Source organism: Solibacillus kalamii (genome assembly GCF_002174535.1).
GTDB lineage: Bacteria > Bacillota > Bacilli > Bacillales_A > Planococcaceae > Solibacillus > Solibacillus silvestris.
The window spans coordinates 115,343-173,013 of the sequence record NZ_NHNT01000007.1; the positions used below are offsets into that span (position 1 = coordinate 115,343).

Here is a 57,671-nt window from a genome sequence, read left to right on the forward strand (position 1 = left end):
GGCATGGATGGCGGAAAGTTCCTCGTAATATTTGCAGGCGGATTAATCGGATTAATCATCATGAGGTTTGCTGCAAACTTTTTCGTGAAACTTCTTGAATCCAAACCAGGACTAGAAATTGCGGCATTTGTAATAGTGGGATGGGTTGGTGTCAAGCTTGCAGTATTAACTTTAAGTCATCCTGATGTTGGTGTCATTTCTTATGAGTTTGCCCACTCCCTCGAGTGGAAACTGATATTTTATGGAGTGTTAATCGCTATTGCACTAGCTGGTTGGTTTTTATCCAATCGCAAAACAACAAAAACCTCAATAGAATAATTTTAACTGAAAATAAGTGGTCCCATTGCTTAAGCCGATCACTAATAAAAAATAACCCTCCACCAATTCAGTGGAGGGTTTTATTCATTTTGACTTTTCATTATTTAAGGTTTCCTTTCTGATAAGGTACATGCTCTTTAATTTGCCCAATCGTGGTCTATTTTTCACATTGGTGTCAAAGATTTTTTCTGCCTCCATTCTATTAGAAACTTTCTGCATCAATTTTAACCACCTCCCTATTTTTATTCTACCATAAATAGTCAGAATATTACACACAATCATCACTTAAAAGATAAGATTTTCCCTTTTTCGATAGAATACCTCCTAGATATTAAGCCTCTAACCCTCGTATTTTTTTATTTACCGGATGTACTGCTAAAATATTATCTATAATAAAATTTCGTTTTGCATGTCGTGTAAAACAATAGGCTTGCGCATAGTCACCAGAGATTTTTATTAATTTAATTCGTCGCTTCGTTATTTTCCGGTCTTTGGCCATGTACATAATATCCAAAATCTGATGTTGCCGCATTGCTTTTGTTAATTGATCTTTCATTAATCACACCTCACTCATAACCACATTATAGAACAAACGTTCCCTTTTAACAATTATTAAAATTACCCATTTAAAGTGTGAACTCGATGCCACTAACAAAATAAATAAAAACAGCTTACTTTAAGTGATTTTTTTTGCTCCAAATTAATCAAGCATATCGAAACATTGATTGTTATAACAAAGCCCTCTCCATTATGTTAAAATAGTAAAATTCGAACATGAGAAAGCAGAGGTCCACCGATGAATATTTACCCCTATGAAAAGAAATACGCAGTGCAAATTGCTGCACTGCTCAATGATTTTTTACCATTTGAACCGGAAACGGCCAAAACCGTCGATCAGGCTGGCGGCATTCGTTATGTATCCGTTAATGAGCATGATGAAGTTGTCGGATATATTGCGGGTTATGAAATACAGGATTTCAACAAGGAATTCCCTTATTTCCATGAAGAGCTGCAGTCGTTAAAGGAACTGGTCACAACAGGCATCAGCTATTATACAAGTCATTTTGTCGTCCATCCGAACGAACGAAAAAAAGGGATTGGAACTAATCTTGTGCGTGCTTATCTTGAAGCAGCACAGCCGATTGCAAAAACAATCGTGACGGTTGGCTGGGTACAATCTGATACAAACTGCTGGGCAGCTGAGCGACAGTTTGCGGCGCAGGGATTCGAACCGTTCGTTTATATGCCGCGCTATTTCGAGCCATATAACGTCGATTGCCCAAGCTGCAAAGGACTTTGTTATTGCGATGCACATATTTTTGTGAAATAAAGGCTGACTTCAGTACCTAATAGTCCAACATCATAAAAAAAGAACACAAAATGGATTATCAACGATCAGTTTATACATGATTTCATGCAAAAAATCCATGACAAAGCGTCCTCCAATGTACTTTCAAACCGTTGTCAGTATTGACTTACAATGTTCCCTAAATTAAAAGCAGAAACGTTGATTTAACAAAGTTCCTGCTTTTTTTGTGTATTCAAACATTTTTGAATGTGATTTTGTACACTGTATAAATTCTTTTAGACTAAAGTAACTGGTTGTTGAAAAACACGTCGTTTAAACTAATTCCTGCTTCAATATAACTTCTTACTAATTTCCATTCACCTCGGTTATATTTTTTAAACGTTTGAAAGAATAAATTTGCTGTTTTTAAACTCTCTCCTTGAATAACCATAGTAGCGGATAAAATAGCCATCGTTTCATCTTTTCTTAAAGGAAGAATTGAAACTACTCTTATATTCCATTGAGCATTACTCTCTTTAGCGAAATTAAAACCCTGTTCCCATCCATTTAAGGATTCTTCATAACCAAAGTCAACTATATTTCCGCCTGTTATTTCTCTGGCTTCATAAGATTGTGAAATTAAATCTTTCATGTCCGCTAAAGATGAATTTCTCCAAGCATCTAAATAAGTGTCCAAAAATATAGAAAATGAATTGTCCATAAAAGTCTCCCAAAAATTTATTTATAATTATGCTCTAACATATTATCTAGTGATATGTAGGTTATAAGTTAATATAAGTGCTTCCGAATCGATTTCAAACAGTTGCTCTAATTGGTCAATAGGATAACGTTTTGCATAATCTTTTACTGCATTGTAGGCAAAAGCATAGCCAGCCATGTAAGGGATTTGTTGTTTCACGCTACCGAAGCATAGAGGTCCTTTCACACCATCATCATTTGTATTTAAAAATCTTTTTGCTTCAGCAATATAACGTTCCTCAATGTCCAGTGAAAAGCTTTCTTTCCACCAACGTTTATCTTCGAAAAATTGTAAGCTGAAATATTCAGCTGTCCCCTCCATTTTATACCATTCTTTTAATGGGAAATTGTCGATTGTTAAGTCATAAATTGGATTTTTGGGTGCTGAATGATGCAGTTCGTGTGCAAGTAAATAGCATAAAAACGATCTGTCTGGATTGGGCGGAATAGCCATCCATATACTTTGACTACTATTTGTAAATCCATTTATCCAAAAAGATCGTTCTAAATTCGAAAACCAAGGAAAAGGAAGGGCAGGCACAATTGTAATTTGTAAATCCTTATCTAATTCAATATGTTTTTCTACAATCATTAGGGTTTCATTTATAACTTGTGCAATTATTTTTTCATTCCAACTATACGAAAGCATCTCTTCAGCTGACAGGTCTAAGAATTTAAAAAGTTGAAAACGTGATGCAACATCTCACCAATTGTTCATCCAGCTATTTGACGTAAGGTTTGGATGAATTATATTATTTAAATACATATCAGCATGGTGCTGATTTTCCAATAACAATTGAGGTGTTAATTGTACGATTTTCATATATGCTGCTCCTTTTTCTGTAATCTTTTTTATTTCTATAACAATTTAATTTTCCCTTTTTAATAATTTGGATTACATTAAGAACGCTTCCTACCCCTCGTTTAGGAACTATCTTATATAAAGTTAAGTATTTTTAGATGCATCTATTCGGCTAGAACCGAAAACTGCGCATGAAAAAATAAAAATGCCTGTACACACCCACATCGTGATTCCATCCCATTCACCATTTAACAAAGTTATATTTGTTAATATACAAAATTGCATTAAACAAATTGAAATAAATAAAATTGTAGTATGCTTCATAGATATGCCTCCCCATTAGTTTTGCAAAAATCTCTAACCTCGTTTTTTAAATTTATTTTTTAATTGTTGATATACCGAAAAAGAGAGACACAATTCATTTACGAAATGCGTCTCTTACTGCACTGTTATTTACTGTTTTCTCCACAATATCAAACCCGTTATCTGCCGGTAATTTAGATCACCTAATTATGCATATACCGGACCCTTGTTAATCTTAGTTAACGACTCGTTCACCGAGAAAATTTTACTGTTGATCGCTGTAATGCCAAAGCCATTTAGTCGTTTTGAATGCATTTCCAAATAAGCATCAGCTGTTTCTTTTGTTTCAAATAAATAAATACCACCAGCTTCACCTGCTTCCGCATCCTCTGTCCAAATTTTCCAAAGCATGCCTTTTTCCTCATTTATGCTTTCCGCTAATTCTTTAAAACCAACTGCCATTTCATCACCGAAAGGGCCATCCATTTTGAAATCTACTTGTAAAATATATGCCATTATAAGTGCCTCCTTTTTAAGTTCCTTACTGCTTACTTCTTTTAATGTTCTGCAAAGTCCTTCTTTCATGCGTCAATCAATTTCGTGCACTTCACAATGCATCGCTGCTTTTGCCTCATTCCATGGCACACTGTAACCCTTACCCTTTGCACAAAAAATACTGGACGATGTATATTCAGGGTCAGCGTTTTTATTGTAGCCAATTTGTTCAATAATCTCATCACTGTTATGGCATACATCATAGCCTTCAAATTGCAGCGTTAACGCACCTTTTCCATTTGTATAGGCTGCAAATTGAGTGGAATAATCCATAAAAGTTGCTACAGGTGCCCGTCCGTAAAGTGTAACAGTGTCTTCTGTTAAATCCGGCGCTTCGAACGACCCGCTTGCCTGCTGGATATCCGACATCATCCGGCCAATATGATCACTTGACGCTTTCATTTTAAAACGGTAATACGGCTCCAATAGTACATTTTCTACTTGTTCCAGCCCTTGTCGCAATGCTCTAAACGAAGCTTCCCGGAAGTCGCCGCCATCTGTATGCTTATTGTGTGCACGCCCTTTCAGCAGCGTCAAATGAATATCGGTTACCGGAAATCCTGTTAGTAACCCATGATGATCGCGTTCAAATAGATGCTTTTCTATTAACCGCTGATGCCCGACAGATAAGTCGTCGGCATGACAACGGTTCGAGAATGTGATGCCGGCACCACGATTGTTCGGTTCCATTTTCAGATGCACTTCCGCATAATGCTTTAACGGTTCAAAATGGCCATAGCCGATAGCAGGTGCTGCAATTGTTTCTTTATAAAGAATTTGCGGTTTGCCAAATTGGACCTCGATTCCAAAGCGCTCTTTTACCAATTCCGTTAATACCTCAAGCTGGATTGTTCCCATGACATGAACGGAGATTTCCTGGAATTTCTCGTTCCACACGACACGTAAGCTCGGTTCCTCTGCTTCGATTTCACGGAAAACACGGTGAAGTTCTTTAATATGTAACGCACCTTCATATATCACTTTCGCCTGCAATGTCGGAATCATATCAAATTGTGCAGGATTAGTTTCCGTTGCCCCAATCACATCACCGATAAGCGGCATTGCCAGTCCCTTCACCGCAAAAATATCGCCCGCTTGCACTTGTGGAACCGTCGTAAAACTGTTGCCATTGTATAAACGAATTTCCGTAACTTTTTCAGTTGTTTCACCAAAAGTAAATTCATCACGTACCTTGAGAACACCCGATAAAGCTTTCATAAATGTCAGACGCTGCTGATGATCATGGCGAATTTTATATACCTTTCCTTCAAATGGACCATTCACGTCAAACTTTGTTTCCATCAGTTGTGCAATCGTTTCAAAAAAGGCCAGTACCCCTTCATCTTTTAAAGCTGAGCCTGACATACAAACAAATGCTTGTTCAAGGTTGATTGCATGTTTCAGGCTCTCTAAACAGTCATTCTCCGCTAGATTATCGGCAAAATATTTTTCCATCAGCTGTTCGTCACGTTCCGCAAGCCACTCTTTTACGGTTGTGTCGAACCCATCATTGAACAATAATGCATTTGGGGATAAGTCTTTTTTTATCGCAGACATGACCGCTGCAACATCTGCTCCTTCACGGTCTACTTTATTAATGAAGATAAAAGTCGGAACATGATGCTCCCGCAGCAAATGCCAAACCGTTTCTGTATGTCCCTCGATTCCGTCGACCGCACTGATAATAACAATGGCCGCATCCATTACATGAATCGCACGTTCCATCTCCGGTGCGAAATCGATATGCCCTGGGGTATCGATCAGCGTATACGCTTGACCGTTATAGTCAATACGCCCCTGCTCCGCAAAAATCGTGATCCCGCGCTGCCGTTCAATGGCATGATTATCTAAAAAAGCATCTTGGTGATCCACCCGGCCGCGCTTCTTGATCGCATTTGTATGATATAGCAATTGTTCGCAAAATGTCGTTTTGCCAGAATCGACATGGGCGACAACTCCGATTGTAGTATGCAATAGTATTCCTCTTTCTTTTTCCTTGGATTTATGAACCTATGTACGGTTATTTCTGTGAAAGAAAATATTCTCTAATTTCCTTTGGCAGTTCTTCAATATTAATAATTTCCCATTTTGTCGTACCGGGAGTTGTCTGAATCAAAAAACTCTTCTCATCAAACTCCAGTATTGTAAACTGCTTCACCATATTGGGGCTAAATTCTTCTTGTATGTACTCAACACTATCGGCATCGAAATTATTTTCATCCATAAAAAGCGATTCCGGATTTTCTGCATTTCTTAATGTTTGCATGAGCTCCAATGAATTGGAGGGATTAGTCAGCAGCCACTCGATCATCGGGATTGAGACAATGAATACTACTGCAATGATTGCAAATACTTTTTTCATATAATGACCTCCAATAAAATGATTGCCCGTAAGTACTTACATTTTAACAGAAGATGGAGTATTTTGATTCATTCACAGATAAAAGCCATTTTCATTTTCCGTTACATTAAGTGAGGTGCATCTATTCACCGAAAATGAGGGTATAATAAAAAGCCACTTGAAATTAAGTGACTTCATCCATTACAAAAGCATATACTTCAATGTTTTTATCAGCCTCGATCGTAATTCCGAATACAGTAATAGCACCGTCACTTACCTCAACGTCCATAAGTTTGTTCGTCATTTTTTCGAAGATATTTGGATTCATTTTAATTTTATTTACCTTCTTACCTTGTATAGTCAGATAATCCAGACCTTCACGAATTTGACCTAATAAAACGTCCAACTATTTTCCTCCTAGTAGATAATATTTGTTCTTCATATCATGCCTCAACTAACGAAAAATATTGCATAAGAAAAAGCCACTACTCGTAATGAGTGTGACTTAATTGAATCGTTAAATGCAAATTGAGTTCAGTTCTAAAACTACCTGTCAAATTCCTGAAGTATATTCCCAATTACTATTACAAATGAATGTAATAGTTATTGCCCTCTGCAACATTACATTGTGTAAAATCAGTACAGCTTTTATAAGGCTTGTCCATTAGAAATGGAAATCATCTTCGCAAATAATCAGCTCTTTCGGGTCGTACGGTTCGATATGGACAAGTGTTGTTGCATAAGGGTTCAACTGCTTCACTTCATTTTCAATCTGCTCCGTAATGGCATGTGAATCACGTACATTTAGGTTAGGATTAACACTTACCGTAATATCGACAAGAATTAAGCTTCCGTGCTGTCTGCCGCGCACATCGGTAACGTCACGGACACGCGGGATTTTCGAAACGCGCTCTTCAATCGAACTGATTAATTCCGTATCAAAACCGTCTGTTAACGAGAACACCGCTTCTTTAAAAATTTCAATCGCTGTTTTAATAATAATTAAACCGATGATAAAGGCGGTTATCGTATCGACAATTGGAAAGCCTAGAAGCGCCGCACTAATACCGATAGCTGTTCCGATACTAACAAAGGCATCAGAGCGATTGTCATAAGCTGCTGCTTTAACTGCAGAACTGTTAATTCTTTTAGATAGGTTTAAATTATATTTATATACCGCAAACATGACGGCCGCACTAAATACGGCAACAATGATTGTTAAATAGGAAGGATTCTGATCGATCGGATTGGCAATTTTTTCACCTGCTGATATAAGGACTTCGATCCCGACATAAATCATAATAAATGATGCTACAAGTGATGCGATCGTTTCTGCACGAAAATGTCCGTATCGATGGTCATCATCCGGCGGGCGCTGGGAAATTCGCAGCCCGATTAAAACGGCTACCGAAGCAATAATATCCGTTGTATTGTTTAATCCATCTGCCTTTAATGCTTCTGAATCCCCTAAATAGCCTGCTGCTAGCTTAAGCGCACTTAAAAATATGTAGGCAATAATCGATAAATAGGCACCTTTTTCGCCCGCTCGTAAATTTGTATATTGCTCCAAAATGTTTCCTCCCTGAAAAACTTCTTTAAACACGAAAGAGGCTACCCCGCACAAAATCGAACGGGATAACCTCTTTTATATATTGTTAATAATAGTATACCAAAAAATCAGGGGAAAACATACATTCAAGAAAGAATATTATTTAAATATAACTTTTTACCCAATCATAACTGTACTTGTCAATCGTTGTAGTTTTCGGCTTTTTCAGAAGTAACGGCATATATGCGAACAATTTGCCCAACTTCCGACAGAACAATGCCATTCAATTGTCCTGTAAAATAACAACCTCCGTCTATTCCAATATATTTTTGGTCTTCACTAATCCAAACATCATTGGAATCATGAATATGTTGTAATGGCGTATGTCCAAAAACATTGATATATGGCGTTTTATTTTCATTTTTATAATGCTGGCGAATCCATAGGAAATTTTCTTCAGGCGTTTCATCAACTGTCGCACAACTTGAATCAAATCCTGCATGCGTCAACAAAAGATTCCCTGCGATTTCATATAATTTGCCGTAATTTAGAAAATCCAATTCCTCCGCAAACTTCTCTTTAACGATCTGTGCTTGGTCAATCGGGTCGAGTTCGCTTACTTCAACCGGTAAGTACTTTAAAAATGAAGCCATTGTTTCCCGGCCGCCGTATTTGTAATAAAATGCGTGTTTTTGCCCGGGGTTTTCGATAAAATCCAATAGCATTGCTTCATGATTCCCTTTACAGAAAACAACCTGTTCCCCGTATTGCCGCTTCAGATCCATTACCTTTTGTACAACCTCATAAGACTGAGGACCCCGGTCGATCAAATCCCCAAGCAGAACAAGGGTATCCTTTTGATCCCAAAACGTTAATAATTGTTCAAATGCTTTATACTGACCATGAATATCACTAATAATAAAATAATTTTTCATCTTGCACCTGCTTTTCTACAACCTATTTTACACAACTTACCGCCATATACGATTGCCAACTGGATGTTCTTTGCTAAAATCCATTTCAAAGACATCCGGATTCGACAGTTGCTTCCATTCCTCGAATCCAAAATGCGGTTGATAATAATTGAGTAGTAATGACATGATATTGCCGTGAGTAACGATTGCCACTGACTTGTGATTACTTTGTTTTAATTCTTCCACCAATTCATTTATACGTTTTGTCGCTTCATTACTTGATTCCCCGCCAGTAAAATTTAAATCCTTATCAATATAGGTTTGCTGTAACTTTTCATACCAGTCGGGAAGATTTTCACTGCTTAAAACCCTTTCCTTTAGACGGTCATCTAATTTAAATGGAATGTTGTTGTGTAGAACGAAAGATTGTATTGTTTGAACTGCCCTCGTAAATGGACTTGAAATGACTAGCTCTATATTTATGCCAGACAAAAACTTTGCTAAACGCCCGCTTGCTTCACTCCCAGCCAACGTTAAGCATTCATTTGGTGCTTGCCCATTGGCTTCACAATGGCGAATTATATATAATTTCACAACTTAAATCTCCTTACGCTAAAATTTATAGCGAAGTGATGCCTCGAATTGAATCGACTCTTTTTTAAAACATGTTTCCAGATTATTTATTCATTCAACATTACTTTTAGTCATTCCCCATGACAATTTAGTCAATTTCTAACACGAAAGCTTCGCTATTAGTAAGCCAGCTACCAAAATTCAAAACAATATTTCATAAAATATCAAATAATTATTAAGCTTAAGTATATAAGTTTCCGCTTAACCACTACTCTATCTATAGCCTCTGACTCTTTTACAGTATAAACTAGTATGTAAAATATTAGAAGAATGGAGGCAGGAAAATGGAAGATTGGATAAAAAATTTACCAGGTCCTGCAATAAAGCAAATTTTGGAGACTGCCTTTCCCTGGTTTGTAGTCGTAGACAGAAATGCAAAAATTATTTACCTTAACGAAGGTTATTGTAATTTTCTCGAAGTAAAACGTGAAGATGCGATCGGAAAGCATGTAGCAGATGTCATTGAAAATAGTGAGATGCATCTTGTCATAGAAAAAGGGACACCTGATATTGCAGCCCCTCAATATATTAAAGGTACCTATATGCTTGCCAATCGTGTCCCAATAGTGATTGACGGGGAAATTATTGGCGCTTTCGGGAGTGTAACCTTCCGGGATTTAAATGACTGGAAAAAACTAAGTTCTCATGTTCGAAAGACTTTAGACCAAATTGAAACAAATATGAAACAATACCGCGAATCATTCTATAGCTTGTCAGACATTAAAGGAACCTCCAACTCTATGCGAAAAATAAAAGAAACGATCACCATGATTGCTCCGACAAAACTACCTGTTTTAATCGAGGGTGAAACAGGTACAGGAAAAGAAATGTTTGCCCAGAGTATTCATAGATTATCCGATCAGGTGGATCATCCTTTCGTAAAGATTAATTGTTCCACTATACCAAAAGAGTTGCTGGAAGGAGAATTGTTTGGAAAATGGGATTCGGCCGAACAGCGAATTAAATCAGGAGGAATTCAGAGAGCACAAGGCGGAACTCTTTTTATTGAAGAGATTAGTGAACTCCCAACAACCTTACAGGCAAAGCTGTTAAAGGTCATGCAGGATGAAAAAGTTCAACCAGCCGGCACTGATGAAGTAATTCCAGTTGATGTTCGCATAATCGTAGGTTCAAATATTTCACTTGCTGGGCTAGTAAAAGAAAAGCAATTTCGTGAAGATTTATTTTATCTTATTCAGGCGATTACATTGCAAATTCCCCCTCTTCGCGATCGGATTGAGGATCTTCCTGAATTAATACAAACTTTTATGCACAAATTCAGTTCCGAAGTGAGTCGCCAAGATTTTAAGCTTAGTCGAAAAGCTTGGTTGTTGCTTCAACAATATAACTGGCCGGGAAATGTTCGAGAACTCAAAAATGTGTTAAAAGCAATTATTCAGTTATCAAATGGTGAGCAAATTACTGAAGATGCATTACCAATCTATATTCGACGACAAAAACCGGATTATACTCGAATTAATGGAACTTTGGAAGAAATCCTTTTTCAAGTAGAAGAGCAGATTTTACAAGAATATCTAGAAAATGAGAAGGACAAAATGCGGATTGCCGAGAAGTTGGGCATTAGCCGTTCAACACTTTATGAAAAAATAAAAAAACACAACTTATGACCTAAATTCCGATATTTTGGATTAAATTCCGAAATATCGGATTTTTTAATTTCACATTAATCCACTTTTTAAAATTCCCCATAAAAATTGAGTCCGATTTTCCGGAATACAACCACCTTAAATTCTGTCACAGTTCTGTCACACGATATTGTACGCGTTGAAATATTCTGCTTTAATACAATTAAATATGCTTTTAAAGCAATATTTTCAATAAAACTATTTTTCTATTGGAGGTAAAAACATGAAACGCATTTTCTCTTCTGCAGAAGAGGCAGTAAGTCAAATTCAAGATGGTGCAACAATTATGGTTGGTGGCTTCGGATTGGTTGGTATCCCAGAACAGCTCATCCTTGCACTTGAAGAAAAAGGAGTAAAAGATTTAACGGTAATTTCGAATAATTGCGGTATAGACGATTGGGGATTAGGACTTTTATTGCGGAAGAAGCAAATCAAAAAGATCATTGCATCTTATGTAGGTGAAAATAAAGAGTTTGAACGCCAAGTACTTTCCGGTGAAATCGAAGTGGAGCTGACTCCCCAAGGCACACTTGCTGAACGAATCCGTGCAGGAGGTGCTGGTATTCCAGCCTTCTATACACCGGCTGGAGTCGGGACAATCACCTCAGAAGGAAAAGAAATTCGAAATTTCAACGGAAAGGATTATGTTTTAGAGACAGCTTTAAATGCTGATTTTTCTATAATTCGCGCTGCTCAAGCTGACCATTTAGGCAATCTGATTTATAACAAAACCGCTCAAAATTTCAATCCTATAATGGCGGCAGCTGGAAAAGTTACGATTGCAGAAGTTGAGGAAATTGTGGAAACAGGTGTATTAGATCCAAATATGATTCAAACGCCGAGTATCTATGTCCAAGGTATACTTCAGGCAAAACAAGAAAAGAAAATAGAAAGATTAACAGTACGTTAATAAGAAAGGAATATTCTAAATGACTTTATCTAATAGGGAACGAATTGCCATTCGGGCTGAAAAAGAAATTGAACACGGTAACTATGTCAATTTAGGAATTGGGATGCCTACATTAGTCGCAAATTATATATCTCCAGAAAAAACCGTCATCTTGCAATCCGAAAATGGTTTGCTTGGAATCGGACCGTATCCGACAAAAGAAGAAGTTGATCCAGATTTAATCAATGCCGGAAAAGAGACAATCACAACAATACCTGGCTCCTCTTTTTTCACAAGTGCAGAATCATTTGCAATGATCCGCGGCGGACATATTGATGTTGCCATTCTGGGTGGAATGGAAGTCTCCGAAAAAGGCGATTTAGCCAACTGGATGATTCCGGGAAAAATGATTAAAGGTATGGGTGGTGCGATGGATTTAGTACATGGTGCAAAAAAAATAATTGTCATAATGGATCATGTCTCGAAAGACGGTTCACCAAAAATAAAAAAAGAATGTTCTTTACCTTTAACAGGCAAAGGCGTAGTCAATAAAATTATTACGGAAAGAGCCCTGATTGAAGTAACATCACGTGGTTTAGAACTGAAAGAAGTATTTGAAGGATATTCCGTTCAGGATGTAATTCAATCAACGGAAGCAAATTTAATTGTTGAGAATGTAAAAGAGAGCGTTTCTATTTAACAGTTTTCCTGCCAGTTAAACGATGTAATACACCATAAATAAGAGTTTCTTTCATATGGCAATCGTCCAAAGAATAGAACTCTAACTACTATTGTACGAGGGGGATTTATATGGATTTGTTGGTTATTCTATTAGCGCTTGGACTATTAATGTTTGCTGCTTACCGCGGTTATTCCGTCATATTATTTGCACCAATTTGTGCGCTTTTAGCGGTCGTATTAATTGCACCAAGCAATGTTTTACCATTTTTCTCAGGTATATTCATGGAAAAGATGGTCGGATTTATTAAATCATATTTTGCAGTTTTCTTATTGGGAGCTATTTTTGGAAAAGTTGTAGAAATGTCAGGGATTGCTGAGTCAATTGCCAAAACAATTGTCAGCTGGCTTGGTGCGAAACGGGCAATGCTCACGATCGTATTACTTGGCGCCATCTTAACATACAGTGGAGTGAGTTTATTTGTAGCGGTATTTGCGATTTATCCTTTTGCTGCACAAATGTTCAGGCAGGCAAATATTCCCAAACGGTTAATTCCGGGTACGATTGCTCTTGGTGCATTTACCTTTACAATGGATGCACTGCCTGGGACACCACAAATACAAAACGTTATTCCAATCGCCTTCTTTAAAACGGATATTTATGCAGCACCGGTTCTAGGAATCATAGGGGCAATTGTCGTATTAACAGCTGGATTACTATACTTGGAGGCTAGAAGGAAAAAAGCCGAATTAGCTGGAGAAGGTTATTACGGGTTTGATTCGGAAACGGCCGTTACGATTCAAAGTGCAGAAATAAAGGATGAGCCTGCTCTTCCCGATTTAACAGCCAAACAATCGCTGTCTAGACAAATACTGGCTTTTGTTCCGCTTATTTTGGTTGGGGTTACCAATAAAATATTTGTTACAAGTATACCGAAATGGTATCCGAATGGCTTTGACTTTGAAGCACTTGGCTTGAGTGCCTATAAAGTGGATGTAGCAACATCTGCTCCTATTTGGGCGATTATTATGGCGTTGATTGTGGGAATTATATCATCGATTGCCTATGATTTTAAACGGGTATTTAGTGGTTTTAAAGATGGTGTTAATACAGCGATTGGAGGGTCGTTGCTGGCAACTATGAATACCGGCGCTGAATATGGATTTGGCGGGGTCATCGCAGCTCTTCCAGGATTTGCGAAAATCAGCGACGGGATATCGACAACATTTACAAATCCACTTGTCAATGGTGCAGTTACGACCACTACTCTTGCCGGTATGACTGGATCCGCATCAGGTGGTATGGGGATTGCCTTGGGAGCAATGGCTGATAAGTATAATCAGGCGATTATTGCCGCTAATATTCCACCAGAAGTAATGCACCGTGTAGTGGCAATGGCTTCAGGGGGCATGGATACCCTTCCGCATAACGGAGCAGTTATTACCCTGCTGGCTGTAACGGGACTCACACATAAACAGTCATATCGTGATATTTTTGCGATTACGATTATTAAAACGTTAGCTGTATTTGTAATCATCGCACTTTATACATTCTTTGGATTAGTATGATAAAACGGTAGTAATTAAATTGCCAGTTTAATATACTGAGATTTTTAAGTTGTGTTTGGAAAATCAAATTTAAATGGAGCCAGCTCTTTTGGCTCCTCATCTAGGAGGCTTTTTGGGTGGTAAAAGATAAAGTGGTATTCATTACTGGTGCAGCACAGGGTATAGGATTTGAGATTGCGAAAGAGTTTTATACAAAGGGTGCTACTGTTGTGCTAACAGATATAAATGAAGAAAAAGTGAAAGAGGCAGCAAGCACCCTTGGAGAACGAGCAATTGGACTTAAATGTGATGTAACAAAAGAAGAAGAAATTATAGCAGCAATTGAGGAAACGGTACAGAAATTTGATCGAATCGATATACTTATAAACAATGCTGGTATGCAGCATGTTGCAATGATTGAAGATTTTCCGACAGAGCGTTTCGAACTGTTAATAAAAATAATGTTAACTGCTCCATTTGTATTAACTAAGCATGTGTTACCGCATATGAGAAAACAAAAATTTGGCCGTATTATTAATATGGCTTCCATTAACGGACTTGTTGGATTTGCAGGGAAAGCAGCATATAATTCAGCCAAACATGGTGTTATTGGTCTAACAAAAGTTGCGGCACTTGAAACTGCATCAGATGGCATAACGGTTAACGCTATTTGTCCAGGCTATGTAGATACACCACTTGTTCGAAATCAATTGCAAGATTTAGCAGCAACACGCAACATACCTCTCGAAAACGTATTGGAAGAAGTGATTTATCCACTCGTTCCTCAAAAAAGATTACTTGATGTAAAAGAAATCTCTGATTTGGCTCTATTTGTCTCGAGCGAGGGAGCAAAAGGAATGACTGGCCAGGCTATCGTTTTAGATGGCGGGTACACAGTGCAATAATTAATTCAGGGATGTTCACCTCTGTTCACAGAGGACGCATTCTTTAGCATAGCTTGTGCCTCGAAATCCAAGCTGTCTTCGCTTTGTGGGGTCCTTAAGTCTCACGTCGAGAACTTTATTAATAAATGGATGCCAAATTTATTAAAGCAATGCAGGTGTGTAGAAATTTTTTTACCTTTCAACACACCTGTTTCCTGTTTGTCATCTGTAAACAGGCGATCAGAAAACTGCTGGAGGGATATGTGAAATTACCTTTGTAAAGAGTCAAGGAAAAGTATGGACTTGATATCATAAGTTCAATCGGATACTGTTCCGAAATAATCGCTGGCTGCTCACTTCCTTCCTTATCAGCTATTGTTAACTTGGCCTCCTGATTTTGTCCTCTGCTTTTTCGCGTCGGATAATATACATTTTCCGTACTGTAAAAGTCCTTATTAATTCATACTAATTTTTTATAATCTTAAGCAGTTGTTTCATTGCTTTCTTTGCTTCCGGAATCGGAAATACCGGGAAAACATGGTTCATTTTTGGATATTCGTAGTAATGGATTGCTACTCCCTGTTCTTTTGCTTTATCGATAAGCATATTTGCGTCGACTAGCAGTAGTTCACCTGTCCCCACAAAAGCGGTAATTTGTCCGATGTCTTTTAGTTCTCCATGCACAGGACTTATTTTGTAGTCGGTTAACTCCAAGCCATCCGCCCATAACCTGCCAAGTTCCTGTGCACCTATCACTCCTAGCATGGGATCGAGTTTTTCAAGTTCTTTATAGCGCGGGTCTTCCCCTCGTACATCTAGCCAGGCAGAGTGTAGAACAATATGCTGCGGCTGCTTTTTCGAACATCGCTTTACATCCTGAGCCAACGCCAATGCCAACCCGCCTCCAGCAGAATCCCCCATAAAAATAAACGGTGCATCGTATTTTAAAACGAGATGATCATATAAGTCATGGATGGCAACAAAGCACTCTTTATGTGTATGTTTAGGCAACTTCGGATAAATCGGCACAACAATCGTGAAGTTTGACTCCTGTGCAAGCTTTACTAAATAACGCCAATGAAAAATCAGTGGATCATTAATATACGCTCCGCCGTGGAAATAGTAGATGACCTTTTCCGGTGATTGTTGTTCATTAATTGTGTAATAGTAAATGCCATTTAATTCGTCTTTCTGTATTTGATGCTGATCTCTGAATTTAGCATCAAATTCATACGGTTTCTCGTTATGCTTCATTGCAATAAAATCATCGAGCAGACGCAAATCCATAAATTTTTTCTTTGTTCCGCGTAGTATTAAGAACTTCTCAAACAACACACTTTGCACGCTTCGCATACAATGCCTCCATCCAATTTTTTCTACTATGATTCTTATCCATTCGACTAAAATTGATTGATCACCTTCTAAACGGATAAACGTTTCTATTTATCCTTATGCATACTTAGTACCTATTAGAAAAAAGTGTCGATTGTTTTAAGCACATTATTATCTCAATAAAACAAATCGCGATATAATTCTGAAACTTTTTCCCGACTTATCCGTAAATTAGGTAATAAATTCTAAAGGAGGGAATGATGGTGCTCATTGGATTTTACAGTGCTCTAATAATTTTCACTTTATTATTTATCATTGCAGCTTTCTTTTTTATACGGCAGTTCGTAAATAAGAAATCCTCCCCCTATAACATGAATACGTTTATGCTTGGTGTGCTAACGCTGTTCATGCTGATTGTAACGGGTATTTATGGATATGATTTTTATCATCTACAAGCGGGCAATCAGAAATTTGCGGAGGGGATTTGTGAAATCAACTTTGTAAACGGTCATGGGAGAAGTATTGATACGACTGAAGTAAAGATTGAAGATAATCTTTATAACATAAAGTCCGGTACTTACAAAGATCTGCCTGATGGGCGTTATAATTGTGAACTTTCGTATTTACCGATTTCAAAAATTGTGACACAGATCGATATTCAGTCAAAAGGAGAGGAAGGAAACTAATATGGTTGATTTAGATTTTTTAATTCAGTACGGATTCATATTATTAGTGATTTCAATTACGACACTTGTCTTGTCTATGTATTTCCGGAAAAAGCCGAAAGTGGATAAAGGATTTAAGTTTGCCTATCATGGCCTATCATATCGCCGTAAATTTTTACGCACGATTTATTCAATCCCGTTTTGTATTTTTCCGTTAGCGATCATTTATTATTTTGAAAGGTTTTCCGCTAACTTTATATTTGTTACGCTGTTGCTCGTGATCGTATTTGTTTTTCAAATGTCATACAATTATATAAAGTGGAAAAAAGAAGATTAAAAGCCTGTGTTCATCCGAAAGCAGGCTTTTTTTCATTATTTCACTCCGCTCGAACCAAAGCCCTTATCACCGCGCTCCGTATCCGACAGTTTGTCTGTTTCTTCAATGAAAACTTGCAGAACATATTGAATGACTAGCTGGGCGATGCGCATTCCTTTCTCAATCGTAAAAGGTTCTTTCCCGTGATTGATTAAAATCACGCCGATTTCACCGCGATAGCCTGCATCGATGGTACCTGGACTATTTAACACCGTAATCCCATGTTTGAGTGCCAATCCGCTACGTGGGCGTACTTGCGCTTCTGTTCCCTCCGGCAGTTCGATTTGAAGACCGGTTTTAATTAATCCGTATTCACCAGGCAGTAAAACTCTTTCTTCAACCGCACTTAAATCCATCCCTGCATCCCCTTCCCGTGCCTGTTTCGGCAATACAGCATTCGGGTGGGTTTTCTTAATTTTTAATTGAATCGACATATTCAACCAACTTTCTCATTTATAAAATCTATTTACATGCAGTTATAACAAAACCATATTTTTTCTTTATTTTCAATAGGGAGTTTTCTAGAATTCTTAATGGATTTATGTTATCTTTCTTTAGGCTCTTTACTTTTATGTTGTTAAAGCTTATACTCAATTCAACTATATATTGTGTTTTTTTATCACGGTACTACTAAATGTAGTTTAAAAGGGAAGTTTGGTGTGAATCCAACGCTGTCCCCGCAACTGTAAATGCTGACTGAAGACGAATAGACCACTGTGCAATGCATGGGAAGGTATGTCTGACGAATGAAGCAAAGCCAGGAGACCTGCCGCGTTAAAACTACGTACATTTCTTCGGGGAATAGGAAATGGAGGCGCTCTTTTACTCGTTTCCATTTCAAGCTATCCTGTTTTCCGGGATAGCTTTTTTTGTTTTTTCTGCATGTTCCCCCATGACATGTGCACCACAATTACTAGTAATATTTAAATAGCGAGGGGTTCTATTATGAAACTTTATACGAAAACAATTTGTCCAAAATGCCTATGGGTAAAATCGGAGCTCGATGCTGCCAACTTGGAGGTCGAGGTTATTAATATTGACCATGATGAGAGTGCAAAACAAATAGTACTCGATGCAGGTTTTTTGTCTGTGCCGTTATTTGAAATCAACGGTGAATTTATCGCAGAGCCGACGTCAATTATCGATCGCATTTCTGAAATGACCGCATGATCATATTTGCTTCACGTACTGGTAATGTACGATCCATCGTGCAAAAACTCGGCTTGCCCGCAAAGGATCTGGCGGAAGTAGAGAAAATGGATGAACCGTATCTTCTATTTACGTATACGGATGGATTAGGCTCTGTTCCCCCTATCGTCGACCAGTTCATGACTGCGAACTTTGATCTATGCAAAGGAATTATCGTAAGCGGAAACCGTAATTTCGGTCATGCTTTTTTCGGCCGTGCAGGTGACCTTTTAGCTGCACAATACGGAATTCCGTTAATCGAAAAAGTGGAAATGCGAGGAACTCCGGCGAATTATGAAGCGATTACAGATTACTACTACTCCATTTGGAAAGAGGCATCGATATGAAACAATATTTAAAATTAAATAACGATATTCTAAACCGTTACCGTGCTACCGGTGAATTGGATCTGGCGAAAGACAAAGAAGCAACACGCCGCTATTTCCTGGAAGACGTGAATGTCCGTTTACGCTACTTTATCGATATCGAGGAAAAAGTGCGTTATTTAGTCGATGAAGGCTATTACGAAAAAGAATTTTTGGAATTGTACTCGATGGACTTTATTAAACAAATGTACAAAAAAGCCTATTCCTACAAGTTCCGGTTTCCTTCATTCATGAGTGCTTCGAAGTTCTACGAAAGCTATGCGATGAAAAGCCGGGACGGAAAAGAAATTCTGGAAAAGTATGAAGACCGAATCGTCATTATCGCCCTGTATTTAGCACAAGGCGATGAAGCATTGGCTGAAAAGGCCATTGAAGCGGTCATGACTGCCTACCAGCCGGCAACCCCAACTGCCCTAAACAGCGGGAAAAAAGCGCGCGGTGAGCTAGTTTCATGTTTTAAACTAACGATGGACGATACGATGAACTCAATCGCCGAGAATATCGGCTATTGTCTTGAACTTTCCCGCTTAGGCGGCGGTGTCGGGGTAAACTTGACCGATCTGCGTCCGTTGGGAGATCCGATTAAAGGAATTTTAAACCGTGCGAGCGGGGTTATGCCTGTTGCAAAACTGCTGGAAAATTCGTTCTCGTATTCGAATCAGCTTGGCCAAAGAAATGGTTCCGGAGTCGTCTATCTAAATGTTTTCCACGGTGATATTGAAGCGTTCATCTCTTCCAAGAAACCAAATGCCGACGATAAAATCCGATTAGCTACATTATCTACAGGGATTATTCTTCCCGATATTTTCTTTGAATTAATGCGCCGCGATAAAGATATCGTATTGTTCAGTTCTTATGATATTTTCAAAGAATACGGCAAACGCATGTCGGAAATTTCGATTACGGAAATGTACTACGAATTTTTGGATAATCCAAACATCCGTAAACTGAAACGTTTAAACGCCCGTAAATTGTATACGGAAATTAAAAAGGCGCAATTTGAATCGGGTTACCCGTTCGAAATATTCGATGATAATGTCAATAACACCCACCCATTAAAGGAAATCGGGCGTGTGAAGATGTCGAATCTATGCACCGAAATTCTTCAGTATCAGCAAACAAGCGTTGTTACCGATCAAAACGAGCCGAATGAATACGGCCTAGATGTATCTTGTAACTTAGGTTCGATCGACATTCACGAAGCAACGAAAGTTCAGGATTTCGGACAGCTTGTCGATACGGCAATGCGTCTTTTGACGAATGTTTCAACGATGACCGATATCGTCAACGTCCCTTCTGTATCCAAAGCCAACAAAGTGATGCACTCTGTCGGATTGGGTGTTATGAACTTGCATGGACACCTTGTACAAAGCGGAATCCGTTATGGTTCCAAAGAGTCGATCGAATTTATCGATGCGTTTATGGAATCACTGAACTATCACTCATTAAAAGCATCAATGGAAATCGCGAAGCAAAAGAACGAAACGTTTTATCGATTTGAGGAAAGTGATTATGCGAGCGGTGTTTACTTTGAAACTTATATAAATAAAGAAGAAAAAGAACTTGCACCAGAAGTGATTAAAGCACTTGGGGGTACACCGATTATTACTCAAAATATGTGGCAACAGTTGAAATCTGACGTATTGGAGCATGGATTGTTCCACTCATACAGACTTGCGATTGCTCCAACTGGTTCTATTTCCTACATCCGCAGCTGTACGGCTTCCATCTCCCCTGTTACAGAACGCGTGGAAGTACGTGACTATGCGGACAGTCGAACAATTTATCCGATGCCGTTTTTAACGAATGATAACCAGGAACTTTACACCGAAGCCTATGAGGTAAACCCGTATGAACTGATTGACCTTTACGCAGCCGCGCAAAAGCATGTTGACCAGGGGATTTCCATGACACTATACGTGACGGACCAGTGGAACACAGAACAATTGGCAAAAGCTTATATTTATGCGTGGACGAAAGGCATTAAAACCGTTTATTACGTACGCCAACGTTTACTTACAATTGAGGAGTGTGTCGCATGTCAAATTTAACGTATAAAGCGGTCAACTGGAATACCCCGACGAGTGAACTCGCTCGTATTTTTTGGGACCAGCAATGGAAACAAATATGGTTCCCCGAAGAAATTGCAGTCAGTAAAGACGTCAAACAATGGAAGGAATTCGAGCACCAGGATACATACAAAAAAGTGTTCGGCGGCCTTACATTGCTTGATACGGTACAAACGAACATCGGCATGAATGAAATTGCCAAGTACACACCTGATTTCCAAGAGAAAGCGGTGTTAACCGTATTCGGATCTTTTGAAGCAATCCATGCAAAGTCTTATTCATATATTTTTACAACACTGTGTACAAACACTGAAATCGACGAAGTTTTCGAATGGGTGCAAAAAAATGAGTTTCTTCAATATAAAGCAAACCGAATTGGCGAAGTATACACCGCTATAAAAGAAGATGACCCGGAAAGCTTATGGAAAGCAATGTTCGCTTCAGTTATGCTGGAAAGCTTTTTATTCTATTCCGGCTTCTTCTACCCGCTTTATTTAGGAGGACAAGGTGTTTTAAGAAATAGTGCGGAAGTGATTAGTTTAATCTTGCGTGACGAATCCATTCACGGAGTAGCGGTCGGCTTTTTCGCGCAGAATATTTTCAAAAACTTCACAGAGGAAAAACAGCAGGAGCTTACTTTGTGGGGCTATGAGTATTTACTCGATTTATATCAAAATGAAATGAAGTATACCGATGATTTATATGCAGAAACAGGACTTTCACCCGAAGTGAAAAAATACGTACGCTACAATGCGAATAAAGCGCTTATGAACTTGGGGCTCGATACGATGTTTCCAGACGAGGAAGTCAACCCGGTTGTAATGAACGGGATTTCCAATACAGGGTCAACGTATGATTTTTTCAGCCAAAAAGGATCAACGTATGCCGTTGCTAAAGTAGCTCCGATTACGGATGATACGTTTAAATTTTAAAAAAGAAACGCTATACCTAAAATTCGGTATAGCGTTTCTTCCTATTTAATATTGCTTTGTAATTGTTGGATGTCCCCTTCTACTGAAAAACAAGCAGCACCATTCAGTAAATAATCCCACAACTGGTTGTATGGCTGTTTATGAATCCCTGCAAACAAACAGGCGATGGCGACACCGTGAGAAACAACAGCGATTCTCCTATACGGTAACTGTGATAAATACTCGTGAAATGCAAGCATTCGTTTTATTACCTCTTCAAAAGATTCCTGTGTCGTATTGACAAATAAATGTGGTGAATTCATATAACAGCGATATTGTTCATCCTGTTGAAGGTCCTTTATGTAGCTGCCTTGCCAATGCCCTAAGTGTATTTCACGCAAATTTTCGCTCTTATGAATAGTGCGGTTTGGAAACATGAGGTGTGCTGTTTGCACCGCCCGATTCAAGTCACTGGAAAATACGATCTGCGGGTTCCATTTCACGGACATTGCCTGCTCTATTCCTTCTGTCGTCAGATCCGAATTAAGCCATCCTTGCAGCCGCCCTTCTCTATTCCAGACTGTTTCACCATGACGGTAGTAGTTAATGATTTTTGACATAATTCGTTATCTCATCCTTGCATTTAGTCCAGATTTCTTCACTTTTGACAGCGATTCGAAACCATACGCCGTCCAGGCCGACATAGTTTTTTGTATGGCGCAATACGATTCCTCGTTTTAATAAATACTCAAAAAATTTATCCGAATTATACTGTTCCGGTAATTGAAACAATAAGAAATTCGCTGCACTGTTAGATACTTTACAACCAATTAATTTTAAGTCCTTCACCATCTGACTTCGTAATTTACTGCTCTTTTCACGAGATTCCTTCACAAAATCCTTGTCATGTAAACAGAGACAGCCGATTTCATTTGTAATCGCGCTCACATTCCAATGCGGCAAGTAATGACGGAGTTTTCCTGCCTGTTGACCGATGACATAACCGAGACGAACCCCTGCCAGTGCATACATTTTTGTCATGGATCGTACGACAAATAAATTGGAATAGCTGTTTACCAATGAAACAACGCTCTCCGATTCATCGGTCCAGTCCATAAACGCTTCATCGACAACAAAATTGCAGTAGGGATACATTTTAATCAACTGTTCAATCCATTGTTTTTTCAATAATACGCCTGTAGGATTATTCGGATTACAAATATAGCATGCATGGACATTTCTCAGCTGTTTCTCCAATATTTCTTCATTAAACCGATATGTTTCAATATCGTCAGCTAAGATAGAATGAATGACACAATCCTGCTGTTTTAATGTTCTCGCATACTCCGAAAACGAAGGCTGTAACAAAGCAATCTCCTGTCCATTGAAAAGCTGTGCCAAAGCCATTAAGCCCTCTGCCGCACCGTTTGTGACGACAACTTGATCGGCTGCTACTTGGTGAACAGCTGCCGCTTGCGAACGAAATGGTTCTGCTTGTTCATCCGGGTAGCCAGTAATTTTTTCTAACAGGTTTGGCCACTGTTGCTTTACTTGCTTCGGTACCCCCAGATGATTGACATTTTCGCTCACATCGATGACTTGATCCGGCATTTTTAAATTCATCGCTTTATATAATGCTGCAGCATTAGCCCCATGTGCAGGCAATTGCATACAATATTCCCCCTGTTATCACAACACACCATGTACAAACATACATGTGCTGGATCGCTTTTTTAATATGTATTCTTTGCATCGTTTCGTACGTTTCACCCATATAAGCACGGTAGGATTCCACCCCGCCATAACGATTAAACCCGCCTAAACGAATTCCTAACTGAACAGCAGTAGCGGCCTCTAAATATCCACTATTCGGGCTTGGATGTTTTTTAGCATCCTTTAGCCAGTTTTTATAGCGGTGTTTGAAAGGTTTTGCCGTCTCACATTTTGTAAATATAATAAGGAACCACCCGGATATTCTGCTGGGCAGATAGTTCGCAACATCATCCAATTTAGCTGCAGCAAACCCGAAATCAGCATAACGTTCATTTTTATACCCGATCATCGAATCCAGCGTATTAATCGCTTTATAGCACCATGCACCGGTTGCACCAAAACATAACGCATACATAAGCGGAGCCGTCACACCGTCACTCGTATTTTCTGAAACCGTTTCAACGACACCCCGTACAATTTCAGGTTCATCCAGATGATTCGTTTCACGGCCTACAATCCAGCTTAAATATTTTCTTGCTTCGGCTAAATCATTCGCTTCCAAGGAATCGTAAACGAGCATCGCCGCTTCTTTTAATGATTTCTGGGCAAGAGCTAAACTAATCAAAAAGATTTCGAACACAAGCCAAAGAAGAAGATGTATTTTTATTGCAAGAAAGACAATTAAGAAAACCGAGCCCGTTGTAATACTTATCGTGAGAAAAACTGTTAGTAATCCATTGATCCGTCTTCTACTGCCACTGCCATGATTCCATTTCTTTTCGAAAAAAGAAATCATGTTTCCGATATATATAACAGGATGCGTCCATTTTTTCGGATCCCCAACAATGCAATCGATGAGCACTGCGATTACACATATAATAAAATACATCGTGCCCCTCGCTCCTTTATTTACAATTGATAAGAAATGAAAATTCCAGAGCATATTCGATGCTCTGGATAAACTTTAACATTAATGATGGTGGTGATGTTCATATCCATGTTCTTCTGCATATTTGCGGAAATTCTCTAAATCGATCATCCCTGTTGATGTACCGTCTAAAGCCTGGTCCATGCGCTCGAGCAATACTTTCTTTAAATTCGGATGGTAGCCGAAATAATTTGCAAGTAAAAAATCTACATCTTCATATTGCTCTGTAAACTGCTGGACCATTTTAGCCATTCGTTCCATCAACACCCCTGTAAACAAGAAGTATGGAAGCATCACAATTTTTTTTGCTCCAAGTCTTATACAGCGTTCAATCCCTTGTTCTACTGATGGGGTCGTTACGCCCATAAATGCACTTTCTACTATAGGAACGTCTAGTTTTTCCCATAATAAACGGGTAATTTTATAGAAATCGCCATTTGCATGTGGATCACTGCCTCCGCGAGCAATAAGTAAAATAGCTGTGTCGTCATGTTTTTCATCAGGATTGAAGCCTACTTCTGTTAATCGCGACTTAAGAATTTCGAAAATTTCTTCATGAATCCCAATTGTTTGACCATATGTAAAGCGAACATCCGGAAAATGCTCTTTTGCATGTTCGATTTCGGCCGGGATGTGCATTTTTGAGTGTCCTGCGTGTAATAAGATGATGGGAATTACATGGACTTCATCCGCGCCTCTTTCAACACAAAGCTGAATCCCATCTTCTATATTCGGTGAAGCAAATTCCAGAAAACAAGTTTCAACTAGTAGTGCTGGATCAATATACGTTTTTGTCTGCTCGACAAACTGACGTACTTCCTCATTTCCAGCCTCTAATCTACTACCATGCCCAACAAATAAAACTGCTTTTTTCAATGGCCCTCTTCCTTTTTTATATTTATCGATCCCTTTAATTCGATTTTCACGTCGGATTCTTTCCCCGTGTTCCACCGAATAAATAATGGATGATTCTTCAGCGGTATCCTGTACAATGGCACGCGAGGTTTCCTCGTTTTGAACGGAATACCATGTCCCTTTCGGATAATCGATGACAACACATTTATCTTTACATCGCCCATTACAACGGGTTCGTGATGTATGAATCATTTCATCTAAACGATTTTTACGAATTTCATCCCGGATTTGCTTTGTTACTTCTTCTGCACCTGCACCCATACAAGTAGCCCCGTTACAAATTAACAGATGACGCTGCATTTGGTTTAAATTCCAAGTTGTCATAGAGTCCTCCTTCTTGTAGTTGATCAAAGTAAGTTTTATTTTTGTGCACGAACGCCGAAAACTTATCGATTGATGACGCATTGTACTTCCCTAATATATTTTTCACAAGATCGATCACTTGATCCTCCGGTACTTTTTTTAACAATAGATGCCCGGAACTGGCACGTCTCCCCATTGGAATCGCGCCTCCGTAAATATCAACTTTGCCATTATGAAAAAGGATTGCCAAGTCATCCTGGACCGCGTTATAACATGCTTTAGTACATGCATTAAAGCCGATGCGTACCCTATTTTTTAATGGCATTTGTTCAACTTGTTCTAGTAAGTCCTTTGCAAGTGGTAAACCGTCTAACAAATCCCCATCACAAAAGTCGCAACATTTAAATAAAGCACTTGGTGTTTGGGATGCCACATACAAATTCACTTCCGTTAATTTTTCCATTGCCTGCTCAACATGTGAACGATGGACAGTAACAATAAAACTATGGCCGGCAGAATATTTTACAGCCCCAGATTTTTCAAGATTCGCTAACACAATCAGCTGATCACTTGTTAAATGTTTGTTTATTAACCCTGGTCGTACAATTAATGCTACATAGTCATCCGTTGCTTTTAATTTTGCAAACGTCTTGTTCGGCATCGGCAGCTGCAACGCCTTTTCAAAATTTTTCTTAGCATATTCTTGCATATATACACCGCTCCCATTCATCAATTACGCACTTGTGTCGACTGGTGGAATCCCTTTGATTTTGAAAGATTAGAATGAATCAGGGTAAAGACCTTTTACAATAATTTCAAGCGCTTCTGCCACACGAACACCTTCTGATGCAGCCGATAATGGTAAAACAACAAAACGCTCATTTTGTACTGCCGGTGTTTGGCTCAGTGCCGGATCATTTTTCAGGAAATTAATTTTCTCTTCTGCTGTAGTAGAACCGTAATCAATGACAATAATAGCTTCCGGATTACGTTCTACAGCATCTTCTTTTGAAACTGTAGCCCAGTTTTTCTCGATATCACCAAAAATATTATTTGCTCCCGCCATTTTCACGAGAGTGTTCAAAAAGTTTTGAGTGGCTGTAAATACATCTTTATCACCACTATCAAATACTAGAACATTAATTGGTTTGTCCATTGTAGGAACTTTTTCTTTAATCTTTTCAATATCAGCGTTCATTTTTTCTATCAATGTTTCTCCGCGCTCTTCAACACGGAAGATCTTTGCGATATTACGGATATCCGTGTAAATATCCTCTAACTCCGGAGCCACTTTTACTGAGGAAGACTGCAGGTAACTACCGATTCCCAATTGTTCCATTTCTTCGCGTGACATTAAGTTTTTCTCATTAAAGGCACTTGCCCAGCCACCGTAAATGAAATCGGCTTCTGTCGAGATAACCTGTTCTTTCGAAGGATATTGTTCAGCCAGTACCGGAACCTGGTCATATGCTTCTTGTAATGGAGGATAAATCTGGTCATCCAAGTAAGCTGTACCTACCATCGAATCTTCCAAGCCGAGTGCAAGCATTACTTCTGTTACATGCTGATTAATAGAAATCGCTTTTTTGGGTGCTTCATCATATGTAATGGATACCCCATCGTTTTCGATTGTTATTGCCTGTGACGTCTCTTCTGAATCTGCTGTTACCTGTTTGATATTTTGCTCATAACCCGAACATGCCCCTAAAATTAGTGCTGATGCCAGGGCAATTGGTGCCCAAATTTTTTTTCGTAATTTCATTATTGTTCTCCTCTTGTATCCATAGCTGTATTAGTATAAAAAAATAAATGCATTTTTTCTGTGAATGGATTTCTAGAAACTCCTGCATGTATGTTAAATACTTCTTTTAACATCTCTGTTGTTAAGACACTATCAGGGGAACCCTGAATATGTAATGTTCCGTCTTTCATAACGATTAGCTCATCACAGTAGGCTGCAGCTAAATTTAAATCATGTAACGCCGCAATAATTGTAATCGGTAAATCTTTGACTAAATCCATTAAATGGAGCTGGTGTTCAATATCCAAATGGTTTGTCGGTTCATCCAATACGAGAATACTTGCCTGCTGTGCCAATGCACGTGCGAGCATTACCCGTTTTTTTTCGCCACCTGATAGATTGCTTAATGTACGATTGGCTAAATGGGCGACATTGGCTAGTTTCATGCTTCTGTCCGCGATCGACATATCTTCTGAGTTATCAGAACTGAGCCAGCCTTTATAAGGAGTGCGTCCCATCATCACCAAATCCCTTACCGTAAAATCAAATAACAAAGTGGACTCTTGACTAACGACCGCCATTTGTCTTGCCAGTTTTTTCGGGGAAATATCCCAGACTTCCTGTTCATGCAAAGTTACTTTTCCCGATGATTGTTTCAGGTGACGGTACAAAATCTTAAGCATTGTTGATTTACCACTGCCGTTTGGACCAATAATCCCTATAAATTTTCCTTCGATGATTTCCAAAGAAATGCTTTTCAAAATCTCCTTATCATCCACCGAATATTCAACTTGTTGTAGCTGTATCATCTCATTCTCCTTCCCCAAATGCATAGCGCTCGCGACGAAGCATCCAAATAAAGAACGGACTGCCGAATAATGCAGTAATAATTCCGATTGGCATCTCTTCTGGTGCAATTGCAATACGTGCACCCATATCAGCCCAAATAATAATAATGGCTCCAAGCAGCGCACTTAGCGGTAAAACTACTTTATAATTGGACCCGACAATCATTCGTACAATATGTGGGACAATGAGACCGACAAATCCGATACTCCCGCTTACAGCAACTACGACGCCGGTTAGTAAAGATACAATGATAATAATGAACAGCCTGAATCGTTCAATATGAATCCCTAAAGTCGAGGCTGTTTCTTCACCTAGTAACAGTGCGTTCAGTTGACGATAGCTTAGTAGTAATAATGGAAATACGATACAAAAAGTAACTAAAGGTATTCCGAGATTTGACCACTTTGCCCCGCCTAAACTGCCAAGCATCCAAAACATGACTGCCTGAACACCGCCCTGTTCTTTCGAAATCATCAACATAAAGTTGGTCATCGCACCTAACACCATGGAAACCGCAATCCCCGACAGCAATAATCGAATCATCGAAGTTTTCCCGTTCACACGGGCAAGCATAAATACAATCATTACGGCAAATATTGCACCAAAAAAAGCGGCAAGCGATAAAGCAAACACTCCGAAAAAGCTAAATGCACAGAATAAAATTACTGAAGTTGCCCCGACAGATGCTCCCGACGAAACACCGAGTATGTAAGGATCTGCAATGGAATTCTTTACTAGAGCCTGTATTGCGGCACCCGATATTGCCAATGATGCTCCGACTAGAAGTGCCAATAGTACACGTGGCACCCGGATTTCCCAAATAATTATTTGCTGCGCCTTAGAAGCGTTTGTTTCACTTAAAATTCCCGTTTTAAAAAGTAAAACCTCAATAATTAACTGGGGTGTGATCCCTACAGAACCTACCATGATTGCACCAATAATCGATATGACGAGCACAATGATTAAAATAGGCATCCATAGCCAAAGTTTTTTTTTATTCATAAAAGTTTACCGGCTCCCAACTAATGATCGCTGCATAAAATTTATGACGGTAAACAATCTTGCCTTCCTCCACTTTAACGAATCGGGCAAGTGCCTCTTTAACATGCTCTAAATCAAACGGATTCGATAATATTTTTTTACTTTGTGCTTCAAAGAGCGCTTCATAACTGTCATAGTAATAAACACGTTCCAATGGCAGCATTTCGCAATCTGCATAAATTCCTAATTGGTACAGCATATTTAAAATTTCAATATAGTCTCTTCTGGGATATTTAATCTGATAGTGATATTCTTTCGCTAAAACATCATAATGTGGTTGAATTGGACCTGTTGTTAAACCGATGATTGCTCTTTTCTTTGCGCAATTATTCATTTTCAGCAGTGCATCATTCATCTCATATATTCGGTAATAGCAATTGACCCCGATTACTATATCATGCTGTTCAACATCTGCTTCTTCCCACTTCGCATGGACAAAATTTACCGCATCGTCTTCCATGAAATACTGCTGCAAGTAGTTTAAAACACTTTTTGAGCCATCAACCAATGTCAGTTTTCCGACATCTTCTCTTAAGGGAAATGTATAATTCCCCCAACCTGGTCCCATTTCCAGACAGCTTGCACCCTGTGGTATGTATTGACGAATTTTTTCATAAATCGGAATGGCATGTGCATCCGTTTGTTTATAGGATTTTTTTTGCATCGATTGGGCCCAAAATGCTTCCTCCAATGCATCATTTTTCATCCGTTCCGGCATATTTCCATGCCAGTCCAGCATCCCTTCCTTCCAGAGCTGCTCAAAATCAATTGCAAGTGGCCCATGTAAAACAGCCATCAACTTCACCTCTTTTCAAACTTGGCTTCCGAAATAAACGAATAAATCTTCTCCATATCCAAATGCCCACGTACATGGCGGTCCAGCAATTCATAGGCTTGTTCGCGACGTTCAAAATCGGATAACACTTCTCCTGTAATTGGCTCCATTCCTTTTTGCACACGGATTGTATTAAAATAATCGCGTGTAAATAGGCGATTTTGGAAAATCCCATGAACATATGTACCAAATACTTGGTCAGTATAGACACCGTCTGTCCGGCCGTCATAAAATTGGATGAACGGCTTCAACGGTTTAGTCGCAACACTGCGGCCTAAATGAATTTCATAGCCTTCAATCTCATGACCTGTGCAGCTTCTTCCCGAAACTTGAACCGTTTGCTTACTATTGATAAATGTTGTTTCGATCGGCAGCAGACCTAATGTCAAATACGTTCCGCCAGCGCTTTCGACCGCCTGTTCGTCACGGATAATCTCACCAAGCATCTGATAACCTCCACAAATACCGATAATGCGGACATTTTGATTTGCTAACTGTAAAATACCTTGCATCAGCCCGGTTTGCTGAAGCCATAAAAAATCTTCCACCGTGTTTTTAGTACCTGGTAAAATTACGACATCCGGATTTTTTAAATCACTAAGCGTTGAGACAAAGCGCACGCCTACACCCGGTTCTTCAAACAATGGATCCAAATCAGTAAAATTAGATATACGCGGTAAACGGATAACGGCAACATCAACCGCAAATTCATGCTGCTGTGGCTTCTTTAAGCGCAGGCTGGATAGGGCCATCGAATCTTCTGCCTCAATTTGAACATCAAAATACGGAATGACACCAAGTACAGGAATACCTGTATATTCCTCCAGCCAATCGATTCCACTTGTCAGCAGTTCTTTCATGCCGCGAAACTTATTAATAATAATTCCTTTTACACGTGCTTTTTCCGCATCATCCAATAACATTAACGTTCCGACAAGTGATGCAAAAACACCGCCCCGTTCAATGTCCGCCACTAAAATCACTGACGCGTCCGTCTCATGTGCCATTCGCATATTGGCAATATCACGGCTTTTCAAGTTAATTTCTGCAGGACTTCCCGCACCTTCCAGAATAAGAACATCATAGTCCTCAGATAAGCGTGCCAGTGAAGTACGGACTTCAGGCATGACATCTTCTACAAATTGTTCACGATAACTGACCGCATCCATGTTTGCAAAATGTTTACCGTGCAAAATCACTTCTGATACCATATCCCCTTTAGGCTTTAGTAAAATCGGGTTCATATCTGTCGTTGCATCAATTTTTGCCGCTTCTGCCTGGACCCCTTGAGCACGCCCAATTTCTCCGCCATCTTTTGTAATATACGAATTCAGAGCCATATTTTGTGATTTAAACGGAGCAACCCGGTAACCGTCATTAACTAAGATGCGACATAATGCTGTACATAGTACACTTTTTCCCACATCGGATGCTGTGCCCTGAATCATGATTGCCTGCACTAAAACTCCAGCCCCTTCATAGCTGAGACATCCTGTTCGCTGTAATAATGTTTCGTTGCATCAACGGTTGAAACCAGATCAGCCATCGCAATAAGATCCGGATGTGCCGAACGTCCTGTAACGACTAAATGCATTGTGGCCGGTCGACTCCGAATTGCTTCAAGTACTTCCTCTAAAGGCAAAACATCATCGATTGGGAATTTTGAAATTGCCAATGCATTATTTAATTCATCCAAAACTAGTAAATCCGTCGTTTCATCCTGCAATTCCTTTTTTACAATTTGCCAAGCCTTTCTTAACGCTTCCCTATGTTCTTCCGGTGTTTTTGTCCACGTAAAACCAATGCCAAGCTGAACGGTTTCAACACCTAATTTCCGAAGTGCAATTTGTTCTCCATATGTACGTTCCGGTGATTTAATAAACTGAAAATACTTCACCGTCATCCCACGGCCAATTGCACGTAAGGTTACACCTAATGAAGCGGTTGTTTTGCCTTTTCCTTCACCCGTATATACGAGCAGCATTCCTTTTCTCGCCATAAAATTGCCCCCTAAAGCCAAGTTGTTTTTTCTGAAAACGATGTACTTTTTTTCTCAGTTGTAACCGGTTCCTCCGGATAGCCAATACATAACGTACCTACGAGGTGTTCAGAATCCGTCGCCCCGATAAATTCATGCAAAGCTGTTTCATGTACAAGACCGACTCCGCGTGTCCGCCACACCATGCCTAAACCAAGCGCTTCAGCCATCAGCCACATCGACATGATCGCGCTGCTGACAGCGAACTTATTGTCCAGTGTCGCCCCTTCATCTCCTTCCACTACGGCAGATGTTACGACAATGATGAGCGGTGTTTTTGTAACTGCCTGCATGGAGCTTTCTACTAAGTTTGGTTTTGTCGGGAAGCGCTGCTGTAAATAATCGAAAGCTACTTGTTCAAAACGCTTTAAACTATCGCCTTGCAGCACATAAAATTGCCAAGGCTCGCGCATCCGGTCATTCGGTGCATAAGTTGCTGCCTCCAATAATTGTTCAATTTTTTCCTGTTCTACTTCCTTAGGTAAAAATTGACGAACCGCCCGTCGTTTTTTTAATGCTTCTAACATGTTGTCTCAATCCTTTCATTGAACCAGGCAATTTCTTCACGAATTCCTACAACATCCCCAACTAGAATCATCGAAGGGTTGACCATTTTCTGCTGCTGAATTTGTTCGGAAATCGTCTCTAATTGACCTGTAATCGTACGCTGATTGCTTGTTGTTCCCCATTCAATTACTGCAACCGGGGTTGTCGGTTTCTTTCCGTGTCTGATTAGGCTTTTCGTAATATGATCGATATTGCCGATGCTCATATAAAACGCAATCGTATCGATTTGTGCGAGACTAGCCCAGCTTAAAAAATCCTGCCCCTTTTCTTCACGGCCATGCCCTGTTACAATCGCAAAGCTTGTTGCATAATCGCGATGTGTAACGGGTATGCCTGCATATGCCGGTGCCGCTATTCCTGCTGTGATTCCTGGGACAATTTCAAATTCAATATTTTCATTGCGAAGAATTGCTGCTTCTTCTGCGCCTCGTCCAAAGACGAATGGGTCGCCGCCTTTTAGACGGACAACCTGCATGTTCTGCTGTGCTTTTTCAACGAGCACACGATGAATTTCGTCTTGTATCAGGCCATGCTTTCCCGGTTCTTTGCCACAATAAATTAATTCGCAATGGGCTTTTGCGTGTTTTAAAATTTCGGGGTTTACTAATCTGTCATATAAAATGACATCAGCTATCTGAATGCACTCTAAAGCACGTATTGTCAGTAATTTCGGATCACCCGGTCCAGCACCAACTATATAAACAAATCCGCTCAATTGATTTCTCCCGCTTCAATCTGACGTAGAAACTGCGCACATTTTTCCTTATTCTTTTGCTGAATCCATACTAATATTTCAGGTTCAAGCAATTGAGCAAGCGCTGCTTTTTTTGCATCGCCTTCATAATTTTTCAAAATAAGCAGACGGGCTTCCTTTAAAAATGCAACATATTCTGCATAACTTTCATCGTATTGTTCCTCTAAGTCCGCTTTTACTTTTCTAGTAAGCGCCGGACTTGCGCCAGTTGTCGACACCGTTACAACAAAATCTCCACGACGGACAACAGCAGGGTTCATAAAATCCATACGACCTAAAGCATCTGCACGATTTAATAATTGCCAATGCTGTGTTGCTTCTTCCACTGCATCATTTACCGCTTCGTCATTCGTTGCCGCAAAAATGAGGGCTGCACCGTCTAAATCAGCCGGTTCAAAAAGTTTTTGTTTCCAGACTGCTTTTCCTTCATCTAAATATGTTTTTAACTTATCCGTTACTGTCGGACTTACAACGGTAATCTCGGCATTCGTAGGTAATAATGCTTCCACTTTTTGATTGGCTACATGGCCTCCACCGACGATCACCACTTTTTTAAACTCAATATTGACCATTAACGGAAAATAATTCATACTCTTACCTCCAAACAAGCTGCAAGCCAATTTTTCACGATTTGTGGATTGGATGCGAAATGAAAATGTGTATATCCAGCAACTAGATTCCCATGTGAGTACCCTTCCTTTTTCGCTCCAAAGCGGCCTTTTGTAAAATAAGCAGGTGTTTCGTGATTTCCTTCGTAAACGGAATAATGGAACTCGTGACCTTTAGCAAGCTCCTGTTCACCGATTAAAAAGTTGCCCTCCACACCGGTAATTTCTCTGTAGCCTAATGCGGCCAGTTTTTCTTGCATCCGAACGCTTCCCGGAATGACACCAAGCATTTTATAGCCATTTCCCTCACGGTTGAAAATTTCTTCTGTTAAATACATGAAGCCGCCACATTCCGCAAGTGTCGGGATTCCCTTTTCAATCGCTTGTTTTATCGAAGTTTTTGCCTGTTCATTCTGTGCAAGTTTCTCAGCAAATTCTTCAGGGAACCCTCCGCCAATATACAAACCTTGTGCCTGTTCAGGAACCGGTTCATTTTCAAGTGGCGAGAAGAAATGGAGTTTTGCACCGTTTGCTTTCAGTAATTCAAAATTTTCTTCATAATAAAAGTTAAATGCTGCATCTTTTGCTACAGCCAAATGAATTTCTTGCGTATTTCCTTGTATTTCGAAAATCTTTGAAGTTTGCTCCAATTCGGTCGCTTTTGTGACTTGTAACAATAAATCCAAATCAACAGTTGCTTCAATAGCAGCTGCAAGCTCATCGAAATACGGATCGAGCTCTCCTCGTTCAATAGCCGGTACTAAACCTAAATGACGGCTCGGCAACGCTGGTACCGCACCTTTTTGCAGGTAGCCGAGAACGGGGATGTTACATTCATGTTCGATCGCTGTTTTAATAATTTCAAAGTGACCTTTACTCCCAAGCTGATTGGCAATAACCCCCACAATATTGGCGTTCTTGTCCAACTGCTGGAATCCTTTTACTATAGCAGCGACGCTTCGGGCCATACTTGCTGCGTTAACAATTAAAATTACCGGACTGTCTGTAATTTCACTAATATGTGCCGCTGATCCTTCATTCGATAATGGTGACTTCCCGTCATAAAATCCCATGACACCTTCAATAATAGACACATCTGAATCAATGCTGTTTCTCGCAACAATTGTGCGTACGACATCTTCCGTCATCATGAAACTGTCAATATTGCGTGAAGACCGTCTCGTTACCGCTGTATGATACGTCGGATCGATATAATCCGGACCGCATTTAAATCCTTGAACCGTAAGACCGCGCCTCATCAGTGCACGCATAATTCCAATTGTAAATGTTGTTTTTCCTACGCCACTGCCTGTTCCGGCTAATACGAAACGATTCATTCGATTTCCTCCTCATCAAATGTAATCCGGGCAATAGAAATGGTTGCATTGCCGCTTTTCTTTTTTTCCAACAGCCAGTCTGTCGCATTGGCACACCGTAATGCAGCAGGTTCACTGACACCGTATGCCCCTGTAAATTTAAAAACAGTTTCCGATGGATTTTGCAGCGGCAATTCATTTAACTCTGCCGGTGTATACGTTATAAACTGCCAGTTGTTTCTAGCCGTTACTTGCAGGAAACCTTGTTCATCTTTTTTTAAATCGATTGTCGCGATCGCTTTGACGCTTTTTTTGCTCAGCTTTAGTTCTGCAAGCGTTTCATCAATTAGTTGTTCAATTTCTTCTGCAGATGTTCCGCGATTACAGCCCATTCCTAAAACAATTGATTTTGGTCGATAGATTACACCGTTTTCGAGTAATACTTCTTCCTCTTTTTCGATTATGCGATCTGTAATGAGCAATGTCGCCTGTGGTTTTGCAGCAATGGCTTCCTGTGTCGAGCTGTAAATCTTCAATGTTTCAGGCATCGGTGTTTCATGCATCCACCATGTTTTTTCACCTGTTTCCTGTACGATTGCAACTTGCTCTTCATTGACAACAGATGCACTGACAGGCGTCAGTTTTTCTTCACTGTCCCAAACCCAGCCATACCGCGCGCCAAATAAATCAACGGCGATTGTTTTTTGGACATCCGATGCTGTAGTTACAATCGGAGTCGCATCGATTGCTTGTGCAAACTCATTTGTCAGGGCATTCGCACCACCAATATGTCCGGAAAGAACACTCACGACATATTGTCCTTTATCGTCAACAACAAGAACACCCGGATCTTTCTTTTTATCTACTAAAATCGGGGCAATCATCCGAACGACTGCACCAAGGGAAATAATCAATATCATCGACTTATATGCTTTAAATAATGCAGGCAGTAACAGGCGCACCGTCCCGTCAAATAATTGAATATTTTTTTCAGCCTCATCGCCCTGCTCAAATTTCTTCATATAATATACATCGACATACGGAAACTTCTCCGCATACTTTCGCGCATTCGCCACACCGTGCTTTGTAATGGCTACAAGTGCATAAAGTTTTGTCACACGAACTTCCGGTATTTCCCCTTCACGTAAATTAATCATCTACTTTCACACCTTTACGAAAACCATGTGTAAATGTAGCATCATACAATTTTGAACGGTAATCTTTTTCATGAATGTTCGGATCAAGTGCCCAGCCGGCTAAAATCATCGCATGTTTGCGAATGCCATTTGTCCGCATCGCTTCATCCAGTTCAGCAATTGTCGTGCGAACGATCTTTTGATCTGGCCATGAAGCCCGCTGAATAACGGCAACCGGTGTGTTATCCGACCAGCCTGCAGCCTGCAGCTCTTTTGTAATCTTTTTCGTTAATGTGGCACTTAAAAACATTGCAATTGTGCAATGATGGCTTGCCAATGCTTGCAGTTTTTCACGCTCAGGTACCGGTGTACGTCCTTCTGCTCGTGTTAAGATCAACGTTTGCGTTAAATCAGGAACCGTTAGTTCTGCTCCTACGGCTGCAGCGGCAGCAAATACGGAACTCACACCTGGAACAACGTCATAGCCAATATTATGATTTTTTAACAATGCCACTTGTTCCATTGTTGCCCCGTACATTGCCGGATCACCCGTATGTAAACGCACAACCATTTTTCCCGCATTGACACGTTCAACGATGCAATCAACCATCTCTTGTAAATGCATACCTGCTGTACGGATTACTTCTGCATCCTCACGGGCTTCGGCAACTAGAGTTTCACTAACTAACGAATCTGTATACATGACAACATCCGCCTGTTGAAGTAGCTTAAGACCTTTCACAGTAATTAAATCCGGGTCGCCGGGGCCAGCACCTATAATCCAAATTTTCTTCATTATTTTCGCACCACCATACATGATAAATAATTGAGCTCAGCTCCACGCAATTCATTCGTTTTCCAAATAATTTCTTCATCTGAAGTTACTTTTGTCACAACATACGTTTTTTCTAGTAAGTTCATTTCTTCAAGCAAATCCAGCATGTCATCCAATACTTTCGCTACTTTAATGAACACAATCCCGTCATGGGTCTCAATAACATGACGCATCTCTGCCATATCCGAAGTTGCCGGAATCATTGCTACATGATCATCGCCGTCTGCCAATGGGATTCCTAAACGATTGGCAGTTCCATTAAATGAAGATATCCCTGCAATCGATTTCATTGGAACGTCGGGATGCATTTCCTTCATTAATTTCATCAAGTGTATATATGTACTAAAAAGCATCGGGTCGCCTTCCGTCACAAAAGCGACATCTCGGCCTTCTTTCAAATGTGCATAGATTTTCTCTGCGGATTTTGACCATGCTTCCTGCAATGTCTCCTCGTCCTTCGTCATCGGAAATACAAGCCCCAGCATTTCTTTTTCCGCCGGATTAACGTACACATCAATTATTCGTTGGGCATACGATTTACTGCCGCGCAATTTTTGTGGATACGCAATGACCGGGCATTCTTTCAGCATTCTAAATGCTTTTACTGTAATAAGTTCCGGATCACCTGGTCCAACACCTAATCCGATTAATGTACCGATTGTCATAATTCCATCCCTTTCTGTGCTGTCACAATAAAAATTGGATTTAACGGTTCAAAGCGCGTTAAATTTAAAATTGGCTTACTCTTTGAGATTTGTGCCTGCAGTACAGAAACATCACAATTGAACTTTTTAAAATGCCCCATAGCTTCTGCTAAGTTCTCAATTGTTGCGATGTTCATAACAATGCGGCCATTTGGCTTTAATCGATTCACACATAGTTGCAGCAACTGCTCCATATTACCGCCGTTGCCGCCAATGAAAATGGCGTCCGGATCAGGAAATTCTTCTAACCTTTCTGGAGCTTTTCCTAAAACAGCTGTAAAATCTGTACGATGAATATGCTGATTTTGAAGGCAGTTTTCCAAATCTGCTTCATTTTTTTCAATCGCATAAACTTGACCTTCACGGGCTATTTTCGACATTTCGATGGCAACTGATCCCGTACATGTCCCAATGTCCCATGCGATACTTGATTCTTTTAATTGCAGCGCTTGTAAACAAAGCACTCGGATTTCCTTTTTTGTAATGAGCCCTTTATCCGGTTTCCGCTGGATAAACTTGTCATCATCAATACCGATTGACGAACGCTCGACCACTTCACGCTGTTTTAAAATGACAACATTTAGTGGTGAAAATTCAGCGTTTTCCATTTCATCTAGCGAAAGATGGCGGCATCGTTCTGCGTTACCTTCCAAGTTTTCTGCAACAAATGAATCATATTCTGTCATACCGAATGCCTTTAAATAGCTTGCCAATGCTTTCGGTGAATTCACTTCATCTGTCAGGATGGCTACTTTTTTTCGGCCATCGATTTTTTGGGCAAGCCCTTTCATCGACCGGCCATGAACACTCGTTAAATAGGCCTCATGCCAGCTTTCCTGCATTCTTGTAAATGCTAATTGAACAGAACTAGCATAAGGGTAAATTTCTAACGGGAGCTTCTTCGCCAAAACACCTCCTAACCCGTAAAATAGCGGGTCACCCGATACTAAAATGACGACGTTTCTTTTTTCTTCCTGCAGCTTTTCCACTAATTGTGATAATCCACCTTTTATAATGATCTTTTCACCAGTGTAATCCGGGAAAAAGTCTAGATGACGCTCACCACCAACTAAAACTTCACTTGATTCAATCCAAGCGATATATTGAGGGAGTAAACTTGCTGGTCCGTTATCCCCGATACCAATCATTTTCATCCAATTGTTCAATATTCTCAGCCTTTCCTAGCATGTCCCCGTTCATTGCATACAACGTTGTGGAGACACGTAATTTCGCTTTCGTATGATCTAGTGCATAGTAACAGCAGTTTTTACAAAGCGCTTTAAAAAACTGGTCATTCCCCACCATGATTTCCCCTACTTGCGATGCCGTATTTGCATGCAAAATTTGCTCGGTTATTTCTGTATCAGCTCCGGCCTTTTTCGCGATTTCAGCCAAAAATGGGAAACTGATCGGCGCACTTTTTGAATGCACCATCATGACACCCTGTGCTACTTTAGAAAATTTCCCCATCATTCCGACAAGCGACACTTGGAGAATCTCTTTACGGGCGATATGCTTTAACGTAAAACCGACGAAATCCCCCATCTCTATAAATGCTTCTTCCGGTAAATGCGGATATTGCTTCATCGCATATTTTTCACTGCGTCCGCCGGTTGTAATGACAAGATGGTCACAGCCTGCTTCTTTTGCAACACTAATCGCCTGCACGATACTCGCCATATAGGCCGAACTTGAAAAGGGTACGACCGTTCCGCGAGTACCTAATATGGAAATGCCGCCCAATATTCCAAGCCTTGCATTTAATGTCTTCTTCGCGATTTCCTCACCGTCCGGAACGGAAATGATCACTTCGATTCCTTTGTCAATTTGGAAAAGTTGAATCGCCTCTTCCACGACACCATGAAGCATTTTTCTCGGAACAGGGTTAATTGCCGCTTCTCCGACAGGCACGGGCAGTCCTGCTTTTGTTACACGACCAACACCGATTCCACCATCTAAGTGAACACCGCTTTTCTCTATAAAACGAACCGTACTTTGAATACGTGCTTTATGTGTTGCATCCGGATCATCCCCTGCATCCTTAATCGTTTCACACATCACTTCATTTTCCTTTACTGCAAAAGATACCACCGTAAATGTGGCATCCTTTCCTACAGGTAAATGAATCGTTACATGTTCAGGAACTTCTCCGGTCACAAGTGCGTACAAGGCAGCTTTTGTCATCGCAGTTGCACAAGCTCCTGTTGTGTAGCCGTGACGCATTTCCGACGGATCTTTTTTATTTCGCTTCTTTTGCTCGTTCATCTGCCATGATTGAGATGGCATTTAGTGCTGCGACGGTTACAGTACTGCCACCTTTTCTTCCTACATTCGTAATAAACGGAATTCCTTCTAAAATCGCTAATTCCGCTTTCGATTCTGCTGCCGAAACGAACCCAACAGGCATACCAATAATTAAATCCGGCTTTGCAAGGCCTTCTTTAATCAGACGAATTAATTCAAGTAGAGCTGTTGGGGCATTCCCAATTGCATAAATACCGCCTTCTTGTAGTTGAGTCGCCTTTTGCATCGAAATAATGGCACGGGTTGTTCCAAGTTTTTTTGCTTCGATTGAAACGTCTTCATCTGCGATATAACAATGTAAATCCCCGCCATGTTTTTGGAATCGTTTGCGCCCTGAACCACTTTCAATCATCTGAACATCAGCTACAACATGACGTCCTGCTAAAATTGACTGAATGCCCGCTTCAATCGCATCATCCGTAAAAATCATGCTGCGTCCCAATTCGAAGTCTGCCGAAGCATGGATAACCCGGCGAACGACAAGCCATTGTTCATCTGTAAAAGAATGTTCACCCATTTCTTCTTTAATGATCGCAAAACTGTAATCATAAATTTTGTCCGGGTCTACTGTTAGTGGTACGAAATCTGTATTAAAATTCATATTTGCCATTGTTATTTGCCTCCTAATTTTTCAAACACTTTCTCAAATGAAGTGCATATATTTTTATATTGTATTTTTGGTCTTTTAATTAAGATGACGGGAATACCAATTTCAAGAGCAGCATCCATCTTTTCGTCTACTGAACCGACTTTCCCGCTTTCCTTTGTAATAATAAGTGTTGTGCTGAATTGTTCGTAAAGCGCTTTATTCAGTTCTTTTGAAAACGGGCCTTGGATTGCGATAATATCGCGCTGCTTCACACCAAGGTCATCGCATTTATCCATATTCTCTTTATTTGGCAGCATCCGGCAGACAAGACGAATATTTTCGTTATGTAATAATTGTTCCGTAAAAACAGCGAGCGTTTTACTGCCTGTCGTCAACATAATTGTTCCTGAATGTGCGGATGCAGCGATTGCCGCTTCTATATATGTTTCCACTTCCGTAACGAGCGGATGTACATAACTTTGCTGCGGACGTTCATATCGAATATAGGGAATACCCGTTAAATTTGCAGCGGCCATCGCTGTTTTGGAAGCCTCTTCTGCATACGGATGACTTGCATCTACCACCGTTGTTACCCGCCGTTCTTCAATTAGTTCCATCATTTGCTGAGCTGTTAAACGACCGACATGGTACGGAACATTCGCTTCCTGTAGACTCGCTGCAGCAGATTCCGTAACGACAGTCGCCACCAATTCATGTCCTGCTTGCATTAATTGAACCGCCAGCTCTCTTGCATCACTTGTTCCAGCTAAAAATAAAATCATCTTTTCACCTAATCTCCACAAGGGGCCTCTTCCACTTTAATTTTGCATGACATATCAACATAATTGAAATTCAGGATTTTTTTTACACGTTTAAAATATTTGAAGAAACGTTCATTCGGATGTGCATTTTCTTTATAGTCCGCAACGATATCTGTTAGTAAAGGAATCAATTTTTCGGGATCGATCCCTTCAAGGACAGGTTGTGCTGCATGTGCTGTTCGTCCAACTGGTTTGGAACCGATAAACAAATCAAACTTTTTCTTGCGGTAAACAATACCGATATCATCAAAAACCGCACGATAACATGCCATTCCGCAACCGTTAAAACCGACATGCAGCTCTTTCGGCATTTTAATGCCACCGAGCGTTTCCATAATCTGTTCCGCATATGGAATGGATTCCGCTTTTTCGCCGTAACAGAAATCACACGCCTTGACGATCACTACGTCACCGACAGGTTGAACGAGTAATCCTGTTTGTTCCACTTTCTTGACAAGTTTTTCAGGTGAATCCGTCGGTACCTTCAGTACAAGACGGTGATCAGGGGTATACTCCATCGTACCGTGTTCTCCGACTACTTCTGCCAAAGTAATCATTTGGGCTGGTGTAATCATTTTATTGGCAACACCCGGTGATACAGCAAACTCAAAGATGGATTCAACTTGTTGCTGTACTAAAAACGGATTTTCTTCAACTTTTACAGCTGACGTTTCTTTATGTACGAGCGCTAATGCTTCATTTGCAAGCTGTAATGTGCTTATGTTATTAACTGTTGGTATAGCTATTTTTTTCTCGATAGCTACGATTTTTTCGTAGCCTGTCTCCGCTTCACCCGTTTCCTGGTCCAATGCCCATGGTTCCGCTTCTTTTTTCAATCGTTGATGCGGTTTTAATAGTTGTTTTTCTTGCCCTAAAGTATATTTTCGCTGATAACCACGCGGTGTAATGATTTTATTATCGTAGTAAAATGTTGAGGAATTCCCCACGACGACCGTTGTCAGCATTCCGATATCATGTTCCAGCATCTCCTCTAATGTTGTTAACACAATGTCCTGCGTATCCCGATAGGCAGCTTTTACTAATCCGACAGGTGTATCAGGTGAACGATACTTAAGCAATATTCGTTGCGCTTCAACAATTTGTCTTGTCCGTCTGCCGGATTTAGGATTGTAAAACGCAACGACAAAGTCTGCCATTGCAGCTGCCTCAATCCGTTTTTCGATGACCGTCCAAGGTGTTAAATGGTCACTTAAACTAATTGTGCACGAATCATGCATAACCGGGGCGCCAAGTAAACTTGCACAGGAGTTAATCGCTGATATACCCGGAACAACTTCTACTTCAATCCCTTCTTTTGCAGTCCAGCCCTTTTCGATTAATACTTCATATACGAGGCCCGCCATTCCGTAAACACCAGCATCACCACTGGAAATAACAGCAACTATATGGCCGGCTTCAGCCTGTTTTACAGCTTCCTGTGCGCGTGAAACTTCTTCAGTCATGCCAGTACTGACAATGGTTTTCGCCGTCACTAAGTGCTCAATCAGTTCAACATACGTTTTGTAGCCCATAATGTGATCACTTTGCTGCAGTGCATCGACTGCACGTTTTGTTATATGTTCCCGATCTCCAGGTCCGAACCCTACAACAAAGATCTTTCCTTTTTGCATGTAAATACCCTCCCTATAGAAAAATACATTTCGCACCAAATAGGACATGATGATAATTTTTCTTATGTGGATTTCATTAAAAACTAGTATTGCTTATCCACTAAGAAATAAAAAAAGCCCGCACCTCTCGTTAGAAAGAGGTACGGGCATGTGAAATTAATACTAAAAAAGTATAGAAAAACACAAAAACAATTACTTGTTTCGCCTATACTTCTCCCTCCGAAAAGTAAGTATCGTTTAAATAAGCAGGTTTCCTGGCTTAAGCTTCCTTTTACTTTCACATCTTCCCATCTTTACGACAGTGATTCATTGTGATTTCATCAGCTATTACAGTAGCGGGGGCTGCATTAGTCTTTCACTAATTTCCCTTTTACCTTACAAAATTCTGTAAGCACTTATTTAAATTGCAAATTATTAAATTATTATAAAAATAACATAGTCTACTAAAAAATGATAGGGTAATTATTATCTTCATAAGCTTTTGAGCATAAATGAAGCGTTTATTAATCGTGTATTAGGTGTTTTGTACATAAATTTAGTATCCAACTAATCAAAGGTTGTTTAATTTCAATTATTCACTTTATTATTTTCCTGTCACGGGTTCATTTAGCTTTTTTACATAGGCTACGGCATCATTTATAGATGTGACAGCAATAATGTTGATATTAAGTTGCTCATTTATTTTTACTTCCTTCGCCTCTTCTTCATTTTCCATAGGTATAAGAATATGTGAAAAGCCGCTTTGTTCAGCAATTAAGGTTTTCGCCTTTATCGAACCAATTTCCTTCACGTTTCCTTTGCTATCAATCGCACCCGTTACCGCCATCGGTATGTTATTGTGGAATTCACCGTTTTCGATAAGACCGCTTAACACAGTGGCAAGTCCTGCACTGTCACCTTCTATATCGTCTCTCTTTAAAAATTGATCGATAGCTGTTGATTTCTCAGGCAAGTGGGCAATGACATTTTCCTTCATCGTTTCAAAATGATTCACTGTAGGACGTATATATCCGAGCAACTCTTCATTTTTTGAACGGTACCTGATTTTATTCGTGACCACTTCGGCATCTAAAACTTCTTTATCACTTGAATATTCTATAGTTTTTATTAGATAATCCAAATCTGTAATATATGGTGCTTCAAACATTTCCACTGCAAGTACATGGATACCTGAATTTTCTACAATTTCAAAAGGCTCATTATAGGAGATCAGAAAATAAGTATATTTTTCATAATTGATCAGTCGACTTTCAAACACAATTAACAGTGCTAGCACAAAAAAAATCCCCGAGAAAATTCCTTTCAGCCTTTTGTTATTCCGGTATAGAAAGAACCCGGAAAGTGAGATTACCGAGCCCACTATAATAAAAGCTATTAATTGAAAACCGCTAATCTTATCTAAATAATATGCTAGTAAACCAGCTATGTATAAAATGAAAGGGAGCACAATTAAAGTAATAGGTTTCAATATTTCAGCTCCTTATGCTAAACGACAGCAGGACTTTCATAAACAATCCAATTAGTTGTTTTTGTACATTTAGTTGATTTTAATAAATGTCTTAATAATGCTGCCTCAAATTTTTTCACATTCCATTCATACCGGTATTTTTTATGCCAATCCTCGATTTCTATGTAATGCAATTCTTTTAACCACGTTACCAATTGCTCATCCGTCAGTCCCTTATCCAGTAATGCATCAATGACCGGTAACATACGTTCTTCTTCCTCATCGATTAAAGCATATTCAGTATGAAGACAGCTTTTTAAACTTTGTAATGCATTCCATAATAATTGAGAATCCATCATCAACGGATGTCTAATTGCTTCTGTTAATAAATCACTTCCATGTGCAACCCCATGTGCCCAGCCCTTCGTATTGACAAATCCCCGGTAATCACTTTCAAGAAATAAATAATGAATACTTCTGTGAATTACCTCAATAATAAGTTCTTCCGGTAAACTTCTCTTTTCACGATCTTTCCCTAAAATAAGAGTGATGACAAGTGCTGAAAACGATCTCATAAACACATCATCAGAAATTCCATAATCCGTAATATTTAAATAAAGATGCTCGTCATCCAAACATGTTTTCAGTATGGTAACTAATTGTTCTTCAGTAAATTTTCCATTCAGAATTAATTCGCAAAATCCCCGATAAATTAAGTTGTCACGTAAATAGCCATCCGGATTTCCAATATTTTTTAGCATGAACTGGATTAATTCGTTAAAATCAATTGAATCCAGATTAATCGAATTTTTTACAATTTCTTCTAATTGTTCTTTCATCAAATTTTATTGCTCCATTTCAAAAAGCTTCTTTAATGGATCAGGAATTTTCGCAACTCTTTTCTTTTCTAAATTGAAAAAGCATCCTGATTGTTTTCCGATGCAATGACTATGCTTTTCCGTTGTAATTTCCAGTTCCATTTCCCAACTGGATTGCCCGATTTTCACCATCCAGCACCGGCCGACTGGTTGATCGAAAATTGTTAAAGGGGCTTTATATTCAATCTCTGTTTTCATCAAAATCGGGGATATTTGCACAGCCATCATCTCTGCTAATGGATAATGCTCATTTAAAAATGCCATACGTAAATCCTCAAACCAGCGTACATACACAATATTACTTACAATGCCCATCGCATCGATATCATAGGCGTTAATCTGAATCGGTTGTTCTGCCAATAATGTTTTCACAATATTTGTCCCCCTTAATTTCTCTCTTCATAACGAACCATAGACCAAAAACCGATATCCTCAAATCCAATCCGCTTATAAATGCGTCCGGCAGCCGGATTATCATAAAACAGACAGATTGATTTTCCTTCAGCGAGCAGGTCACGACAAAGCTTTAACATACAGTGCGTGGCATACCCTTTTTTTCCGTAACCTGGTCTCGTTCCTACGCCTACAATCATTGCAGACTGGGAATTCTCTGCAGTGGTAGATGCAGATGAAACCATTACTTCGTGTTCGTCACGAATAAAATAGGTGCGCCCTGTTTTAAACTTTTCCGCGCGTTCTCTTCCTTCAATACTAAAGGTACCCGTTGAAAATTCCGGAATCGATTTGAGCATTTCAATATTTTCCAAATAATTATCAGGCTTTAAATACGACACATCTGAAAAATTCAGATCTGAAATCGGCACCGTCAATTTTGTACATTTTGCATAATACGTATCGCTGTCACGACGAATACCTCGGTCAATCCATTTCTTTAATGGAGCGACTAAATGCTGGAGTCCCGAAATTTCTATCCGTCCTTGATTTTCGTTAATTATTTTGGCAAATCCCTCGACATCATAATTTCCTTCACTGTACGGGATATAATTTTGATCATAGCGCAGTAATATCGCTATTAACTGATCACCTTCAAATTGACCCCATAAATCCTGTATATCCGATTCCATCCCATATGCTTCAATATCACCGATTATAAATAAATTTTCTGCCGGCTTTTTTTCTACAAGTGCCATCGTAATATTCAGATCATCGTTCGTTAATTTTCGGATCATTTTACTTCCCCCTATAAAGTACTTTTTCGAGCTTTCACGATAAAGGTCGTTGGATAATGGCTTGCTTTATATAAAGAATAATATTTTTCGGAATACGGAATTTCTTCATCTTTTGTATGGGCCGGAACATCACTTTCTACGATTTCTACAAGTTCAAAGTTGGATTGTAAAAGGGCATTTATATATGTCGCCATTTTATATTTGGGAATTTGCATTGGCGCGTCTTCCCCCTTAAATGACGTTGTTTCAATATACCCTTCACGCTGGTAGGAATCCGTTAATATAAATTGATGATCACGGCATTTGATCTGACTATAGAAAGGATGTTCCCAGCTAAAAACGAACTCGCCCCCTTCTTTTAAGTAGCTATGAATCAAAGTAAAAGTTGCCGGAAGATCATTTGACCAGCCTATTGCATAAACGGAATACACTAAATCAAAATAACTTTTCGGCAATCCGATTTCTTGTTCCATTGGAGCCGTAAATAAGTTTGCTTCAATGCCATTTAAAGTTTTTTCCGCCAGTTCTTTTTGTGCTTTCGAAAAATCAACACCCCAAAGCTCCTTTGCTCCATTGTTTTTCATATATAAAAGAGAATGCCCGCTCCCAAATCCAACTTCCAGCACCATTTTCCCGGCCACATCTCCGAGTAAATGCAGTTCCTCTTCTGTTTGCGCTAAAGGTCCATAGCTTGGTAATGCATCTCCTCCAGCAAAATGCTTCGCTACAATATCCCAGCTATTTTTATTATTTTCGATAATTGAGTTCAAATAAATCATTCCTTTCCGTACCGATTTCTGATTTATACTATTTGTAACAATTAAACCACTTTATTCCATATGTTACAATCCAACAATTTTTCTAATTTATTTTAGGTACAATGCTTGTTCTATTCTGTACGATATGACGTTTATTGAAATGGTACGGTAATAATAAAAACTTCTCCATATTATAAAAACGTTACCAAATGAACTGTAAATTACCTATTCCCGATATGGTATGAAACTTTCTTCCCTGTGCATTCTAATGTCATAAGGAGGCGAGTAACAGATGGCAAACAACAATAGCTCAAACAAATTACGTGTACCTGGTGCACAACAAGCAGTTGACCAAATGAAGTACGAAATTGCACAAGAGTTTGGTGTACAATTAGGACCAGACGCATCAGCACGTGCAAACGGTTCTGTTGGTGGCGAAATTACGAAACGCCTAGTTCAAATGGCAGAACAGCAATTACGCGGAAATTCAAACAATCAACAATAATTAACGAAAAGGAAACGCTGCATACTATGTAGCGTTTTCTTTTCATTTTGGCTTTTCAAGAAGATTACATACACAGACAAACAAAAACACCATTAAATATAAATGAATCTTTTACAGCTTTCCTCCGTAAAAACATTAATAACCATTTCTCAACCTTAGCTTTAAGGGTTGGGCTAAATTTGAGCTATGTCTTATAAAGGAGGAAATTCATAAATGAATATTTATGGGTGGATTGGTTTGTTAGGAATTGTTTTATTTAGTTTATTACCTTTATCAAGTATAGAGAAAAGAACACGGGAAGAGGTTCAAAAAGCCATAATAACGATTAGTATCATCATCGGTATTATTATGGCAGTTATAGTTTTTGATATAAATTTCGTTGTAACTTTATTATTTGGTTTCCTAGCTATGATTATGCTTGACCGTAAAACCTATACTAAAAAAAGATTGATTATTTATGGGGTCATTACGTTAATTGTAGGGATTGCAGGGTATGCTCTATTCCGAGATAATCCAAATTATGTTATTCAACATTTAAAAGAACATCCGGAATCGAGCTCTTTTTACCTTGCTGAAAATGGTGAACCTGTCATTACTTATCAATCAACTTTTATACGGCCATTAGCAAGTACTGTAAAAATCCTTATTGCGGTTGAGTACTCAATGCAGATTGAAGAAAGTAAAATTCAACAAGAGCAAAGGATATCACTGAACGACTTGAACCGTTTTTATTTAAAAAATACAGATGGGGGCGCTCATGAAGCATGGTTAGACGCTATGAAACAAGATGGGGGCATCCAAAATAATGAAGTAACTTTGCATGATGTTGCAAAAGGGATGATTACGTATAGCTCAAATGCCAATACAGATTATTTAATTAATCTGCTTGGTGTTGATGCTATAAATAAACGTAAATCGGAGTTAGACTTAACACAGCATGAAGATGTTTATCCAATTGTCAGTGCGCTATTTATTCCGGATTCTATCCAAAAAGACGGGATGACCGAAAAAGACTTAATCAATGCACTCCAAAAGTTATCAATGGAAGATTATCGTAAGTTAGCTCAATCGATCAGCCTACAAATGCGATCAGGCGAAATCAGTGCAAGTGAAGCTACCTTTGACTTATCCCCTGCCATACAAAGAGTTTGGTCAGATCGGTTAATAGGTGCTTCTGCCAATGATTATGGGAAGCTACTCGCGCATATTTCAAATGACGAGCTACCACCAATTGCGACTGAAACAATCCGGGATCTAATGGAATGGCCAATGAAATTTAATGAAGAAAATTATAAGACGTATACGCATATTGGGGCAAAAGGCGGCTCTACACTGTTTGTTTTAAATAATGCGATGTATGCAGAAAACCTTAAAGGAGATCAATATGAAATGGTTCTCTTACTCAATGACCTAAATTTTTATGAACGTTTCTTATTGAGTCTAAATCGGAATTCATTTGAATCGAAGCTTATGAATGATGCAGAATATCGTAATAAGGTACGGGAAGAACTTTAAACTAAGTTTGAGTTTTCTTGTATAACTTTCCCAAACAACTAATCCCGCTCCTAAAGTCTTATTTAGGAACGGGATTTAAATTGTCTACCCTATCATTTTTGACACAAAAAAACTGCACCCCATATTTGGGATGCAGTTTATCGTTACTTCATTAAAATTAAAGTTTTACGATGTTTGTAGCTTGTGGGCCACGTTGACCGTCTTCGATTTCAAATTCAACTTTTTGACCTTCGTCTAAAGATTTGAAACCTTCGCCTTGGATTGCTGAGAAGTGAGCGAATACGTCGTTTCCGCCTTCAACTTCGATGAAACCAAAACCTTTTTCTGCGTTAAACCATTTTACTGTACCTTGTGTCATTTAAATGACCTCCATTTAATTAAATTTAATAAGATCACAATTCTCATAAAGAAAAAATTCACATATTACAAAAAGTACTAAATAAAACACGAATACATTTTGTAATAGGTGAATTTATTGTTGTCTTGTAACATTTCTTATTAACATTAGTATATAACAAACAAAACCATTTGTCTATTCTTTTAAAATTATTCAGTTAGTGCTAATAGAAATCTGATGCAATCTATGATTGGAACAAGGGTTAATTATTTCGATAGCCAACCATTACTAGACATTACTCTTAAGCGTACAGTATCATAAAAGGCAATCAACTATTTAACGAGGTGTTCTCTATTATGGCAGCTAAAAAAGTATTAACAAATGAACAACAAGATCAACTTCTTTCAACTTTGAAATTACGCTTTGAACAGCATATGGAACGTCATCCAAATATCGATTGGGAAAATGTGCAGACAAAGCTCGAAGCAAATCCGGTAAAACTGTGGTCTCTTCATGAAATGGAACGTACAGAAGGAGAACCTGATGTCGTTGCATATAATCATGAAACGGACACGTACACATTTATGGACTGTTCGCCTGAAAGCCCTAAAGGACGCAGAAGTATTTGTTATGACCAGGAAGCACTGGATGCACGTAAGAAGAACAAACCGGAAGACAGTGCGATGAATATGGCGGCTTCTATGGGAATTGAACTTTTAACGGAAGTCGAATACCGCTCTTTGCAGCAGCTTGGAAAATTTGATTTAAAAACGTCCAGCTGGGTTTTGACACCTCCGGATATCCGTAAACTTGGCGGTGCGATTTTCTGTGACCGTCGATATGAGACGGTTTTCATGTATCATAATGGTGCAGACTCTTACTACGGGGCTCGTGGGTTTAGAGGCTCGCTTACTGTTTAGTTTCATGATTTCAACTAAAAACAAGCCGTTGTCATATTTTTTGACTACGGCTTGTTTCCATTTTAAGCAACTCTGGACAATAAATCGGATGACCCAGTCTGTAAATAGAGAATATGAAAATAATATGAATTCAGATTTACCCTTTACTCCTGTTTCCCAATAATTTACTCCCAAACATATATAAGAACCTCTATATACTTAACTTATCCTCCACCAGTTCCAATAATCCACAGTTCTAAAGTAGTGATTAATAAATCTACCATTTCGTCCCCTCCTTTGTATTAATTTTACAATTACCCCGACAAAAAGTGTATAATATGCCTAAAAGAATAATTAGGTGATGAAATGAGTAATTACGGGCAAGTTGTAAAAGACATAAGGGTTGGTAAAGGCTATTCCCAACAATATGTCAGCGAGAAAATATGCTCACAGGGCAACTACTCAAAATTTGAAAAAGGGGAAAACCGAGAAATTAAATATTCGATTTTAAAGGAATTTTTAGGTCGGCTCGAAATGTCATACGAAGAGTTTGAATACATAAGCAATAATTACGAAATGCATGAGCGCCAAAGAATTATGAAGAGTTTTTACAATCAAACATACAATTCCGAAAATGCACTGCTTCAAATGATTGAAGAATGTGCTGATTATTTACGTCAAAATCCGAACGACAATTTAATCATCAATATTCAAACCGTAATGGAAGGAATGCTCGTTTTGGCCAGATCCAGTGATTTCGTAATGGCTTCTAAAACGTTATCTCCCATTTGGAAAGATCTCTCTCAACGAAATACATTATACTTAGCTGATATTTATTTGCTGAATGCTATTTTATTTGTATTTCCAATTTCTACTGCAACCGAAATAAAAGAATTTGCTTTTCGCCATATCGACAAGTACAACGGCTTTCAAAATATAAATAAATTAAAAATTAATTTTCTGATCAACCTGTCGCTTATTAATATTAAAGGAAAAGACTTTGAAACCGCACTTCATCTGTTAAATGATGCAATCCGTGCATGTAAATCGGAGCAGCTGTTTATCAACCTGTCGATCTGTTATGTGAGAAAAGGTGTTTGCCTAAATAATTTAAATGGCGAGGATGAAGGTTTTATCGAAAAGGGCTTAACACTACTTCAACATTTAGAACAGGCAGAACTATTGAAAATGTTGGAGAAGGAAATTAAAAATAATTTAATCGTTTATTAATGTAAAAAAAATTAAAAAAGGGCAGCCGATGTTATGTCGACTGCCCTTTGAATTTATTTTTTATTAGGTAAGTTCATTTTACGCTCTAATAATTTAATGCGGTATTTATAAATGGCATAAATTACTACCAAAATAATGATGATGATAACAAACGGCTGCAAGTATTGTTTAAACAGATCTCCTGCCTGTTCCCAGTTCTCCCCTAGCTTAATGCCTAAATAAACATAAAGCGCGGTAATTGGGAACATCGCTAAAAATGTGTAGATTGTAAATTTCCATACATTCATTTTTGTCATCCCGCATGGAACCGAAATTGCCGTACGGACGATTGGCATAAAACGTCCGAAAAATGCGACACCCGCGCCATATTTAGCGAAAAACTTGTCCGATGCATTCACTTGCTTTTCATTGATCAAGAAGAACTTCCCGTATTTCAGAACGATTGGTCGACCACCATAACGCCCTACCGCATATAATGTCAACGGACCAATCGTTCCGCCTACCGTTCCTGCAAGCACCATTAACCAATAGCTATATTCCCCTTGAGCAATCCAAAAGCCAGCCATCGGTAATATAATTTCTGCTGGAATAAACTCAAAGCAGAGCGCCAACAGCACACCAAAATAGCCAAACCCTTTAAAAAACTCAATCATTGATAGAATGATTGTATCTAACAACAAAAACAACTCCAATCATTTGCATTATCCCAAAGTTAAAATCATCATTTTCTGATTTCAACTCCATAGTCCACTTCCACATTCACTTAGCATACAAAAACTTTAATCGATTCACAATAGAAATTGTGAAAACATGCCGTTATTATGTATGCTCTTCTTTAGAATAGAACGTCGTCTCTTCACAAATGTTGCCTCATCCGCAAAACTTTTAATTTTATAGCAGTGTATGTCTATGAAAAAAGCGATATGTCAGTACAATTTGTGACTTCCCCTCTCCCACTAACTCCACATATAAAAACAAACAGACGAAACCAGTTATGCTTTGGAATCGTCTGTCTATTAGTTAAATTAATGCTTTTAAATCATGAATAAACTCATAGATAAAGTAACAGCCAAATCCGAATAATAATACACCCGCGATGATGGAAGTCCATTTAATCATTGTACGATTCATAACTTTTCTAGAAAGTGAAACAATTGTTAAAAGTCCAATATCATGCAGTAAAATCCCCGATAAAATACCAAGCGCAACAATTAAAAATTGATGGGCACCTTTTCCTGAATAAGAGTCGGCCAAAACTGCTCCAAATACAGAAATCCAGAAAACAAGATTTCCTGGAGAAACAGCAACCAATAAACCATTGCGGTAAGTTGACAAAAAGGATTTATTGGCTTTCTCACCAGCTAATGCAATATCTTTATCTGCGTTTTTAATAGAATCAAAAGCCAAAACAAATAAAAACGCGGCTCCAATAAGCCAAAGCGGAAGCTGAATATAAGACAACGATAAAAATTGAGCTACCCCTAAATATAAGGCAATGATTAAAGCTAGATCAATTGTCATACCACCAAGCCCTACCGCCCAACCATGCATAAATCCATTTTTAAATCCCTGTTTTGTCATTTCAACTGTAATGGCACCAACCGGCATTGCAATCGCAAGGCCAATCATGACATATGCAAAATATAAACTCATTCGATCACATCTTCCAAGAAAGATTTCTTCTTACGTCCGTTTTATAAATATAATTATATTTGAATATTTATAAATTTTCAATTACTCCCCTAATGAATTCCAGGATTGACTTATTTCAGGAAAACTATTATGATGTCATTAATTTATGAGAAGGAGGGATTTTTCTATGTTTTTACTTCGTTTACGCTAAGCTGGCAATAAAAAAGCAAACCCATTTGAGATGGGCTTTTTTGTCATGCTTGTAAACGATGAAACCATAGAGATTCCTCTTTAAACGGGAGACTTCTATATTTTTTCGGCGCAGGCATACATATGTCTGCTTTTTTATTGCGTTTTAGACTCACGTATAAAATGGAGGGCTAAAACAATGCAGATGCTTCTATTCTTTTAATACGGGCGGATTACACAAACCGCTCGTATCGATAAGCTATCGGTACGAAATTCTATATTTCGGAGGTAGCAATAATGGAAAACTTAAGCTTTGAACTGAAAAATATACACGTACAATTTTTAGATAAGGATATACTCACAATCCCGCAGCTGGCTATTTATCAGTTTGACCGCATCGGTATTGTCGGTAAAAATGGCGCCGGTAAAAGTACTTTATTAAAAATATTAACGGGTCAACTCGTGCCGCAGCAAGGAAATGTAAGTTCACATGTCGATTATTATTATTTTGAACAAACATCCCCTGCTTTCACACAAGACAATATTGACATCGCCCTTCTTCATAAATTAAAGGCAGTCGATCCACATAGCGGTGGTGAATTGACGAGGCTGAAGTTATCACAGGCATTCAGTCATTACTATGAGGCATTGATTTTCGATGAACCGACAACACACTTAGATCAGGAAGGCATCCGATTTTTGCAAGATCAACTACGCGATTATTACGGAGCTGTCGTCTTAGTCTGCCATGATCGGAACCTGCTGGATAGCGTCGTCACGACAATCTGGGAAGTAAATGATGGCCAGGTTTCGGTCTATAGCGGAAATTATTCCGATTATGCCGCGCAAAAAGAACGGGAAAAACACGAGCAAGCTGCTGCCCATGAAAAATACGTTCGCGAAAAGGCCCACTTGGAAAAGGCAGTTGCCGAAAAAATGAAAAAGGCCGAAAAAATTACCGAGGCAAAGAAGCTTTCAAAAAAAGAAACGAAAGCTAAAGCGAATCGAATGTTTGAAACAAAATCCAAAGGAACAAGCCAAAAAGCGGCTTATCGCTCGGCAAAGGCGATGGAAAAACGAATCGAACAGCTGCCTGTTGTAGAGAAAGTAAAAGAAGATGTACCACTTCATTTCAAACAATCGAAAGCATTGGAACTTCATAATAGAGTGCCGATCATGATGCAAGATTTCACTTTGTCGATCCATGAGAAAATACTGATTGATCAATGTCAGCTTCAAGTTCGTTTACAGGATAAAATCGCTCTAACCGGTCCGAACGGCAGTGGGAAATCAACGTTGCTGCAGGCGATGATCGAAAAGCATCCCCATATCGATCTCTCACCGAAAGTCAAAATCGGCCATTTTTCTCAGCTTGCATATCAAAACTTGCCGGATGAGACGGTTTGGAGTTTTATAAAAGCACGAAGCGAATTTAGCGATGCATTTATTCGTACTGTTTTACATCAGATGCAGTTTGACCAGAGTGATTTACAAAAACGAATTACTGTTTTAAGCGGAGGCGAACGCATTCGTTTACTTTTAAGTGAGCTGTTTTTAGGTCAATATAATATTCTCCTGCTCGATGAACCGACCAACTTCCTTGATATGGCGACAAAAGAGGCGTTGGTAAACTTTATCCGAGCATATGACGGCACTATTCTTTTTGTCTCCCATGATGACTACTTTGTGAAACAAGTAGCTACAAGAACTATAGAGATAAAAGATAGGACCCTAATTGAAGTCTGACTTTACTTGTTATGTTTCGAGTTGAACAATCCTTTCATTTCCAATCGATGTGCACTAAAATGATTTCATATGGTAATCATAGTAAGAAAAGGTAACGAGCTATTTATTATATGGAGGTCATCACATGGAAATAGGTATTTCAACTTTTGCAGAAACAACACCGGACGCTTTAACAGGCAAAACAGTAAGTCATGCCGAACGACTGCGCCAAATCGTCGAAGAAATTAAGCTGGCGGATGCGGTAGGACTTGATGTCTATGGTGTCGGGGAACATCACCGGGAGGACTATGCCGCATCGGTTCCTTCTGTCGTACTCGCTGCAGCTGCAATGCAAACAAAACAAATTCGACTGACGAGCGCTGTAACGGTACTCTCGTCGGATGATCCGGTACGTGTGTTCCAGCAATTCGCGACACTTGACGGACTATCGAACGGACGCGCCGAAATTATGGCTGGCCGCGGTTCATTTATTGAATCGTTCCCGCTGTTCGGCAACAACTTGAACGACTATGATGCGCTTTTTGAAGAAAAACTCGATCTATTATTAAATCTTCAGGAAAATGAGATTGTGACATCATCTGGCCATTTCCGTCCATCTATTCAAGAACGTGGCATCTACCCGCGCCCCGTTCAGGAAAAATTACCGATTTGGGTAGCGAGCGGCGGTACACCACAATCCGCAATTCGAGCGGCTACATTGGGCTTGCCGCTAACATTGGCGATTATTGGTGGTAGTCCCCTGTATTTCGCGCGCATCGTTCAACTGTATTATGATGTGGCGAAAAAAGCAGGCCATGACATTTCGAAGCTGCGTGTCGCTTCCCATTCGCATGGTTTTATTGCGGATACAACAGAACTTGCTGTTGAGCAGTTTTTCCCGTCCACAGCAGCAGCGATGACGAAACTTGGCCGTGAGCGTGGTTGGGCTCCTTATGCACGTGAAGCATTTGATGATGCACGCAGCTTGGAAGGCGCTCTTTATGTAGGAGATGTTGATACGGTTGCAAAGAAAATCATCTATCTTTACGAACATGTCGGCATTTCAAGATTTTTCCTGCATATGCCAGTCGGTTCCATGCCGCATGACCAAATAATGCATGCCATCGAACTATTAGGCACAAAAGTTGCGCCAATCGTACGTGAGGAAGTCGCACGATTGAAAAATAGGTAAGAATGTTAGTTAATGGGCTGTGCAGCAAAATACTGCACAGCCCATTTTTTTATGAAGTTTGCCTTTCCCCCTTTTATACAAAGCTTTCCGACTAAATTAACTAGAATAATAACTGAATTGCTTAAAATTCTGAATATTATTGCAATTGTAAATTTGATATATTACAATGACATGAATTCAATAGAAAGCTGAGGTTACATCATCATGGGAGTTTTACAGAAGATAGGTAAGTTTGCAGGAAATACATTTGCGATTTGGGTACTCGTTGCAGCTGCTTTAGCGATTTGGCTGCCTGAATATTTCACTTGGATTGGCAGTTACATCACCATATTATTAGGGATTGTCATGTTTGGTATGGGGATGACATTAAAACTAGATGATTTTAAATTGATTCTTCAACATCCCAAAGGCGTTATTATCGGGATTGTTTCCCAATTTGTGGTTATGCCGCTATTGGCATTCGCGTTAGCAAAAATTTTCAATTTACCACCTGAAATTGCTGTTGGTGTTAT

At 39.2% G+C, this 57,671-nt stretch carries 63 protein-coding genes and 2 riboswitches (2 of these 65 running past the window's edge); of the genes, 20 read left to right on the forward strand and 43 right to left on the reverse strand.

Translation table 11 applies throughout. The annotated features are described in order from the left end of the window. On the forward strand, positions 1–318 hold the final stretch of the coding sequence (locus tag CBM15_RS11540; protein WP_087617628.1) for a TerC family protein. Its footprint begins 450 nt before the window's first position; 318 of the gene's 768 nt are visible here — the last part of the coding sequence; its start codon lies off the left edge, out of view; its stop codon occupies positions 316–318. A 331-nt stretch (positions 319–649) separates the two neighbouring features. Here CBM15_RS11540 and CBM15_RS11545 read toward each other — a convergent pair whose 3' ends face one another. Next, positions 650–874, reverse strand: coding sequence for a transcriptional regulator (locus CBM15_RS11545; RefSeq protein WP_008406640.1), 225 nt, complete (start codon positions 872–874; stop codon positions 650–652). A 240-nt stretch (positions 875–1,114) separates the two neighbouring features. Between CBM15_RS11545 and CBM15_RS11550 the strand changes: the two genes are divergently transcribed. Continuing rightward, complete coding sequence (locus CBM15_RS11550) at positions 1,115–1,648, forward strand: GNAT family N-acetyltransferase (protein WP_087617629.1); 534 nt, start codon at positions 1,115–1,117, stop codon at positions 1,646–1,648. 259 nt (positions 1,649–1,907) lie between these two features. Here the strand turns inward: CBM15_RS11550 and CBM15_RS11555 are convergent, their stop codons facing one another. The 9 genes from CBM15_RS11555 to CBM15_RS11600 all read right to left on the reverse strand — a co-directional run bounded on the left by CBM15_RS11555 (position 1,908) and on the right by CBM15_RS11600 (position 9,423). Further along, positions 1,908–2,327 carry a flavoprotein gene (locus CBM15_RS11555; protein ID WP_087617630.1) on the reverse strand — a complete coding sequence of 140 codons (420 nt, stop codon included), beginning with the start codon at positions 2,325–2,327 and terminating at the stop codon, positions 1,908–1,910. 42 nt (positions 2,328–2,369) lie between these two features. Beyond that, positions 2,370–2,957 carry a DUF2268 domain-containing putative Zn-dependent protease gene (locus CBM15_RS11560; protein ID WP_158100208.1) on the reverse strand — a complete coding sequence of 196 codons (588 nt, stop codon included), beginning with the start codon at positions 2,955–2,957 and terminating at the stop codon, positions 2,370–2,372. A 720-nt stretch (positions 2,958–3,677) separates the two neighbouring features. Continuing rightward, positions 3,678–3,986 (reverse strand): monooxygenase, encoded by a 309-nt coding sequence (locus tag CBM15_RS11570; protein WP_087617632.1) that lies wholly within the window; start codon positions 3,984–3,986, stop codon positions 3,678–3,680. Positions 3,987–4,058: 72 nt separating this feature from the next. Beyond that, positions 4,059–5,999 carry an elongation factor G gene (locus CBM15_RS11575; RefSeq protein WP_087617633.1) on the reverse strand — a complete coding sequence of 647 codons (1,941 nt, stop codon included), beginning with the start codon at positions 5,997–5,999 and terminating at the stop codon, positions 4,059–4,061. A gap of 46 nt (positions 6,000–6,045) precedes the next feature. After that, positions 6,046–6,387, reverse strand: coding sequence for a hypothetical protein (locus CBM15_RS11580; protein WP_014824114.1), 342 nt, complete (start codon positions 6,385–6,387; stop codon positions 6,046–6,048). 163 nt (positions 6,388–6,550) lie between these two features. Next, positions 6,551–6,772: a hypothetical protein gene (locus CBM15_RS11585; protein ID WP_008406630.1), complete on the reverse strand. Its 222-nt coding sequence runs from the start codon at positions 6,770–6,772 to the stop codon at positions 6,551–6,553. Positions 6,773–7,030: 258 nt separating this feature from the next. Further along, positions 7,031–7,936 carry a cation diffusion facilitator family transporter gene (locus CBM15_RS11590; RefSeq protein WP_008406628.1) on the reverse strand — a complete coding sequence of 302 codons (906 nt, stop codon included), beginning with the start codon at positions 7,934–7,936 and terminating at the stop codon, positions 7,031–7,033. Positions 7,937–8,115: 179 nt separating this feature from the next. Continuing rightward, positions 8,116–8,850, reverse strand: coding sequence for a metallophosphoesterase family protein (locus CBM15_RS11595; RefSeq protein ID WP_087617634.1), 735 nt, complete (start codon positions 8,848–8,850; stop codon positions 8,116–8,118). A 36-nt stretch (positions 8,851–8,886) separates the two neighbouring features. Further along, complete coding sequence (locus CBM15_RS11600; protein ID WP_087617635.1) at positions 8,887–9,423, reverse strand: histidine phosphatase family protein; 537 nt, start codon at positions 9,421–9,423, stop codon at positions 8,887–8,889. A gap of 323 nt (positions 9,424–9,746) precedes the next feature. On the opposite strand from CBM15_RS11600, the gene CBM15_RS11605 reads away from it, so the two are divergent. The 5 genes from CBM15_RS11605 (at position 9,747) to CBM15_RS11625 (ending at position 15,128) form a co-directional block, all read left to right on the forward strand. Continuing rightward, positions 9,747–11,090, forward strand: coding sequence for a sigma-54 interaction domain-containing protein (locus tag CBM15_RS11605; protein WP_087617636.1), 1,344 nt, complete (start codon positions 9,747–9,749; stop codon positions 11,088–11,090). 241 nt (positions 11,091–11,331) lie between these two features. Next, complete coding sequence (locus CBM15_RS11610; RefSeq protein ID WP_087617637.1) at positions 11,332–12,018, forward strand: CoA transferase subunit A; 687 nt, start codon at positions 11,332–11,334, stop codon at positions 12,016–12,018. Positions 12,019–12,037: 19 nt separating this feature from the next. Further along, the gene (locus tag CBM15_RS11615; protein WP_087617638.1) at positions 12,038–12,697 is read left to right on the forward strand and encodes a 3-oxoacid CoA-transferase subunit B; all 660 of its coding nucleotides are present in this window, start codon (positions 12,038–12,040) and stop codon (positions 12,695–12,697) included. Positions 12,698–12,807: 110 nt separating this feature from the next. After that, the gene (locus CBM15_RS11620) at positions 12,808–14,244 is read left to right on the forward strand and encodes a GntP family permease (protein WP_087617639.1); all 1,437 of its coding nucleotides are present in this window, start codon (positions 12,808–12,810) and stop codon (positions 14,242–14,244) included. Between the two features lie 116 nt (positions 14,245–14,360). Further along, positions 14,361–15,128, forward strand: a complete 768-nt coding sequence (locus tag CBM15_RS11625) for a 3-hydroxybutyrate dehydrogenase (protein WP_087617640.1) — start codon at positions 14,361–14,363, stop codon at positions 15,126–15,128. Positions 15,129–15,572: 444 nt separating this feature from the next. Here CBM15_RS11625 and CBM15_RS11630 read toward each other — a convergent pair whose 3' ends face one another. Continuing rightward, positions 15,573–16,460 carry an alpha/beta hydrolase fold domain-containing protein gene (locus tag CBM15_RS11630; protein WP_087617641.1) on the reverse strand — a complete coding sequence of 296 codons (888 nt, stop codon included), beginning with the start codon at positions 16,458–16,460 and terminating at the stop codon, positions 15,573–15,575. Between the two features lie 239 nt (positions 16,461–16,699). Between CBM15_RS11630 and CBM15_RS11635 the strand changes: the two genes are divergently transcribed. After that, positions 16,700–17,125, forward strand: a complete 426-nt coding sequence (locus CBM15_RS11635) for a hypothetical protein (RefSeq protein WP_008406614.1) — start codon at positions 16,700–16,702, stop codon at positions 17,123–17,125. A 1-nt stretch (position 17,126) separates the two neighbouring features. After that, the gene (locus tag CBM15_RS11640; protein WP_014824125.1) at positions 17,127–17,441 is read left to right on the forward strand and encodes a hypothetical protein; all 315 of its coding nucleotides are present in this window, start codon (positions 17,127–17,129) and stop codon (positions 17,439–17,441) included. A gap of 35 nt (positions 17,442–17,476) precedes the next feature. Here CBM15_RS11640 and dut read toward each other — a convergent pair whose 3' ends face one another. Beyond that, the gene (dut, locus tag CBM15_RS11645; protein ID WP_193433791.1) at positions 17,477–17,914 is read right to left on the reverse strand and encodes a dUTP diphosphatase; all 438 of its coding nucleotides are present in this window, start codon (positions 17,912–17,914) and stop codon (positions 17,477–17,479) included. A 171-nt stretch (positions 17,915–18,085) separates the two neighbouring features. Next, positions 18,086–18,268: riboswitch (cobalamin riboswitch) on the forward strand. 157 nt (positions 18,269–18,425) lie between these two features. Here dut and CBM15_RS11650 point away from each other — a divergent pair. Genes CBM15_RS11650 through nrdF form a run of 4 tightly spaced genes read left to right on the forward strand, consistent with a single transcriptional unit; the run spans position 18,426 to position 22,055 of the window. Continuing rightward, a complete protein-coding gene (locus CBM15_RS11650) occupies positions 18,426–18,650 on the forward strand; it encodes a glutaredoxin family protein (RefSeq protein WP_008406611.1) in 225 nt (74 codons plus the stop codon). Continuing rightward, entirely contained in the window at positions 18,647–19,015 is a 369-nt protein-coding gene (nrdI, locus tag CBM15_RS11655; protein WP_065217069.1) for a class Ib ribonucleoside-diphosphate reductase assembly flavoprotein NrdI, read from the forward strand. The genes CBM15_RS11650 and nrdI overlap by 4 nt, the downstream gene beginning before the upstream one ends. Next, positions 19,012–21,105 (forward strand): class 1b ribonucleoside-diphosphate reductase subunit alpha, encoded by a 2,094-nt coding sequence (gene nrdE / locus CBM15_RS11660; protein ID WP_087617643.1) that lies wholly within the window; start codon positions 19,012–19,014, stop codon positions 21,103–21,105. The genes nrdI and nrdE overlap by 4 nt, the downstream gene beginning before the upstream one ends. Further along, complete coding sequence (nrdF, locus tag CBM15_RS11665; RefSeq protein ID WP_087617644.1) at positions 21,093–22,055, forward strand: class 1b ribonucleoside-diphosphate reductase subunit beta; 963 nt, start codon at positions 21,093–21,095, stop codon at positions 22,053–22,055. Before nrdE ends, nrdF begins: the two co-directional genes overlap by 13 nt. 41 nt (positions 22,056–22,096) lie before the next feature. Here the strand turns inward: nrdF and CBM15_RS11670 are convergent, their stop codons facing one another. The 28 genes from CBM15_RS11670 to CBM15_RS11805 form a co-directional block, all read right to left on the reverse strand. Then, positions 22,097–22,654 (reverse strand): histidine phosphatase family protein, encoded by a 558-nt coding sequence (locus CBM15_RS11670; protein ID WP_087617645.1) that lies wholly within the window; start codon positions 22,652–22,654, stop codon positions 22,097–22,099. Next, positions 22,638–23,705 (reverse strand): pyridoxal phosphate-dependent aminotransferase, encoded by a 1,068-nt coding sequence (locus CBM15_RS11675; RefSeq protein ID WP_087617646.1) that lies wholly within the window; start codon positions 23,703–23,705, stop codon positions 22,638–22,640. Before CBM15_RS11675 ends, CBM15_RS11670 begins: the two co-directional genes overlap by 17 nt. Further along, on the reverse strand, positions 23,680–24,636 hold the full coding sequence (cbiB, locus tag CBM15_RS11680) for an adenosylcobinamide-phosphate synthase CbiB (protein WP_087617647.1): 957 nt from the start codon (positions 24,634–24,636) through the stop codon (positions 23,680–23,682). The genes CBM15_RS11675 and cbiB overlap by 26 nt, the downstream gene beginning before the upstream one ends. 81 nt (positions 24,637–24,717) lie before the next feature. Then, positions 24,718–25,914: a CbiX/SirB N-terminal domain-containing protein gene (locus CBM15_RS11685; RefSeq protein ID WP_087617648.1), complete on the reverse strand. Its 1,197-nt coding sequence runs from the start codon at positions 25,912–25,914 to the stop codon at positions 24,718–24,720. Next, positions 25,865–26,602, reverse strand: coding sequence for a nitrite/sulfite reductase domain-containing protein (locus CBM15_RS11690; RefSeq protein WP_087617687.1), 738 nt, complete (start codon positions 26,600–26,602; stop codon positions 25,865–25,867). Before CBM15_RS11690 ends, CBM15_RS11685 begins: the two co-directional genes overlap by 50 nt. 69 nt (positions 26,603–26,671) lie before the next feature. After that, a complete protein-coding gene (locus CBM15_RS11695) occupies positions 26,672–27,655 on the reverse strand; it encodes an ABC transporter substrate-binding protein (RefSeq protein WP_087617649.1) in 984 nt (327 codons plus the stop codon). Continuing rightward, positions 27,655–28,443: a heme ABC transporter ATP-binding protein gene (locus CBM15_RS11700; RefSeq protein WP_087617650.1), complete on the reverse strand. Its 789-nt coding sequence runs from the start codon at positions 28,441–28,443 to the stop codon at positions 27,655–27,657. Before CBM15_RS11700 ends, CBM15_RS11695 begins: the two co-directional genes overlap by 1 nt. Before the next feature lies 1 nt (position 28,444). Beyond that, complete coding sequence (locus tag CBM15_RS11705; protein WP_087617651.1) at positions 28,445–29,485, reverse strand: FecCD family ABC transporter permease; 1,041 nt, start codon at positions 29,483–29,485, stop codon at positions 28,445–28,447. After that, positions 29,478–30,320 carry a class I SAM-dependent methyltransferase gene (locus CBM15_RS11710; protein ID WP_087617652.1) on the reverse strand — a complete coding sequence of 281 codons (843 nt, stop codon included), beginning with the start codon at positions 30,318–30,320 and terminating at the stop codon, positions 29,478–29,480. Before CBM15_RS11710 ends, CBM15_RS11705 begins: the two co-directional genes overlap by 8 nt. A gap of 5 nt (positions 30,321–30,325) precedes the next feature. Beyond that, positions 30,326–31,819 (reverse strand): cobyric acid synthase, encoded by a 1,494-nt coding sequence (locus CBM15_RS11715; protein ID WP_087617653.1) that lies wholly within the window; start codon positions 31,817–31,819, stop codon positions 30,326–30,328. Beyond that, positions 31,819–32,358: a cob(I)yrinic acid a,c-diamide adenosyltransferase gene (locus tag CBM15_RS11720; protein WP_087617654.1), complete on the reverse strand. Its 540-nt coding sequence runs from the start codon at positions 32,356–32,358 to the stop codon at positions 31,819–31,821. Before CBM15_RS11720 ends, CBM15_RS11715 begins: the two co-directional genes overlap by 1 nt. An 11-nt stretch (positions 32,359–32,369) precedes the next feature. After that, a complete protein-coding gene (locus tag CBM15_RS11725; protein WP_087617655.1) occupies positions 32,370–32,924 on the reverse strand; it encodes a nitroreductase family protein in 555 nt (184 codons plus the stop codon). Then, entirely contained in the window at positions 32,918–33,679 is a 762-nt protein-coding gene (cobA, locus tag CBM15_RS11730; RefSeq protein ID WP_087617656.1) for a uroporphyrinogen-III C-methyltransferase, read from the reverse strand. Before cobA ends, CBM15_RS11725 begins: the two co-directional genes overlap by 7 nt. After that, positions 33,676–34,308, reverse strand: coding sequence for a precorrin-2 dehydrogenase/sirohydrochlorin ferrochelatase family protein (locus tag CBM15_RS11735; RefSeq protein WP_087617657.1), 633 nt, complete (start codon positions 34,306–34,308; stop codon positions 33,676–33,678). Before CBM15_RS11735 ends, cobA begins: the two co-directional genes overlap by 4 nt. Next, positions 34,305–35,663, reverse strand: a complete 1,359-nt coding sequence (locus CBM15_RS11740) for a cobyrinic acid a,c-diamide synthase CobB (RefSeq protein WP_087617658.1) — start codon at positions 35,661–35,663, stop codon at positions 34,305–34,307. Before CBM15_RS11740 ends, CBM15_RS11735 begins: the two co-directional genes overlap by 4 nt. Further along, the gene (locus tag CBM15_RS11745; RefSeq protein ID WP_087617659.1) at positions 35,660–36,799 is read right to left on the reverse strand and encodes a cobalt-precorrin 5A hydrolase; all 1,140 of its coding nucleotides are present in this window, start codon (positions 36,797–36,799) and stop codon (positions 35,660–35,662) included. Before CBM15_RS11745 ends, CBM15_RS11740 begins: the two co-directional genes overlap by 4 nt. Further along, the gene (cobM, locus tag CBM15_RS11750; RefSeq protein WP_087617660.1) at positions 36,792–37,574 is read right to left on the reverse strand and encodes a precorrin-4 C(11)-methyltransferase; all 783 of its coding nucleotides are present in this window, start codon (positions 37,572–37,574) and stop codon (positions 36,792–36,794) included. The genes CBM15_RS11745 and cobM overlap by 8 nt, the downstream gene beginning before the upstream one ends. Next, positions 37,574–38,278, reverse strand: a complete 705-nt coding sequence (gene cobI / locus CBM15_RS11755) for a precorrin-2 C(20)-methyltransferase (protein ID WP_087617661.1) — start codon at positions 38,276–38,278, stop codon at positions 37,574–37,576. Before cobI ends, cobM begins: the two co-directional genes overlap by 1 nt. Continuing rightward, entirely contained in the window at positions 38,275–39,471 is a 1,197-nt protein-coding gene (cbiE, locus tag CBM15_RS11760; RefSeq protein ID WP_193433792.1) for a precorrin-6y C5,15-methyltransferase (decarboxylating) subunit CbiE, read from the reverse strand. The genes cobI and cbiE overlap by 4 nt, the downstream gene beginning before the upstream one ends. Continuing rightward, positions 39,446–40,582: a cobalt-precorrin-5B (C(1))-methyltransferase gene (locus CBM15_RS11765; RefSeq protein ID WP_087617688.1), complete on the reverse strand. Its 1,137-nt coding sequence runs from the start codon at positions 40,580–40,582 to the stop codon at positions 39,446–39,448. The genes cbiE and CBM15_RS11765 overlap by 26 nt, the downstream gene beginning before the upstream one ends. Next, positions 40,557–41,231 carry a precorrin-8X methylmutase gene (locus CBM15_RS11770; RefSeq protein ID WP_008406575.1) on the reverse strand — a complete coding sequence of 225 codons (675 nt, stop codon included), beginning with the start codon at positions 41,229–41,231 and terminating at the stop codon, positions 40,557–40,559. The genes CBM15_RS11765 and CBM15_RS11770 overlap by 26 nt, the downstream gene beginning before the upstream one ends. 2 nt (positions 41,232–41,233) lie before the next feature. Further along, positions 41,234–41,992, reverse strand: coding sequence for a precorrin-6A reductase (gene cobK / locus CBM15_RS11775; RefSeq protein ID WP_087617689.1), 759 nt, complete (start codon positions 41,990–41,992; stop codon positions 41,234–41,236). 8 nt (positions 41,993–42,000) lie between these two features. Further along, positions 42,001–43,662, reverse strand: coding sequence for a precorrin-3B C(17)-methyltransferase (gene cobJ / locus CBM15_RS11780; protein ID WP_087617662.1), 1,662 nt, complete (start codon positions 43,660–43,662; stop codon positions 42,001–42,003). A gap of 227 nt (positions 43,663–43,889) precedes the next feature. Continuing rightward, positions 43,890–44,076: riboswitch (cobalamin riboswitch) on the reverse strand. 169 nt (positions 44,077–44,245) lie between these two features. Then, entirely contained in the window at positions 44,246–44,938 is a 693-nt protein-coding gene (locus tag CBM15_RS11785) for a S16 family serine protease (RefSeq protein ID WP_239835837.1), read from the reverse strand. Positions 44,939–45,147: 209 nt separating this feature from the next. Beyond that, on the reverse strand, positions 45,148–45,948 hold the full coding sequence (locus CBM15_RS11790; protein WP_239534814.1) for a DUF2785 domain-containing protein: 801 nt from the start codon (positions 45,946–45,948) through the stop codon (positions 45,148–45,150). A 6-nt stretch (positions 45,949–45,954) separates the two neighbouring features. Continuing rightward, positions 45,955–46,359 (reverse strand): acyl-CoA thioesterase, encoded by a 405-nt coding sequence (locus CBM15_RS11795; RefSeq protein ID WP_087617665.1) that lies wholly within the window; start codon positions 46,357–46,359, stop codon positions 45,955–45,957. Positions 46,360–46,373: 14 nt separating this feature from the next. Further along, complete coding sequence (locus CBM15_RS11800) at positions 46,374–47,177, reverse strand: GNAT family N-acetyltransferase (RefSeq protein WP_087617666.1); 804 nt, start codon at positions 47,175–47,177, stop codon at positions 46,374–46,376. Between the two features lie 11 nt (positions 47,178–47,188). Then, positions 47,189–47,956 carry a class I SAM-dependent methyltransferase gene (locus CBM15_RS11805; protein WP_087617667.1) on the reverse strand — a complete coding sequence of 256 codons (768 nt, stop codon included), beginning with the start codon at positions 47,954–47,956 and terminating at the stop codon, positions 47,189–47,191. A 271-nt stretch (positions 47,957–48,227) separates the two neighbouring features. Here CBM15_RS11805 and CBM15_RS11810 point away from each other — a divergent pair, with 271 nt between their 5' ends. Beyond that, the gene (locus CBM15_RS11810) at positions 48,228–48,440 is read left to right on the forward strand and encodes an alpha/beta-type small acid-soluble spore protein (RefSeq protein ID WP_008406565.1); all 213 of its coding nucleotides are present in this window, start codon (positions 48,228–48,230) and stop codon (positions 48,438–48,440) included. 213 nt (positions 48,441–48,653) lie between these two features. Then, positions 48,654–49,955, forward strand: coding sequence for a serine hydrolase (locus CBM15_RS11815; RefSeq protein ID WP_087617668.1), 1,302 nt, complete (start codon positions 48,654–48,656; stop codon positions 49,953–49,955). A 157-nt stretch (positions 49,956–50,112) separates the two neighbouring features. On the opposite strand, the gene CBM15_RS11820 is transcribed toward CBM15_RS11815, so the two are convergent. Continuing rightward, positions 50,113–50,313 carry a cold-shock protein gene (locus tag CBM15_RS11820; RefSeq protein WP_008406560.1) on the reverse strand — a complete coding sequence of 67 codons (201 nt, stop codon included), beginning with the start codon at positions 50,311–50,313 and terminating at the stop codon, positions 50,113–50,115. A 335-nt stretch (positions 50,314–50,648) separates the two neighbouring features. Here CBM15_RS11820 and CBM15_RS11825 point away from each other — a divergent pair, with 335 nt between their 5' ends. Together CBM15_RS11825 and CBM15_RS11830 are read left to right on the forward strand one after the other, a co-directional pair. Continuing rightward, the gene (locus CBM15_RS11825; protein ID WP_087617669.1) at positions 50,649–51,212 is read left to right on the forward strand and encodes a DUF4256 domain-containing protein; all 564 of its coding nucleotides are present in this window, start codon (positions 50,649–50,651) and stop codon (positions 51,210–51,212) included. A 345-nt stretch (positions 51,213–51,557) separates the two neighbouring features. Continuing rightward, positions 51,558–52,421: a helix-turn-helix domain-containing protein gene (locus tag CBM15_RS11830; protein WP_087617670.1), complete on the forward strand. Its 864-nt coding sequence runs from the start codon at positions 51,558–51,560 to the stop codon at positions 52,419–52,421. 53 nt (positions 52,422–52,474) lie between these two features. Here the strand turns inward: CBM15_RS11830 and CBM15_RS11835 are convergent, their stop codons facing one another. Then, a complete protein-coding gene (locus CBM15_RS11835; protein WP_039967106.1) occupies positions 52,475–53,074 on the reverse strand; it encodes a DedA family protein in 600 nt (199 codons plus the stop codon). 367 nt (positions 53,075–53,441) lie between these two features. Beyond that, entirely contained in the window at positions 53,442–54,074 is a 633-nt protein-coding gene (locus CBM15_RS11840) for a LysE family transporter (protein WP_087617671.1), read from the reverse strand. A 465-nt stretch (positions 54,075–54,539) separates the two neighbouring features. Between CBM15_RS11840 and abc-f the strand changes: the two genes are divergently transcribed. The 3 genes from abc-f to CBM15_RS11855 form a co-directional block, all read left to right on the forward strand. Further along, on the forward strand, positions 54,540–55,988 hold the full coding sequence (gene abc-f, locus CBM15_RS11845; RefSeq protein ID WP_087617672.1) for a ribosomal protection-like ABC-F family protein: 1,449 nt from the start codon (positions 54,540–54,542) through the stop codon (positions 55,986–55,988). 124 nt (positions 55,989–56,112) lie between these two features. Beyond that, positions 56,113–57,159, forward strand: coding sequence for an LLM class flavin-dependent oxidoreductase (locus CBM15_RS11850; protein ID WP_087617673.1), 1,047 nt, complete (start codon positions 56,113–56,115; stop codon positions 57,157–57,159). A 204-nt stretch (positions 57,160–57,363) separates the two neighbouring features. Continuing rightward, positions 57,364–57,671, forward strand: the start of a protein-coding gene (locus tag CBM15_RS11855) for a bile acid:sodium symporter family protein (RefSeq protein ID WP_087617674.1). The gene runs 631 nt beyond the window's last position; the window shows 308 of its 939 coding nt (coding positions 1–308); the start codon lies at positions 57,364–57,366; its stop codon lies off the right edge, out of view.

Excerpts from the sequence above, each read along its gene's own strand:
- CBM15_RS11545 (WP_008406640.1), bottom strand. The coding sequence starts at position 874 with ATGAAAGATCAATTAACAAAAGCAATGCGGCAACATCAGATTTTGGAT.
- CBM15_RS11550 (WP_087617629.1), top strand. The coding sequence starts at position 1,115 with ATGAATATTTACCCCTATGAAAAGAAATACGCAGTGCAAATTGCTGCA.
- CBM15_RS11555 (WP_087617630.1), bottom strand. The coding sequence starts at position 2,327 with ATGGACAATTCATTTTCTATATTTTTGGACACTTATTTAGATGCTTGG.
- CBM15_RS11560 (WP_158100208.1), bottom strand. The coding sequence starts at position 2,957 with ATGATTGTAGAAAAACATATTGAATTAGATAAGGATTTACAAATTACA.
- CBM15_RS11570 (WP_087617632.1), bottom strand. The coding sequence starts at position 3,986 with ATGGCATATATTTTACAAGTAGATTTCAAAATGGATGGCCCTTTCGGT.
- CBM15_RS11580 (WP_014824114.1), bottom strand. The coding sequence starts at position 6,387 with ATGAAAAAAGTATTTGCAATCATTGCAGTAGTATTCATTGTCTCAATC.
- CBM15_RS11595 (WP_087617634.1), bottom strand. The coding sequence starts at position 8,850 with ATGAAAAATTATTTTATTATTAGTGATATTCATGGTCAGTATAAAGCA.
- CBM15_RS11605 (WP_087617636.1), top strand. The coding sequence starts at position 9,747 with ATGGAAGATTGGATAAAAAATTTACCAGGTCCTGCAATAAAGCAAATT.
- CBM15_RS11610 (WP_087617637.1), top strand. The coding sequence starts at position 11,332 with ATGAAACGCATTTTCTCTTCTGCAGAAGAGGCAGTAAGTCAAATTCAA.
- CBM15_RS11615 (WP_087617638.1), top strand. The coding sequence starts at position 12,038 with ATGACTTTATCTAATAGGGAACGAATTGCCATTCGGGCTGAAAAAGAA.
- CBM15_RS11620 (WP_087617639.1), top strand. The coding sequence starts at position 12,808 with ATGGATTTGTTGGTTATTCTATTAGCGCTTGGACTATTAATGTTTGCT.
- CBM15_RS11630 (WP_087617641.1), bottom strand. The coding sequence starts at position 16,460 with ATGCGAAGCGTGCAAAGTGTGTTGTTTGAGAAGTTCTTAATACTACGC.
- CBM15_RS11635 (WP_008406614.1), top strand. The coding sequence starts at position 16,700 with ATGGTGCTCATTGGATTTTACAGTGCTCTAATAATTTTCACTTTATTA.
- CBM15_RS11640 (WP_014824125.1), top strand. The coding sequence starts at position 17,127 with ATGGTTGATTTAGATTTTTTAATTCAGTACGGATTCATATTATTAGTG.
- dut (WP_193433791.1), bottom strand. The coding sequence starts at position 17,914 with ATGTCGATTCAATTAAAAATTAAGAAAACCCACCCGAATGCTGTATTG.
- CBM15_RS11650 (WP_008406611.1), top strand. The coding sequence starts at position 18,426 with ATGAAACTTTATACGAAAACAATTTGTCCAAAATGCCTATGGGTAAAA.
- nrdI (WP_065217069.1), top strand. The coding sequence starts at position 18,647 with ATGATCATATTTGCTTCACGTACTGGTAATGTACGATCCATCGTGCAA.
- nrdE (WP_087617643.1), top strand. The coding sequence starts at position 19,012 with ATGAAACAATATTTAAAATTAAATAACGATATTCTAAACCGTTACCGT.
- nrdF (WP_087617644.1), top strand. The coding sequence starts at position 21,093 with ATGTCAAATTTAACGTATAAAGCGGTCAACTGGAATACCCCGACGAGT.
- CBM15_RS11670 (WP_087617645.1), bottom strand. The coding sequence starts at position 22,654 with ATGTCAAAAATCATTAACTACTACCGTCATGGTGAAACAGTCTGGAAT.
- CBM15_RS11675 (WP_087617646.1), bottom strand. The coding sequence starts at position 23,705 with ATGCAATTGCCTGCACATGGGGCTAATGCTGCAGCATTATATAAAGCG.
- cbiB (WP_087617647.1), bottom strand. The coding sequence starts at position 24,636 with ATGTATTTTATTATATGTGTAATCGCAGTGCTCATCGATTGCATTGTT.
- CBM15_RS11685 (WP_087617648.1), bottom strand. The coding sequence starts at position 25,914 with ATGACAACTTGGAATTTAAACCAAATGCAGCGTCATCTGTTAATTTGT.
- CBM15_RS11690 (WP_087617687.1), bottom strand. The coding sequence starts at position 26,602 with ATGCAAGAATATGCTAAGAAAAATTTTGAAAAGGCGTTGCAGCTGCCG.
- CBM15_RS11695 (WP_087617649.1), bottom strand. The coding sequence starts at position 27,655 with ATGAAATTACGAAAAAAAATTTGGGCACCAATTGCCCTGGCATCAGCA.
- CBM15_RS11700 (WP_087617650.1), bottom strand. The coding sequence starts at position 28,443 with ATGATACAGCTACAACAAGTTGAATATTCGGTGGATGATAAGGAGATT.
- CBM15_RS11705 (WP_087617651.1), bottom strand. The coding sequence starts at position 29,485 with ATGAATAAAAAAAAACTTTGGCTATGGATGCCTATTTTAATCATTGTG.
- CBM15_RS11710 (WP_087617652.1), bottom strand. The coding sequence starts at position 30,320 with ATGGCTGTTTTACATGGGCCACTTGCAATTGATTTTGAGCAGCTCTGG.
- CBM15_RS11720 (WP_087617654.1), bottom strand. The coding sequence starts at position 32,358 with ATGGCGAGAAAAGGAATGCTGCTCGTATATACGGGTGAAGGAAAAGGC.
- CBM15_RS11725 (WP_087617655.1), bottom strand. The coding sequence starts at position 32,924 with ATGTTAGAAGCATTAAAAAAACGACGGGCGGTTCGTCAATTTTTACCT.
- CBM15_RS11735 (WP_087617657.1), bottom strand. The coding sequence starts at position 34,308 with ATGAATTATTTTCCGTTAATGGTCAATATTGAGTTTAAAAAAGTGGTG.
- CBM15_RS11740 (WP_087617658.1), bottom strand. The coding sequence starts at position 35,663 with ATGAATCGTTTCGTATTAGCCGGAACAGGCAGTGGCGTAGGAAAAACA.
- CBM15_RS11745 (WP_087617659.1), bottom strand. The coding sequence starts at position 36,799 with ATGATTAATTTACGTGAAGGGGAAATACCGGAAGTTCGTGTGACAAAA.
- cobM (WP_087617660.1), bottom strand. The coding sequence starts at position 37,574 with ATGAAGAAAATTTGGATTATAGGTGCTGGCCCCGGCGACCCGGATTTA.
- cobI (WP_087617661.1), bottom strand. The coding sequence starts at position 38,278 with ATGACAATCGGTACATTAATCGGATTAGGTGTTGGACCAGGTGATCCG.
- cbiE (WP_193433792.1), bottom strand. The coding sequence starts at position 39,471 with ATGAAAATGATTGGTATCGGGGATAACGGACCAGCAAGTTTACTCCCT.
- CBM15_RS11765 (WP_087617688.1), bottom strand. The coding sequence starts at position 40,582 with ATGAACGAGCAAAAGAAGCGAAATAAAAAAGATCCGTCGGAAATGCGT.
- CBM15_RS11770 (WP_008406575.1), bottom strand. The coding sequence starts at position 41,231 with ATGGCAAATATGAATTTTAATACAGATTTCGTACCACTAACAGTAGAC.
- cobK (WP_087617689.1), bottom strand. The coding sequence starts at position 41,992 with ATGATTTTATTTTTAGCTGGAACAAGTGATGCAAGAGAGCTGGCGGTT.
- cobJ (WP_087617662.1), bottom strand. The coding sequence starts at position 43,662 with ATGCAAAAAGGAAAGATCTTTGTTGTAGGGTTCGGACCTGGAGATCGG.
- CBM15_RS11790 (WP_239534814.1), bottom strand. The coding sequence starts at position 45,948 with ATGAAAGAACAATTAGAAGAAATTGTAAAAAATTCGATTAATCTGGAT.
- CBM15_RS11800 (WP_087617666.1), bottom strand. The coding sequence starts at position 47,177 with ATGATCCGAAAATTAACGAACGATGATCTGAATATTACGATGGCACTT.
- CBM15_RS11805 (WP_087617667.1), bottom strand. The coding sequence starts at position 47,956 with ATGATTTATTTGAACTCAATTATCGAAAATAATAAAAATAGCTGGGAT.
- CBM15_RS11810 (WP_008406565.1), top strand. The coding sequence starts at position 48,228 with ATGGCAAACAACAATAGCTCAAACAAATTACGTGTACCTGGTGCACAA.
- CBM15_RS11815 (WP_087617668.1), top strand. The coding sequence starts at position 48,654 with ATGAATATTTATGGGTGGATTGGTTTGTTAGGAATTGTTTTATTTAGT.
- CBM15_RS11820 (WP_008406560.1), bottom strand. The coding sequence starts at position 50,313 with ATGACACAAGGTACAGTAAAATGGTTTAACGCAGAAAAAGGTTTTGGT.
- CBM15_RS11825 (WP_087617669.1), top strand. The coding sequence starts at position 50,649 with ATGGCAGCTAAAAAAGTATTAACAAATGAACAACAAGATCAACTTCTT.
- CBM15_RS11830 (WP_087617670.1), top strand. The coding sequence starts at position 51,558 with ATGAGTAATTACGGGCAAGTTGTAAAAGACATAAGGGTTGGTAAAGGC.
- CBM15_RS11835 (WP_039967106.1), bottom strand. The coding sequence starts at position 53,074 with ATGATTGAGTTTTTTAAAGGGTTTGGCTATTTTGGTGTGCTGTTGGCG.
- CBM15_RS11840 (WP_087617671.1), bottom strand. The coding sequence starts at position 54,074 with ATGAGTTTATATTTTGCATATGTCATGATTGGCCTTGCGATTGCAATG.
- abc-f (WP_087617672.1), top strand. The coding sequence starts at position 54,540 with ATGGAAAACTTAAGCTTTGAACTGAAAAATATACACGTACAATTTTTA.
- CBM15_RS11850 (WP_087617673.1), top strand. The coding sequence starts at position 56,113 with ATGGAAATAGGTATTTCAACTTTTGCAGAAACAACACCGGACGCTTTA.